Genomic DNA, 57,671 nt, shown 5'->3' with positions numbered 1-57,671 from the left:
TGAGGGATGCCGGACAGCGCCGCCGTCGGCGAAGCCACCAACTTGCCTTGAGCGCCGGCGGCGCCCGCCAGCCGCAGCCAGCCGGGGCGGCACCGGTCAAAACCGAAAGAATTTCAGATCGTTAAAACCTTTTGTCGACTTGCCCGACAGCTATGCCGTTTCGTGTTCAAAACCCGCCTTTTCGTGCTTGCGGCTTTCTCTGCCGGCGGTTATAAGCCCGCGTCTGGTCGCGGAGTGTAGCGCAGTCTGGTAGCGCACGTCGTTCGGGACGACGGGGTCGCAGGTTCAAATCCTGCCACTCCGACCAGTTTTCCAAATCCTCTGCCTGCCTGGGACGCTCCCGCCGGGACGAGTATCCGGCGTCGCGTTTGATCCGAGGGCCTTCGCCGCGAGCGGCCAAGCCGGCTACCTGCCAACCGCCGTGGCAAATCGTTCGCGCGTCCCCTCCATCCGCGAATTCCTTGTCGAACCGTTGAGCCGGCTACGAGGCGCGTCGCATCGGGCGGCGTCCGGCTGAAGAAGGTTCGGCTCCTTCGCCGTCCAATGCTTTCGATATCTCCGCGACGGATTCCCGTACCGCCAAGGCCCGCGGCTTAATAACGCCCTGTTTTTCAGCCGCCTCGCCGAAAAAATTGAGCGTAGAACCGCCGCCGGTTCGCGGCGCCACATACAAAATTCTTTCAGAATTCACCAGAACAGGCTCGATATCCCTGTTCGTTAGCTTAATCCACATCGACGCCTCCCCAATACATCGCCATTCTTCCGATCCCGGGCGCACACTCACCATCGGACATGGCAATTTCGCACGTGGGGTTCCGAATACAAGCGCAGTCGAAAATCATACGACTACCAGCGGCGACCAGATTGCGAAACCGCAAAAAACCGGCGGCTCAACCGCTCTTCGAAGCGTTGCGCCCCCATTGGTGCGGCGTCAGCGGCAGGTGGGACGTCTCCTTCGGCGAGGAAAGCGCAATCAGCGTCTCGGTGCGCTGCACGCCGGGAACGGCCTTGACGATGGCGTTCAGGAAAGCCTCCAGGTCGCGCGTCGTATAGGTTCGCACCTTGAGCAGGTAGTTCCAAGCGCCGGTGACATGATGGCATTCGAGGATCGCCGTCTCGTTGGCGACGCGCTTGAGGAACACCTCCTCGGTCGCGGGATCGTTCCAGCCGACGAACACGAAGGCCAGCAGATCAAGGCGCAGCGCCGGCGCAGACAGTGTCGCGTGGACGCCCTCTATCACCCCTCGCTCGTGGAGTTTCCTGACGCGGTCGTTCACCGAGGAAACGGCCAGGCCCACGGCCTTGCCGAGTTCGGCGTAGGGCGTGCGGCCGTTTTCCTGGAGGAGGCTCAGGATCGTCCGGTCGGTCTCGTCCAGATCGTTCATCGTCTATGTCTGCCCGCACCACGACGTACGGTCAATTGCGATGCCGCAAAAATCAAGCCGCCAATCGGCGGATGCGGACAAATGACGGGTTAAATTGTCCTTATCCGGACAATATACGGACTACACCGCACAATGTCCGAAAATCTCTGGAAACCCCGGTATGACGCGCCTATAGCGCCTTCAACCGCGGCGAGCATGTCGCTACGTCAGGCATGCCGATACCGCTCAACCGACAGCCCGGAGGGCGCTCTCATGGCCACCATAACCTACGACTACGGAAAGATTCTCAACCCCGTCGTTCTCAGCGACGCCTACACCACCAACAATCAGGGCTCGCCCTCGATTGCCGTGTTGAAGGACGGCACGCTGGTGACCACGTTCGACCATTTCGGCACCACGCAATTGGCCATGACGGCCTACAAGGCCGGCACCAATCCTTCCAATTCGACGCCGCTGTTCGAAGACGCGCCGGTCAACTCGACGCTCAGCGGCGACCAGTTCGGCAGCCAGACGGTAGGACTTACCGGCGGCGGCTTCGTCACCATCTTCAACGATATGAGCTCCGGCGCGAACCAGGTCCGCTACCGCGTCTTCGACAGCAGCGGCAATGCGCTCGGCCCGGACGCGATCGTCTTCGACAGCTTCGAGACGACGAAGATGGGCGGCGTCGCCGCAATGAGCGACGGCGGCTTCGTCATCACCTTCGAGACGGACGATTCCACCGGCGACCAGAACGCCGACTTCGCCCGCTTCGACGCCAACGGCGTGCTGAAGGGCGGCTGGGCAATCGACGACCTGCCGCAGACCACCGCCGCCGCGCCGACGGTCGCGGCGCTGACGAATGGCGGCTTCGCGACCGCCTGGTCCGAACATGACGGCCAGAAATGGAAGACCTATGTCAGCAAATACAACGACAGCAATTCCTCGGTCACCGGCAAGATCCTGGTCGACAACATCGGCGGCGGCAGCGGCAACAGCCCGCAGATCATCGGCTTGAAGGATGGCGGCTTCGCCGTGGCCTATCTCGACTATTCGTCGGGCGATTTCGACCAGAAGATGCGTATCTACAACGAGGACGGCAGCGCCCGCACCGCCGCCTTCAAGATCAACCAGGTCACCGCCGGGACACAGCACAACCCGTCGCTCGCCCTGCTGGACAACGGCTTCATCGCCGTCACCTGGGACACCAAGCCGCCGGGTAGCGCCAACAGCGATATCGCCGCCAGAATATTCGACCGAAACGGGGTCGCGATAACGGGCGAGTTCAATATCGCGGCAGGCGGCTCCATTGAAAATGGCGGCGACGCGGTGGGCCTCGCGGGCGGCGTTCTTGCCCACGTCTACAGCACGTCGGATGCTACAGTCGACGGCAGCGGAAGCGCCGTCGTCTATACCGAAATGCAAATCACCCGCACGACCGTCGGTGACGGCACCGACGAGACGCTGAAGGGCGATGAACTCGTCGACAAGATCTTCGGGGCCGGCGGCAAGGATACGATTACCGCGGGCGGCGGCGACGATATCGTGGAGGGAGGAGCCGGCGGCGACAAGCTGGATGGCGGCAGCGGCCTCAACACGCTGAGCTATGAAAGCTCGACCGTCGGTGTCGAGATCGACCTGGCTGGTGGCACTACCAAATACGGAGACGCGGCAGGCGACACCATCGTCTACAACTCGTTCTTCAAGGTCATCGGTTCCGCGATAGGCGACGACATTCTGTACGGCACCACCGGCAACAACCGGCTGTATGGCGGCGGCGGCAAGGACACGCTGGTCGGAAACGGCGGCCACGACGTGCTTTCGGGCGAGGGCGGCGACGATTTCCTCGTTGCGTCGAAGAGCACGGGCAGCACGTTCGACGGCGGCGATGGGATCGACTGGATCAGCTATGAATCGGAAACGGTCGGGATAACGCTCAATCTCGACGGCAGCGTCAATGCCGGCGGCGCCAGCAACGACAAGGTCTATGGGATCGAGAATGTCTATGGGTCATCTCATGACGACACGATCACCGGCACCGACGGCGTCGACAACGTGCTCGACGGCGGCGAAGGGTTGGACAAGCTCCTCGGCCTTGGCGGCAACGATACGCTGAAGGGTGGGATCGGCAGCGACACGCTCGACGGCGGCAAGGGCACGGACACGCTGGAGGGCGGCCAGGACGACGACACTTTGATCGTCGACGCGGCCGGCGACATCGTCGTCGAGGTTGCCGGAGGAGGCGCCGCCGATCGTGTCATGGCGCGGGCGAGCTACACGCTGGCGGTGGATGCCGACATCGAGAAGCTGACGACAACCTCCTCGGCGGGAGTGTCGGCGATCGACCTCACCGGCAACAAGCTGTCGCAGGAAATCGCCGGCAATGCCGGCGAGAACACGCTGAAGGACGGCGGCGGCGCGGCCGACGTCCTGCGCGGACTGGAGGGCAACGACACCTATCTGGTCTACAGCGTCGGCACGACCATCGTCGAAAGCGCCACCCAGGGGGCGCTGGACAAGGTGCTGTCGAACATCGACTTTGGGCTCGGAGCGGGCGTCCATGTCGAGCATCTCGCCACCACCAACGGCGCCGGGGCGTCGGGGATAGACCTGACCGGCAACGAGATCGCTCAAACGGTGATCGGCAATGCCGGCTCCAACATCCTCGACGGCAAGGAGGGGTCGGACACGCTGACGGGTCTCAGCGGCATGGACTTCTTCGTGTTCTCGACGGCGCTGGGCGCGGCAAATGTCGACGAGATCACCGACTTCAGCGTGGCCGCGGATACGATCCAACTCGACGACGCCGTCTTCGCGGCCGTTGGAGGACCGGGGGCGGTCGCGGCGGGCGCGTTCCGCGCCAATGCGACCGGTGTCGCGGCCGACGCGGACGATCGTATCGTCTACGAAACCGACACAGGAAAGCTGTTTTATGACGCCGACGGCAATGGCGCGGGAGCCGGCATCCACTTCGCGACCGTTGCGGCCGGGCTTTCGCTCACCAATGCGGATTTCGAAGTGATCTGAACGACTTCGGGAATAGCTCCGATGAGCACGGTCTCAGATCAACGGACGGTCTCGCTGGTCCCCTCGCCGAACGAGGCCGTCTTCATCCGGGACCGCCTCGTCGGTGTTGGCGTAGGTTCCCTCTCCGGCATCGCCGGCAATCCCGGGATCCTGCGCCTCATCAACCGAGCTGCGGTCGGTCTCGTCGCCGGTGCGGCGCTCCTCCTGCGGTTTTCCGTCAGGCGTCAGTCTTGGCGGACGCGCATATTCGGTCATGACACTTCTCCACGTTTGAGAGCGAAACGCGGCGCCCTGGAAGGAGTTGCAGGCCGAAAAAAGACAACGCCCGCGCTTTGAGCGCGGGCGTATTCAGATTCGATGGATTGCCGAGATCAGCAACGGGCGATGTAGCGACGCCCATCGCGGCCGCGATAGTAGCACTTGCCCGGCTGGTCGGCCACGTTGCCGATCAGCGCGCCCACCGCCGTACCAGCGATGCCGCCAAGGACCGCGCCGCCGGCGTCGCCGCTGGCCAGACCACCGATAAGCGCACCGCTCGCACCGCCGATCACTGCGCCCTTTTCGGTATTTGTGCAGCCAGCCACGCCAGCCGCGACTGCCAGGACGATCAAAATCTTCTTCATGGGTGGAAATCCCTCTCTCGCTTCGACGTGTTTCGTAACGTCCGGCAAAGCGTAACGTTCCCTCGGCATCGCCGCAAGGAGCGTCATGAATCTTGGCTAACCGTCCTTCCGTTACAATCGCAAGGCGCGCGGCATGTAGCGGTTACATAGCGTTTGTAAGCTTCAACCATTCCAGATGGATATGCCTTAGGGACCCGGCCTCTTGCCCCAATGCCGGGTCTCATTTTCTTTAAAGACCAGCCGAATCAAAGACCTAGCCCGCCGCGCGGAACCTTGTCTCGTCGACAGCGGCTGCCATCAGGGTGCGGGTGTAATCCTCATGCGGACGGTCGAAGATCGCCTCGGTTTCACCCTGCTCGACGATCCTGCCGTCCTTCATGACGATGATGTAGTCGGCCATGGCGCGCACGACCGAAAGGTCGTGGCTGATGAACAAATAGGAGAGTTCGTGGGCCTGCTGGAGATCGCGCAGCAGTTCGACGATCTGCTTCTGGACCGACCGGTCGAGGGCGGATGTCGGCTCGTCGAGGACGACCACCTTGGGTTTCAAAATCATGGCGCGGGCGATTGCGATACGCTGGCGCTGGCCGCCCGAAAATTCGTGCGGATAGCGGTTGCGCATGGCGGGATCGAGACCGACCTCGCGTAGCGCCTCGATGGCGCGCCGGTCGCGCTCGGCCCTGGAAAGGCCGGGCTCATGCACGAGCAGGCCTTCGGTGACGATCTGGCCGACCGTCATGCGCGGCGAGAGCGACCCGAACGGATCCTGGAATACGAGTTGCAACTCGCGCCGCAACGGCTGCATCGCCTCGCGGTCCGCCTTGCCGATGTCCTTCATGCCGAACCGGATGATACCCTCGCTCGGCAGCAGGCGCAGCAGCGCGCGGCCGAGCGTCGACTTGCCCGACCCTGATTCGCCGACGATGCCGATCGTCTGCTGCTGCCGCAAGGCGAGGGATATCTTGTCGACAGCGCGCAGGACCATCGGGTCCCCGGCAAGAAACCCGCCGCCGATCCGGAACGTGACCTCGACGTTGCGTCCTTCCAGGATGATCGGCGCTCCGGCAGGCGGCGGCGCCTTGTGTCCCGTCGGCTCGGCGGCGAGCAGCATTTTCGTATAGTCGTGCTTCGGCGCGGAGAAGATCGCAGTAGTAGCCCCCTCCTCCACTACCTCGCCGTAGCGCATGACATAGACCCGGTCGGCCAGCCGGCGGACGATGCCGAGGTCGTGGGTGATGAAGACGATGGCCATGCCGAACTTGCGCTGAAGCTCGGCCAGCAGCCTCAGTATCTGCGCCTGGACCGTGACGTCGAGCGCGGTCGTCGGCTCGTCGGCAATCAGGATGTCGGGATCGTTGGCAAGCGCCATGGCGATCATGACGCGCTGCCGCTGACCGCCGGACATCTCGTAGGGATAGGATTTGAAGCGGCGCTGCGGCTCCGGAATACGGACGAGTTCCAGCAGGCGCAAGGCCTCGGCCCGCGCTTGCTCCGCGTTGAGCCCGCGATGCCGCCTGATCGGTTCCATCAACTGGCTGCCGATCGTATAGAGCGGGTCAAGCGAGGTCATCGGCTCCTGGAAGATCATGCTGATCTTCGAGCCGCGGACCTTGTTCAGCTCGCTCTTGGAAAGCCCAAGCAGGTTGCGGCCGCGATATTCCACCGCTCCGGTGGCGCTGCCGTTCGACGCCAGCAGGCTCATCGCCGCCATCATGGTCTGGCTCTTGCCCGAGCCGGACTCACCGACGATCGCCACGGTCTCGCCGGCCTTGACGTGAAGGTTGATGCCCTTGACCGCATCTACCGTGCCGTCGAGCGTGCGAAACCGGACGCGCAGGTCCTTGACGGCGAGGATCGGATTTTCTTCCGCCATGGTCAGCGGTCCTTCGGATCGAGCGCATCGCGCAGCCCGTCGCCGACGAAATTCAAGGCGAACAGGGTGGAGACGAGGAACACCGCCGGAAACAGCAGCAGCCAGTTCGCGGTGCCGATGTTCTTGGCTCCGACCGAGATCAGCACGCCCCAACTGGTCATCGGCTCCTGCACGCCGAGCCCGAGGAACGACAGGAAGCTCTCGAGGATGATCACCTGCGGCACCAGCAGCGTCATGTAGATGACGACGACGCCAAGCAGGTTCGGTACGATGTGGCGGATCAATATGCCGGTGCGCGATACGCCGAGAGCTTCGGCCGCCTGCACATATTCCTGCCGCCGGATCGACAGCGCCTGGCCGCGCACGATGCGGGCCATGTCCAGCCACAGCACCGCGCCGACCGCCAAGAACATCAGCACGAAGTTTCGGCCGAAGAACACCACCAGCATGATGACGAAGAAGATGAAGGGCAGTGAGTAAAGCACGTCGACGATGCGCATCATCACTTCGTCGGTACGGCCGCCGAGGAAACCCGCCGTCGCGCCATAGAGCACGCCGATCACCACCGCCACGACGCCGGCCAGAAGCCCGATCGCCAGCGAGACGCGCCCCGCCATCAGCGTCCGGGACAGCAGGTCGCGGCCGGTATTGTCGGTGCCGAACAGGAAATATTGCTGCTTGATCGCCGCACTCATGGTCATCGTCAGGCCGTCGGCGGACTTGTCCTCAACCTTGGCGTCGTCGAACGTATCGGAACGGTCGATGTAGCGAGTGTTGCGGTCGTCGATTTCGCGCGAGGAAGTGACCGTCACGAAGATGCGCTCGCCCTCCTGATGCCATTCCTTGAGATCGACGCGCATGCGCTTCAACACCTCGGTCAGCGCCGTCTCGATCATGTCGGCCTTTGGGTAGGACGTGAGGCTGGGCGGCGTGCGTACATAGTCGCCGTAGATCGTCGTGTATTGGTGCGGCACGAACCAGGGACCGGCGATGCAGACGACGGCCATCAGGCCGAGATAGATCAGGCTGACCATGGCCGCCCGATTGGCCTTAAGCCGCGCCCAGGCGTCGCCCCAGAAGGAACGGCCGGCAACGGCATGTTCCATCACCGCCTCAGTCATAGCGCACCCGGGGATCGACCACGGCGTAGAGAATGTCGACGATGAGGTTGAACAGAATTGTGAAGATCGCGATCACCACGACCGTTCCCATCACCAGCGTGTAGTCGCGGTTGAGCGCCGCGTCGACGAAGTAGCGTCCGACGCCCGGAACCGCGAAGATGGTCTCGACGATGATGGAGCCGGTGAGAAGGGCGGCCGCCGCGGGTCCGGCATACGAGACGATCGGCAGCAGAGCGCCGCGCAGCGCGTGCCGCACCACCACCGACCACTCCGACAGGCCGAGCGCGCGTGCCGTGCGGATATGGTGGGAGCGCAGCGATTCGATCATAGAGCCGCGCATCAGCCGCGCCACGATCGCAATCTGCGGCAAGGCCAGTGTCAGAACCGGGCCGATCTTGTTCAGCAGCGCGCCGCCACCCCAGCCGCCGATGGGCAGAAGGTGCCAAGTCAGGCCGAACAGAAGCTGGATCACCGGCGCGATCACGAAGGTCGGAATGGTGCTGCCGGCCGTCGCGGTGGCAATGACCGCATAGTCCGCCGTCCTGTTCTGGTTCAAAGCCGCAACGATACCCAGCGTCGAGCCCACGAGAAGAGCAAGGACAAGTGCTGACGCGCCAAGCTGGATCGAGATCGGCAGGCCGTTGGCGAAGAGCTCGCCCACGGTAAAATCCGGGAGATTGTAGCTCGGGCCGAAATTGCCGTGCAGCAAGTTCTTGAGATAATTGAAATATTGAAGCCAGAGCGGGTCGTTCAACCCGAACTGCGCCTCCAGATTCGCCCTGATCTCAGGGCTTAGCCCGCGCTCCTGGTTGAACGGTCCGCCGGGCGCTACCCGGATCAGGAAGAACGCCAGCGTTACGATGACAAACAGCGTGGGTATGGCCGTGAGAAGGCGCCTGATGACATAGATCAGCATGAGGGCAAGACCTCGTTAACAGCCCGCGAGCCGCTCCACGCGCGTGGAGCGGCAATTTTGCGGACAGTCTTATTCAGTCTTGCTGATAAAGCGCGACGGATGGACGTCCATGATATTGTCGTCGAAGCCGGCCAGCTTCGGCGAGACGATGTTGTGGAAGTTGTAATAGAGCAGCGGGATGATGGCGACGTCGTTGACGACTTCCCGCTCGGCTTCACCCAGGAGCTTCATGCGCTCTTCAGGATTGCCGCCGGCGGCCGCCGCCTTGTCCATCAACTCCTCGAACTTCGGGCTGTTGTAGTTTGAGTAGTTGTTGCCGCTTGCCTTCCTCAGCGTACCCAGGAAAGTCTCCGGATCCTGATAATCGGCAATCCAGCCGATGCGGGCCACGTCATAGTCGCCCTTCTGCTCCAGGAAAGCGTAGTGCGTCTTGGTGTCGGTGTTGAGCAGCGAGACTTCGATGCCAAGGGGCTTCAACTGCTCCTGGATGGCAACGGCCGTGTTCTTGTGGTTCTCCGACGTATTGTAGCGGATTTCCATCTTCAGCGGCTTGTCGGGACCGTAGCCCAGCTTTTCCAGAACCGCCTTGGCTTCGTCCTCGCGGTCGATCTGCGACTTGTCGGCATAGGTCGCTATCGCCGCCGTATAACCAACGGTGCCGGGCGGAACCATCGAGTAGCCGGGGGACATCGAATTGTTCCAGACCTTCTCGGCGAGGAAGTCGCGGTCGATCGCTTCCGAGATCGCGTTGCGCAGCTCGACATTGTCCCAGGGAGCCTTGTCGGTCTTGATGGCGTAGTAGTAGCTGCCGAGATAGGGCGCGACGCGGACTTGGTCGCCGAACTTGGCCTTCAGATCGGCCAACTGTTCGGTGGGCAGGTCGTCATAGCTGTCCAGTTCGCCAGCCTCGTAACGCTTCATCGCGGAGGAGCGGTCCTCGGTCGGGACGAAGTTGACGACGTCGATCTTGATATTGGCGGCGTCATAGAATTTCGGGTTCTTGACCATCTTGATATGGTCGTTCGGCACCCATTCGGCGAGCGTGAAGGCGCCGTTGGAGACCAGCTTGCCCGGCTTGATCCAGTCGGTGGGATCTTTTTCGATCGCTGCCTTGTTGACGGGATAGGCGGCCTGGTGCGTCAGCATTTCCAGGAAATACGGTGTCGGCGCCTTCAGCGTCACCTCCAGCGTGTTGGCGTCGACCGCCTTCACGCCCATGTCTTCCGGCTTCGCCTTGCCGGTGTTGACTTCCTCGGCATTGACGATCGGATAGAGCATCGATGCGTATTCGGCGCCGGTCGCCGGATCCTCGAGGCGGCGGAACGAATAGACGAAGTCCTCGGCGGTTACCGGGCTGCCGTCCGACCAGGTCGCGCCGGCACGCAGCTTGAACGTGTAGGTCTTGCCGTCATCCGATACGGTCCAGCTTTCGGCCGCACCAGGGATCAACGCCGCCTTGGCGTCCTGCATGACGAGACCCATGAACAGGTCGCGCAGCACATGCGCTTCATAGACCGTCGAGGTCTTGTGCGGGTCGACCGATTCCGGTTCCGCCGCGCTGCCGCGATTGTAGACCACTTCGGCAAAGGCCGGCGCGAGCATCATCCCGCCAGCAGCCGTCAGGCTCACGGTAAATACCGTCGCCTTCAACAGGTTTCGCATCTTCATTTGTCTGATCTCCCACTTGGCCGCAGCCCCTCAGCCGCGACATGCGCCTTTTTGTGCCGGACGACGCCGGCACGGTGAATGCAGCCCGGATTGCCCGTGGCCGCTCCGTGCGCCGACACTAGCACCGGCGAAGGCTATTTCAACTGCTGCGTGGATAACCCAGAGGAAGGTAGATGCTGACGGCTATTCGCCGGCGGCCCCGACCCTCCTGCAACCGGGGATCGTATCCGGGTATGCGGCACCATTCATGCCATGCGGCCAAGAAAGACTCCCATGGGCGGCAGGCGGAGGCTCTTTCCGTTCAAAGCTCCGTCGGCGCCCGGGAAGCCGATCGCCGTCGCTCCGACCGCATCGCCCGGGAGTTCGGCTTCGAGGGTTTCGTCCGAGAAATTGAAGGCGCAGAGCAGTTTTTCATTGCCCGCCTCGCGCGTGAACAGCAGCACATCCTCGGGCGAGGCCAGCAGCTCGATCGAGCCCTTCACCAACGGCTGCTCGCCCTTGCGGAACGCCAGCACCTGGCGGTAGCGCGCAAGCACGGAATCGGCGGCGTGGTCCTGTTGATCAACCGCCAGGCTGCGGTGCGTGTCCGGCACCGGCAGCCAGGGCTTGCCTGTGGAAAAGCCGGCGGCAGGGGCATCGTGCTGCCACGGCATCGGCGTGCGGCAGCCGTCGCGTCCCTTGAAGCCCGGCCAGAAGCGGATGCCATAGGGATCGACCAGATCCTCGAAGGCAAGGTCCGCCTCTTCCAGCCCGAGTTCCTCGCCCTGATAGATGCAGATCGAGCCACGCAGGCAGGCGAGCAAGGCGATTGCGTATTTTGCCGTGGCCGCCGGCGAGGCGCCCGGCCTGGTCCAGCGGGTGACGTGGCGGATCACATCGTGGTTGGAAAACGCCCAGCAGATCCAGCCGTCGGTCACCGACGTCTCGAATGCAGTGATGCATTTTTTGACATGCGCAGCGGAGAAATCCGGGCCGAGCATGTCGAATGTGTAGGACATGTTGAGCTTGTCGCCGCCCGACGTATAGGCCGCGACCGTTTTCAACGACCGCTGGCCGTCGCCCACCTCGCCCACCGAGGCGCGGTTGTCGTATTTATTCAGCAGCGCCCGGAACCGCTTGAGGAAAAGGAGGTTTTCCGGCTGCGTCTTGTCGTGCAGGTGGTTCTGGTATTCGTAGGGATTGGTCTGCACCGCCTTCGCGGCCTTGCTCATGCGCAGCGGCGGGTTGTCGCGCAGTTTTTCGTCGTGGACGTAGAAATTCACCGTATCCAGCCGGAAGCCGTCCACCCCGCGATCCAGCCAGAATTTTACCGCCGCCAGCAGCGCGTCCTGCACCTGCGGATTGTGGAAGTTGAGATCGGGTTGCGAGGTGAGGAAATTGTGCAAAAAATATTGCTTGCGCACCGAATCCCATTCCCAGGCCGGCCCGCCGAAGATGGACAGCCAGTTGTTGGGCGCCGAGCCGTCGGGCTTTGGATCGGCCCAGACATACCAGTCGGCCTTCGGGTTCTTGCGGCTTGCCCGGCTCTCGACAAACCACGGATGGCGGTCGGACGAATGCGACAGCACCTGGTCGATGATGATCCTGAGCCCCAGCCGGTGCGCCTCGGCAATCATGGCGTCGAAATCGTCGAGTGTGCCAAACATCGGGTCGACCGCGCAATAATCCGAAACGTCGTAGCCCATGTCGGCCATGGGCGACTTGAAGAATGGCGACAGCCACACCGCATCGACGCCGAGCGAGGCAATGTGGCCGAGGCGGCGCGTGATGCCCTTCAGATCGCCGCTGCCGTCGCCGGTCGTGTCCTGGTAGGAGCGCGGATAGACTTGGTAGATCGCGCAGCCGCGCCACCAGTCGGACGATTCATTCATTCGGCTTTCTCCACGAAACAGGCGCATGTTCGGCCGGCTATCACCAGCGGGCCGGCAGGATCGGATCGCTGCTCGCCGGTAAGGTTTGTCCAACGGAAGCCGGCGCGGTCCGGCAGCACAATCGCAGTCGCGCGGCGGTCGCCGTTGATGACGATGGCGATGCGCGAACCGTCCTCAGCGGCAAGGACCATCGTCAGCCCGCTGCGGCCGCCATCATTCCAGTCCTGCTCGGCCATCGGCCTGCCGACCTCGGTAAGCCATTCGACGTCAGGCAATCCGGCCTCGTTCGCTCGGCCGGTCAGGAACGTGCAATCGCGCAACGTCGGCAATTCTCTGCGGATCGCGGCAAGCGTGAACGCGAACTCCTCGAGCACTTTATCGCGGTTGCGCCAGTCGAGCCAGGAGATCGGATTGTCCTGCGCGTAGGCATTGTTGTTGCCCTGCTGCGAGCGGCCGAACTCGTCACCGGCGGTCAGCATGATCGTGCCGCGCGAGAAGAACAGCGTGGCCAGCAGCGCCTTCAAGTCGCGGCGGCGCTCGGCGAGGATTGCGGCATCGGCCGTCTCACCCTCGATGCCGTTGTTCCAGGAGAAATTCTCGTTGTGGCCGTCGCGATTCATCTCGCCATTGGCCTCGTTGTGCTTGCGCTCGTAGGCGACGAGGTCGGCGAGCGAAAACCCGTCATGCGCGGCGAGGAAATTCACGGTTCGGGTTGCGACGCCTTTGAACACGTCGGACGAACCGGCCAGCCGTGTCGCCAGCGTGCCGACCATGCCGCGGTCGCGCCGCCAGAAGCGCCTGATGTCATCGCGGAACCGGTCGTTCCATTCGAGGAATGGCGCAGGGAAATTGCCGAGCTGATAGCCGTCCGGGCCGATGTCCCAAGGCTCGGCGATCATCACGCGATCGTTGAGAATAGCATCCTCACGCATCGCCCTGAGAAGGGGGGCGTCGGGGTTGAAGCCATCATCGTTGCGTCCAAGGATGGGCGCGAGGTCGAAGCGGAACCCGTCGACGCCGGCATAGCGAACGAAGTGCCGCAGCGAATCCAGCACAAGTTCCCGCACCACCGGACGGTCGCAGGCGAGCGTGTTCCCGGTGCCCGTATCGTTGACGAGCTTTCCGGGGTCATCCGGCGCGTAGCGGTAATAGGTTTGGTTATCGAGCCCGCGCAGCGACAGCGTCGGCCCGAATTCGTCGCTCTCGCCGGTATGATTGAAAACCAGATCGAGGATGACGCCGATGCCGGCTTTGCGTAGCGCCGCCACCGTCTCCCGCAATTCCGCAATTCCGCCCGGCGCGATGCGCGGATCGAGCGCCATGAAGGAGACGGGGTTGTAGCCCCAGGCATTGGTCAGGCCGAGCGGTCCGAGGTGGCGCTCGTCGATCCATGCGGTCACTGGCATCAGTTCGACTGCCGACACATTCAGCCTGAGGAGATGGTCGATGACAGCCGGATGCGCGAGCGCGGCGATTGTCCCTCGCAGTTTCTCCGGCACATCCGGATGCAGTTTCGAGAAGGCCCGAACCTGGACCTCGTAGATCAGTCCTCCCGGCGAAAACAGCGGCGGCTCGGCCTTCACCGGCTCCGGCAGGGCGGTGACGACCGCCTTCGGCATGAGCGCCGCCGTGTCGCCGCCCGCCCCGCGCTTCAGCGCCAGCCGCATGTCGTAGGCATAGGGCCGGTCGATCGCGACCGCGTATGGGTCCATCAACAGCTTGTCGGGATCGAACCAGAGGCCTTGATCGGGCGCGTAGGGACCTTCAGCGCGAAAGCCATAGCGCGCGCCGGCGGGCAAGCCGGGAACCGTCGCCGAAAACACGCCGCCCTGCCCTGCCCGCAACTCGATGCGGCCGGTTTCAGAATCGCCATCGAAAAGGCAGAGCCAGATACGCTCAGCCGAGGCGGACCAGACGGAAAAATCTACACCCGCTCGGGTCGGGCGCGCTCCAAATCTCGGCTCCGCCAAAACGGAGGATTTTTGATCCATCAGGTGATAACGCTCGGCTTGTTCCTGCCGGTGTGGCTGCGGATTCCGGCGATATCATCGGCGGCGGCGAGGAGATCGGCAAGCGCTTCCTGCGTATCGAGATCGAGCCGCGACTGCTCGTAGCGCTCGACATAAAGCCGCAGTGTCGCGCCGGAGGTGCCGGTGCCGGAAAGCCGGATGACGAAGCGTGAGCCACCCTCGAACAGGACGCGGATGCCTTGATGCTCGCTGATCGAGCCGTCGACCGGGTCGTGATAGGCGAAATCGTCGGCTTTCTCGATCGTCAGCCCGCGCAGCTTCGTACCCGGCAGCGCGTCGAGCTTGGCCCGCAGTTCCAGCACAAGCTGATTGGCGGCATTCGAATCCACTTCTTCGTAGTCGTGGCGCGAATAATAGTTGCGGCCATAGGTCGCCCAGTGTTTTTCGGCGATCGCCTTGGCGCTCTCCTTGCGCACGGCCAGGATGTTCAGCCACAGCAGCACCGCCCAAAGCCCGTCCTTCTCGCGCACATGGTCGGAGCCCGTGCCGGCGCTTTCCTCGCCGCAGATCGTCGCCATGCCGGCGTCGAGCAGATTGCCGAAGAACTTCCAGCCGGTCGGCGTTTCATACATGCCGACGCCGAGCTTTGCTGCAACCCGGTCCGCGGCGCCGCTGGTCGGCATGGAACGGGCGATGCCCTTCAAGCCGGCTTTGTAGCCCGGCGCCAGATGCGCGTTGGCCGCCAGCATCGCCAGCGAGTCCGACGGCGGGATGAAGATGCCCTTGGCGATGATCAGGTTGCGGTCGCCGTCGCCGTCGGAGGCGGCGCCAAAATCCGGCGCGTTCGGCCCCATCATCTCGTCATAGAGATGTTTCGCATGAACGAGGTTCGGGTCGGGATGTTGCCCGCCAAAATCCTCCAGAGGCTTGAAGTTCCGCGCCGTGCCGTTCGCCGCTCCCAGCCGGTTTTCGAGGATTTCCTTGGCGTAGGGACCGGTCACGGCATGCATGGCGTCGAAGCGCATGCGGAAGCCGCCCTTGAACATGGCGCGGATCGCGTCGAAATCGAACAGCGTCTCCATCAGTTCGGCATAGTCCTTGACCGGATCGATGACCTCGACAGTCATGCCGGCTGCATCGAAAGTCTTCACCGTGTCGATGTCGACCGCGCCGATATCGGCGATCTTGTAGCTCGAAATCGCGCGGGTGCGCGCGAAGATCGCATCGGTGATCTTCTCCGGCGCCGGCCCACCATTGCCGATATTGTATTTTATGCCGAAATCCTCGTGCGGTCCGCCGGGGTTGTGGCTGGCGGACAGGATGAGCCCGCCGAACGCCTTGTATTTGCGGATGATGTTGGAGGCGGCCGGTGTCGACAGGATGCCGCCCTGGCCGACGATCACCTTGCCAAAACCGTTGGCGGCGGCCATGGCAATCGCCTTCTGGATCACCTCGCGGTTATAGAACCGGCCGTCCCCGCCGATCACCAGCGTCTTGCCGGCAAAACCCTCCAGCGCGTCAAACACCGACTGGATGAAATTTTCCGCATAGTTCTTCTGCTGGAAGACCGGCACCTTCTTGCGCAGGCCGGAGGTTCCGGGTTTCTGGTCGGCATAGGGGGTGGTTTCGACGGTTCGCGTCATGCCTCAGGCCGCTTTCCTTGCGATCAGTGATTTGTAGAGCTCGGCGTATTTGGCGGCGCTCCTGTGCCAGGAGACGTCGGCTTTCATTCCCTGCTTCTGGATCGTGCCCCATGTAGCGCGGTCGGAATGCAGGTCCACCATGCGGCGCACCGCCTGCATGAGTGCTGCGCCGCTCTCCGGCGCGAATTGCAGCCCAGTCGCCACGCCTGCCGCAACAGCCGCCTCGTTGGCATCGATGATCGTGTCGGCAAGCCCGCCGGTGCGCGCTACCATCGGCACGCAGCCATAGCGCAAGCCGTAGAGTTGGGTCAGCCCGCAGGGTTCGAAACGCGAGGGGATGACGATCGCGTCGCAGCCGCCCTGCATGATGTGCGACAGCGCCTCATCATAGCCGATGACGACGCCTACCCTGCCCCGATGCCGCGCGGCGGCGGCGTGCAGCGCGCCCTCCAGCCCGGAATCGCCGGAGCCGAGCACGGCGATCTTGACGCCGGCATCCACGATCTGGTCGACCACGGCGGCAAACACGTCCATGCCCTTCTGCCAGGTCAGCCGGCTTATCACGCAAACCAGCGGGTCCTTGTCGGCATCGAGGCCGAAGCGCTGTTCGACCGCCCGCCGGTTGAGCTCCCGCGCCTTCAGCGTCGACCGGGAAAATTGCGACACGAGATAGCGGTCGTTCGCCGGGTCCCAGGTTTCAGGATCGATGCCGTTGACGATGCCGTGCAGGTCGACGGCGCGGCTGTTGATCAGCCCGTCGAGACCCATGCCGAATTGCGGCGACCGGATCTCCTGCGCATAGGTCGGGCTCACCGTGGTAATCGCCCAGGCCGATTGAAGGCCGGCCTTCAGATAGCCGACGCCGCCGTAATATTCGACGCCGTCCAGCGCCATAGCCTGCGGCGGCAGGCCGAGTTCGGGAAAGATCGCGGAGCCGAATTGCCCCTGGAAGGCCAGGTTGTGAACGGTGATGACGGACGGCACGCCGACCGCCTTGCCGAAGCGCATATAAGCCAGCGTCAGCGCCGCCTGCCAGTCATGGACATGCACGAGGTCGGGCTGATATCCTGAAACCGCGCCTGCGGCGATGTCGGCTCCGACCTGGCTAAGCGCGGCGAAGCGCCGCCAGTTGTCCGGCCAGTCCTTGCCTCCCGCGTCGCCATAAGGCCCGCCGATGCGGTCGAAGAGATGCGGCGCGTCGAGGACGAACAGGTCGAGTTCGCCAACCTTCGCCGCATGGATGGCCGCCTTGCCGCCCTGAAGCTCGGCATATTGGTGGACCGGTTTCTTTTTCTTGAAGGCCGCCATCACAACCGGATAGCCGGGCACCAGCGTACGCGTCGTCACGCCGTGCTTGTCCAGCGCGATCGGCAGCGCCCCGGTCACGTCGGCCAGGCCGCCGGTCTTGATCAGCGGGTAGATTTCCGGCGTGACGGCGAGAACCTGCATTCAGCGTCTCCAATGCAAGCACTGGGGACAGTTTACTTTTTCCGCCCGCGCCCACATTGAAGCGCTTCGGCCATTCCGCGGAAAGAAAGTAAACTGTCCCCGGCACTCGACTTCATCAGGCCAACCTGTCGATCATCGGCTGAGTAATCAGGCAGATGCCCTTCTCCGACACGCGGAACCGCTTCTTGTCGAGTTCCGCATCCTCGCCGACGACCAGCCCCTCAGGGATAATCACCCCGTGGTCGAGCACCGCGCGCTTCAGGCGCGACTTGCGGCCGACGACGCAGTCCGGAAGCATCACCACCTCGTCGAGGGTCGAGTAGGAATTGATGCGCGCGCCGGTGAAGATCAGGCTGCGCTTCAGCGATGCGCCGGAAATGATACAATCGCCGGACACCAGCGACGACACCGCCATGCCGCGCCGCCCGTCCTCGTCATGGACGAACTTCGCCGGCGGCTTCAACTCGGCATAGGTCCAGATCGGCCAATCCCGGTCGTAGAGGTCGAGTTCCGGCGTCACGTCGGTCAGGTCGATATTGGCTTCCCAATAAGCGTCCACCGTTCCCACATCACGCCAGTAGGCCTCGTTCTCGGCGCTGGAGCGCACGCAGGATTTTGTGAAGCGATGCGCCACGGCTTTTCCGTGCTCGACAATGTAGGGGATGATGTCCTTGCCGAAATCCCGGCTCGACGAGGAATCATTGGCGTCGCGGCGCAACTGGTCCATCAGGAACTTGGTCTTGAAGACATAGATGCCCATCGACGCCAGCGCGAAGTCGGGCTTGTCCGGGATGCCGGGCGGGTCGGCCGGCTTCTCGATGAAGGCGACGATGTTGTCCTTTTCGTCGACATGCATCACGCCGAAACCGGTCGCTTCCATACGCGGCACTTCCAGGCATCCGACCGTCACGTCGGCGCCGGCGTCGACATGCTGGCGCAGCATCAGTTCGTAGTCCATCTTGTAGATGTGGTCGCCGGCGAGGATGACCATGTATTCGGGGCCATAGGCCTCGATGATGTCGATGTTCTGGAACACCGCGTCGGCCGTGCCCTCGTACCACTGCGTCTCCGAAACGCGCTGGCTGGCCGGCAGGATGTCAAAACTTTCGTTGCGCTCCGGCCGCAGAAAATTCCAGCCCCGCTGCAAGTGGCGTATCAGCGAATGCGCCTTGTATTGGGTCGCGACGGCGAGGCGGCGGATGCCGGAATTCAGCGCGTTGGACAGCGCGAAGTCGATGATGCGCGTCTTGCCGCCGAAATAGACCGCCGGCTTGGCGCGCCGGTCGGTCAGTTCCTTGAGGCGGCTGCCGCGCCCGCCCGCCAGCACATAGGCCATGGCGTCGCGCGCCAGGGGCTGGTTTCTTTTGAGTTCCACCATCTAGTCCTCCCAAGCTTGCTCATTCGCCGGCGAATTCCAGCATGATCGTTGAAAGCGGCGGCAGCAACATCGTCGCTTTCACTCCCCCTTGTCCGGCGCGCGCCTCGACGGCGCCACCATTGCCTTTTCCCGAGCCGCCATAGTCGGAGGCGTCGGTGTTCATGATCTCGCGCCACTTGCCGGCCCTGGGCATCGGCACCTCGTAGAAATCGCGCTGTATCGGCGTGAAATTGCAGACGACCACGATCGGATCGTGCTCCGGCGCGTTGCGCGCCCAGGCAAACACCGAATTCTGCCGGTCGTCGACGATCAGCCAGTTGAAACCTTCCGGCTCGCAGTCGCGCGCATGCAGGGCCGGCCGCGAGCGGTAGAGGTAATTCAGGTCGCGGACCGTCGCGCGCACGCCGCGATGCGGGGCGTAATCGAGCAGGAACCAGTCGAGCGCCCGTTCCTCGCTCCATTCGCTGCGTTGCGCGAATTCCTGCCCCATGAACAGCAGCTTCTTGCCGGGATAGCCCCACATGAACCCGTAATAGGCGCGCAACGTCGCGAATTTCTGCCAGTCGTCACTGCCGGACATTTTTGAGATCAGCGTGCCTTTGCCATGCACGACCTCGTCATGGGAAAGCGGCAGCACGAAGTTCTCGCTGAAGGCGTAGACCAGGCCGAAGGTGATCTGGTCGTGATGGTGTTTCCTGAAAATCGGCTCCTTGGCGAAATACTCCAGGGTGTCGTGCATGAAACCCATGTTCCACTTGAAGCCGAAGCCCAGCCCGCCCTCATAGACGGGCTGCGAAACCTTCGGCCAGGAGGTGGATTCCTCGGCGATCGTCACGACGCCGGGATGCGTGCCGTAGACCGCGACATTCATCTCCTGGAGGAATTTTACCGCCTCTAGGTTTTCCCGACCGCCCTTCTCGTTGGGTATCCACTCGCCCTGTTTTCGCGAGTAGTCGAGATAAAGCATCGAGGCGACGGCATCGACGCGCAGGCCGTCAAGGTGGAATTTTTCGGCCCAGTAGATGGCGTTGTTGACGAGGAACGACACCACCTCGCGGCGCCCGAAATTGTAGATCGCCGTGTTCCAGTCGGGATGGAACCCCTTGCGCGGGTCCGCATGCTCGTAGAGCGCGGTGCCGTCGAACCAGACAAGCCCGTGCTCGTCGACCGGGAAATGCGCCGGCACCCAGTCGAGGATGACGCCGATGCCGGCGCGGTGTGCGCCGTCGACAAAACGCGCGAAACCGTCGGGATCGCCGAAGCGCGCGGTCGGCGCGTAGAGGCCGGTGGTCTGATATCCCCACGACGGGTCATAGGGGTGCTCGGTGATCGGCAGGAATTCTATGTGGGTGAAGCCGGTGTCGACGACATAGGGGATCAACCGGTCGGCAAGTTCGTCCCATGACAGGAACGTGCCGTCGTCACGCCTTTGCCACGAGCCGGCATGGACCTCGTAGATGGACATCGCCTCGCGCCGTGCGTCGGCGCGCGCCCAGTAGGATTTATGCGCCTCGTCACCCCATTTGTGGGTGAGCGGCGCGGTGGTGATCGAGGCGGTCGCCGGGCGGAGTTCCGAATGGAAGGCGAAGGGATCGGCCTTCAGCGGCAACCTTTGCCCTTTAGGCCCCAGTATCTCGTATTTGTAGGCCCGCCCGGCGCCGATGTCCGGTAAAAAAATCTCCCAGATGCCGGTATCCTGGCGAAAGCGCATCGGGTGGCGGCGGCCGTCCCATTCGTTGAAGTCGCCGACCACCGACACCCGGCGGGCGTTCGGCGCCCAGACCGCGAAATGCACGCCGGAGGCGCCTTCATGGTCGATCAGATGCGCGCCGAGCTTGTCGAAGAGCCTGAGATGCGTGCCCTCGGCGATGTAATAGTCGTCCATCGGCCCCAGCACGGGGCCGAAGGAGAAAGGGTCCGTCAGCCACCAGTCGCCGGTGGCGTTGCGGGCATGATATCTGATCGGCTGGCGCTTGCGGATCGTCAACTTGCCTTCGAAGAAGCCGGCGTCATGCCGACGCGAAAGCTCGCCGATCTTCTTTCCCTGCAAGGTGTAGGCCGTGACGAATTCGGCATTCGGCACGAAACACCGCGCCACAAGGCCGGTTTCGGCCTGCTGCGGGCCGAGAACTGCGAAAGCGTCGCGATGGCGGCCGGCGACGATGGCGTCGACGTCCCGCTGGGCGGCGGAGACCGCCGATTTCGGAGCCGCGACCTGACGCGTCTTCTTCATCGTCCGACTTTCCTCCCTCCGGCGGGCACTGCTCTTGCGGCAGCTTTCCCGAATTCAGCTTACAAGGGAACGCCCCAGATTTCCTTGGCATATTGGCGGATCGTGCGATCCGAAGAGAACCAGCCGACGCGTGCGACGTTGTGGATAGCCTTGCGGTGCCAGTCGGGGCTGTTGCGCCAGACGGCGTCGACCTCGCGCTGCATGTCGGCATAGGCATCGAAGTCAGCCGCGACCATGAACCAGTCGGTCTGGAAGATTCCGTCGATCAGTGCGCGGTAGCGGTCCGGCTCCTCCGGGCAGAACACGCCCGACGATATGGCGGCCAGCGCCTGAGACAGTTCCGGCGATTTCTCGATCAGTTCGCGCGGCACGTATCCGTTGGAACGATGGCTCGCCACCTCGTCGGCCTTCAGCCCGAAGATGAAGATGTTGTCGTCGCCGACGCATTCCTTGATCTCGACATTGGCGCCGTCGAGCGTACCGATGGTGAGCGCGCCGTTCAGCGCGAACTTCATGTTGCCGGTGCCGGAAGCTTCCATGCCAGCGGTCGAAATCTGCTCGGAAAGGTCGGCGGCCGGCATCATCACCTCGGCCAGGCTGACATTGTAGTTCGGCATGAACACGACCTTGAGCAGGCCGCGCACCGCCGGATCGCGGTTGATGACGCGCGCCACGTCGTTGGCGAGTTTTATAATCAGCTTGGCGTTGTGGTAGCTGGGTGCGGCCTTGCCGCCGAAGAATTTTACGCGCGGCATCCATTCGCGCTCGGGATGCGAACGGATCTGGTCGTAGAGCGCCACGGCCTCGATGATGTTCAAAAGCTGGCGCTTGTATTCATGGATGCGCTTGATCTGGATGTCGAACAGCGCCGACGGGTCGACGCGAATGCCAAGCCGCTCGGCGGTGACGGCCGCCAGCCTCTCCTTGTTCGCCCGCTTCACCGCCGCGAATTTTTCGCGGAAAGCGGCGTCGTCGGCAAAATTGTCCAGTTCCTTCAGCAGGTCGACATCGTCGAGGAATTTTTCGCCGATCGCCTCGCGGATCAGAGACGTCAGGCCCGGATTGCTCTGGAACAGCCAGCGCCGCGGCGTGATGCCGTTGGTCTTGTTGTTGATACGGTCGGGGTAGAGCTTGTGAAGGTCGGCGAACACCGTCTCCTTCATCAGTTCGGTGTGCAGGGCCGACACGCCGTTGATCGAATGCGAGCCGACGAAGGCCAGATTGCCCATGCGCACGCGGCGGTCGCCGTCCTCCTGGATCAACGACACGCGCCGCACCTGCTCTTCGCTGAACCGGCCGATGGCGCGCGCCTCCAGCAGCACCTCGGCATTGATCGCGTAGATGATCTGCATGTGCCGCGGCAGAAGCCGCTCGAACAGCCGCACCGGCCAGCTTTCCAGCGCCTCGGGCAGCAGCGTGTGGTTGGTGTATCCGAAGGTGCCCTTGGTGATTGTCCAGGCCTTGTCGAAATCGATGCCGTGGACATCCATCAGCAGCCGCATCAATTCCGCCACCGCCACCGACGGATGGGTATCGTTGAGATGGACGGCGGCCTTGTCGGGCAAGGACATGAGATCGCCATAGGCGCTGATGTGACGCTGGACGATGTCCTGCAAGGAGGCGGCGGAGAAGAAATACTCCTGCCGCAGCCGCAGTTCCTGGCCGGCCTGATGCGAATCCGCCGGATAAAGCACGCGCGACAGGGCGTCCGCCTTGTTGCTCTCGGCGAGCGCGCCGATGTGGTCACCGGCGTTGAACGCTGCGAGCAAAATCGGATCGACCGGGAAGCCGGACCAGAGCCGAAGCGTGTTGACGCGGTTGCCCCGCCAGCCGACGACCGGGGTGTCGTAGGCGACAGCCAGCACACGCTCCTGCGGCTTCCAGACATGGCGCTCCAGCCGGCCCGTCTTGTCGGTGATCGATTCCACCGTACCGCCGAAACCGATCTCGAATGAGCGCTCGCGCCGCTCGAATTCCCAGGGATTGCCGTGGTCGAGCCACGTCTCCGGCAGTTCGACCTGCCAGCCGTCGTGGATCTCCTGGCGGAACATGCCGTTGACATAACGGATGCCGTAGCCATGCGCCGGCACGTCGACCGTCGCCATGCTTTCCATGAAGCACGCCGCGAGACGTCCAAGGCCGCCATTGCCGAGCGCGGCGTCGGGCTCCAGCGTCGCGATGAGATCGATGTTGACCCCAAGCGTCGAGAGCGCGGCGCGCATATCGTCCATCAGGCCAATATTGGAGAAGGCGTCGCGCATCAGCCGGCCGATGAGGAACTCGAGCGAGAGATAGTAGACCCGCTTCTTGCCGTGCTCGTAGGTTTCCTTGGTGGATTCGATCCATTGATCGATGATGCGGTCGCGCACCGTCTTGATGGCCGCCGTCAGCCAGTCCGACGGCGTTGCGACCGAGGGGTCCTTGCCCACGCGATAGCGCAGGACATTCAGAATGTCCGCGGCCAATGATTTCGGATCGGATTTCAGGTTCGGGAGTTCGGCCGCCATAGCTTTCAACATCATACCCCACGGGTTGGCGCCCGCTCGTCGCCGAGCGCCAGTTGATCGGCTACCTCCCGCAACCATGCTAACCGAAGCCACAAGAACTTCAATCGATTAGAGCAAGGACGTTCGGCTTTTTTGTCGCGGCGCAAGTCGCGGCTAGGCTGCAAGCGCTTCCTCGGGTGGCTTCTTCGCACCCGTCATCAAGGCGACGGCGTCCGACATCGAGATCATTTTGGGATCGACCACGCAGAGCCTTTTGCCAAGCCGGTGAATGTGAATGCGGTCGGCCACCTCGAAGACATGCGGCATGTTGTGCGAGATCAGTACGATCGGCAGGCCCCGCCGTTTCACGTCGAGGATGAGTTCCAGCACGCGCCGGCTTTCCTTCACACCCAGCGCGGCCGTCGGCTCATCCATGATCACGACCTTCGACCCGAATGCCGCGGCGCGCGCCACCGCGACGCCCTGGCGCTGCCCGCCCGACAGCGTCTCGACGGCCTGACCGATGTTCTGGATGGTCATCAGCCCGAGTTCCGTCAGCTTGTCGCGCGCGCGCTTCTCCATGGCCGGCCGGTCGAGCATCCGCAGCCACCGTCCCATGATCCCCGGTTTGCGGATTTCGCGGCCGAGGAACATGTTGTCGGCGATCGACAGCGCCGGCGACAAAGCGAGGTTCTGGTACACCGTCTCGATGCCCGCCTCGCGCGCCTCCATCGGCGACTTGAAGCTCACCACATTGCCGTCCAGCCTGATCTCGCCCTCGTTGGGCACGACCGCACCGGAAATCGCCTTGATCAGCGACGATTTGCCAGCGCCGTTGTCGCCAATGACGGCGAGGATTTCGCCGGGGTAGAGATCGAAATCGGCATTATCGAGCGCGGTGACGCGACCATATCGCTTGACGAGGCCGCGGGCGGTGAGGAGTGGCTGGACGCTCATGCCGAAACCTTTCTGATCCACTGGTCGATGGCGACGGCGCCGATGATCAGCACGCCGGTCAGGAAAACCTTCCACTGCGGGTCGGCGCCGAGCATGTTCAGGCCCATCGATACGACGCCGACGATCATCGCGCCGAACAGCGTGCCGAGGATCGAGCCGCGCCCGCCAAACAGCGATATGCCGCCGATAACCGTCGCGGTGATCGCCTGAAGATTGTAATCGGTGACCGCCCAGGAGGGAGAGATCGAACCGTTGCGGCCGATCGCAACCCAAGCCGCGAACGCGGCGATCAACCCGGCCAGCGAATAGACCGCCAACAGGACCTTTTTCGTCTCGATGCCGGAAAGTTTTGCCGCTTCGGGATCGTCGCCGACCGCATAGACGTGCCTGCCCCAGGCGGTGTGGTTGAGGACGTACCAGAGGACGAGAACCAGTATCACCATGGCGATGACGCCGAGCGTCAGCACCGCGTTGCCGATTTTGAAACTCGTCGCGAACAGATGCAGTAGCGGCGCCTGCGCAGCCACGTCCGCATCGCGGATCGTCTCGTTGGCGGAGTAGATGAAGTTCGTCGCCATGACGATGTTCCACGTGCCCAGCGTCACGATGAAAGGCGGCAGCTTCACATAGGCCACCAGAAACCCGTTCAGCAGCCCGCAAAGCGCGCCGACCACAAGGCCCACCGGAATTGCGATGATCGCCGGCCAGCCGTAGCCCACGGCGAAATTGCCCATGATGACGGCCGAGATCACCATCACGACGCCGATCGACAGGTCGATGCCGGCCGTCAGGATCACCAATGTCTGCGCCGCGCCGAGAATGCCGACCACGGCGATCTGCTGGAGGATCAAAGTCAGCGTATAGGAGGAGAAGAACCGCCCGCCGATGCTGATACCGAAAACAATGATGGCCAGCACAAGCACGATCAGCGGAACGGCCGCGGGCGTCGAGTGCAGGAAATGCTGCACCCGCTTCACGAACGATGCGCCGTGCTCGTCGAACGCGGCGACCGTCGTGTCGCTGCCCGACAGAACCTTTTCGAATTCCTGAGCCTCGGCCATGTTTCCTCCTGTCGCGTAAAAGCGCAACGTTTCCCTGCCGAAAGCCACCGGTCTTTGCCGGCGTCGTTTCGTTTGTCATTTCGGCGGATGCATCGTCGGTCCAAACCGGCCGGGGATCAAGCCCCCGGCCGTGGGACCGGATTAAAGGCGGCAGCTCATTTTACGGGTTAAAGACCCGTTGAAATGTCCTTGCGGCCGTCGCCCTGCCCTTCGCTATAGCTCCGGGCGTTCGCAGCTCAAAAAGCCCGTTCAGGGGCTTTTTGCTGGCGCTTCGCGCCGTCGCTGCTCACCCCCAGCATTTCGCCGTGCCTTCCTTGGTGTCGATCGAGGTCACGCCGCTCGCCGGCTTGTCGGTGACCAGGTTCACACCGGTGTCGAAGAAGTTCTTGCCTTCGGTCGGCTTGGGCTTGGTGCCGTCCTTGGCGAAGGCGGCGATCGCCTCGATGCCCATCGACGCCATCAGCAAGGGATACTGCTGCGAGGTCGCGCCGATGACGCCTTCCTCGACCGACTTCACGCCGGGGCAGCCACCGTCTACGGAGACGATCAGGACGTTGCCTTCCATGCCGACGGCCTTGAGCGCCTGATAGGCGCCGACGGCGGCGGGTTCGTTGATGGTGTGGATGACGTTGATCGACGGATCCTTTTGCAGGAGGTTTTCCATCGCCTTGCGGCCGCCTTCCTCATTGCCGTTGGTGACGTCGTGGCCGACGATGCGCGCATCGTCCTCGTCGCCGATCTTGTTGACGTCCTTGGTGTCGATGCCGAAGCCCTTCATGAAGCCCTGGTCGCGCAGAACGTCGACGGTCGGCTGGTCGGGCGTCAGGTCGAGGAAGCCGATCTTGGCGTCCTTCGCCTTGTCGCCCAGCGTCGCGGCGGCCCAAGCGCCAATCAGCCGGCCTGCCTCGAAATTATCGGTGGCGAAGGTTGCGTCGGCGGCGTCGAGCGGATCGAGCGGGGTGTCGAGCGCGATGACCAGAATGCCGGCGTCGCGCGCCTTCTTGACGGTCGACACGATGCCCTTGGTGTCGGACGCGGTGATCAGGATGCCCTTGGCGCCGTCGGCGATGCAGCTTTCGATGGCCGCAACCTGGCTTTCCGAATCGCCGTCGACCTTGCCGGCATAGGCTTTCAGGTTGATGCCGAGTTCGGCAGCTTTCGCCGTAGCGCCTTCCTTCATCTTGACGAAGAACGGATTGGTGTCCGTCTTGGTGATCAGGCAGGCGCCAACTTCCTGCGCCGACGCGGGCACGGCCAGAGCCATGAGGCCGACAGCCGCGGCGGCAAAAACGCTGGTCTTCAACAAATTGATCTTGGTCACGATTATCCTCCCAGTGAAAAGACCGGACGCCCTCCTCGGGCGTCGAACGAACGCCGCGACACCTTTTCGATCGCGAGCATCCTCGTTCAGGAAAACAGCATCGGGAGGCATTGTCAATAATTAAATCACTCTTATTTATTATTGACAGCCGTCACACGCCCCGCCATTCTGACCCAAAGATTTTGCATGCCTCGGGAGGAGGAATTTTTGGAGACCGGCGGCTATAAGCTCGGCTCCCAGGAACTCGGCGACAGCCGGTTCCAACTGGGCACCAATCAAAGCGGGATGCGCGCGCACAACGAGCGCCTCGTGTTTTCGCTGCTGCGCCAGCATGGCAGCCTGGCAAAATCCGACATCGCTCGCATGACAAAGCTGTCGGCGCAGACGGTTTCCGTTATCATGCGCGAACTGGAACAGGACGGTCTGCTTCTGCGGGAAGAACCGATCCGTGGCAAGATCGGCCAGCCTTCGATCCCCATGTCGCTCAACCCGGAAGGCGCCTTTTTCCTCGGCCTGAAGATCGGCCGCAGGAGCGCCGAACTGGTGCTCATCGATTTCGTCGGAACGGTGCGCGCCATGCTGCACAGTTCCTACCTCTACCCCGCGCCCGCGGAAACAATGGGCTTCGTGCGCAATGGCATAAGGTCGCTGCGCGCGAAACTCTCGGCCGAGCAGGACCGGCGCATCGCCGGGCTCGGCATCGCCATGCCGTTCGAACTGTGGAACTGGGCCGATACGGTGGGCGCTCCGCGCGGCGCGATGGACCAGTGGCGGAGCCTCGACATCCGCGCCGAACTGCAAGCCGAATTCGGCTTCCCGGTCTATCTGCAGAACGATGCGACATCCGCCTGCGGCGCCGAACTGGTGTTCGGCCGCAGCGGCAATCTGCGCGATTTCGTCTATTTCTACATCGGCGCCTTCGCCGGTGGCGGCGTCGTTCTCAACGGCAAGCTTTATGGCGGGCCGACCGGCAATGCCGGCGCGCTGGGATCGATGCCCGTCCCCGGAATCGACGGACGGCCGGCACAGTTGATCGACGTCGCCTCCATCGCCATCCTCGAAAAAGCGCTTAAAGAACAGGGATTTGATGCAACCTATCTATGGACCTCGCCGCATGACTGGGGCGAGGTTGGTCCCGAGCTCGATCTCTGGATCGAGCGCTCGGGAGCCGCCCTCGCCTACGCCATCGTCTCGGCCTCCGCCGTCATCGATTTCGAAGCGGCGGTGATCGACGGCTGGATGCCGTCTTCCATCCGCGCGCGGCTCGTTGCCTGCGTCGCGGACGCATTGCGCAAGATCGACGTCGAGGGTCTTGCCGTTCCACAGGTGCGCGAGGGGACGGTCGGCATCCATGCGCGCGCCTTGGGCGGCGCCAGCCTGCCGCTGTCCGAGCGTTTCCTTCTGGGCGGCTCGACGCCGTCCAAGGAAGCCTGAGGCCTTGCATTCGTTGATGCGCAACGTGACCGTTGCAGCCGGCCGAAGGCGCCTGTATGGCGTCGCGGCGGGCCTGAAAAATGACATCTCCGCCAAGGGAGCGAACCGACCATGATCGTCTGCTGCGGCGAAGCGCTGATCGACATGCTGCCGCGCCAGAGTAGCGTCGGCGAGCCCAGTTTCGCGCCCTATGTCGGTGGGGCCGTGTTCAACACCGCAGTGGCGCTTGGCCGTCTGGATATCCCGGTCGGCTTTTTCACCGGCATTTCTACCGACTTCTTCGGCGGACTGCTGAAGGAGGGTTTAACCGCCAGCAAGGTCGAACTCGACTACGTGAAATTCTCCGACCGCCCGACCACGCTGGCCTTCGTCCGCCTCGTCGACGGCCATGCGACTTACCTCTTCTACGACGAGAACACCGCCGGTCGCATGCTCTTCGAGGAAGATCTTCCAGCGATTGGTGAAGACATTGAGGCCATGCATTTTTCCTGCATCAGCCTGATCCCTGAACCCTGCGGATCGACCTACGAAGCGCTGATGCGCAGGGAAAAAGACAAGCGCGTGATGATGTTCGACCCGAACATCCGCAAGAACTTCATCAAGGACAAGCCGTCTCACCTTGCCCGCATGAAGCGTATGTTGGCCTATGCCGACATCGTCAAACTGTCGGACGAGGATCTCGACTGGTTCGGCGAAGCCGGCACCATGGAGGAGATCGCCGCGCGCTGGCTGGACCTCGGGCCGAAGCTCATGGTGGTGACCAAGGGCGGCGACGGCCTGCTCGCCTTCTCTAAAAGCCACAAGGTCTCGGTCCCGGCCGAGCGGGTCACGGTGGTCGATACGGTCGGCGCGGGCGACACCGTCAATGCCGGCATTCTGGCATCGCTCCGCGACCAGAGACTGCTCACCAAACAGGCGATTGCCGGACTGACGGAAGAACAGATCAGGTCGGTGCTTTCTTTCAGCGGCAAGGCCGCCGCCATCACCGTATCGCGAGCCGGCGCCAATCCGCCATGGCGGCGGGAGATGAGTTAAACGCCGGGACCGTTTACTTTTTTCACGGAAAGGTGGAGCGGCTTCAAGATTGGCTCCTCCAAAATAGATTGTCCCGGGGCATTGCCCGGAACGGCGGGTCATTCGAAACCCCATTCCTTTTTGTTGACAATCGGGACTATCCAAGGCTGATCGGCGAGGGAATTACATCGTTTCCGGTCGACCTCTCCGTCCGCGGAGCCTTTTTTTGCCCATTCCGTGATCGCATAGTCGGGCGGAAAGGGGCGGTTGGCAGTCAGCGCCATCGATTTTAGCTCACGGTCCCCGCCGGCGATCGTCGCGCGCTTCTGGGCATCGTAGCCTTCCGTGACCCAATTCATCTGCCACTCACGAGCTTTCGCCATGCAGACATGATACCGGGCCAGCATGTAGTGCGCGGCCGCCGCGAGGTTCGAAATCAGGGATGCGCCCGGTTTCTCCCGTCGCTGGCCCACGAGGACTACGCTCCACGCCACGCCGACCCTGCCGCAACAATTCGCGTCGGGTAGACCCGATCGCGCGTAGTCGGTGCCCTTTTCCTTGTTCAGGATTGCAGCGCCCGCGGCGGTCAAGGCCTTATCTATGTACTCCTGAACGCCCTTATCGTCCAGCCGGGTACATCCTAAGTATTCCCGACCATCATTGACCTGCTCTAGCGGGATTCCATAGTCCTTTATCTCAGCATTCAGCACAACGCAGCGCGCGAATGCGATCCGGTTGTAGCTGACTTCGCCGATCTTGCCCTTGTTTGAGCTGCAATAGCCAAAGAATGCAAATTTATCCATCGCCGGCAAGGCTGCGAAGGCCGGAATGATGTCGAACATAGCCATCCGGGTGAGCGCCGCGACCGCTGCACCCCATTCCTCTCTGCGGGCCTGCGATGCCTTGGCGGCCGCTTCAAGGAACTCCTGCCGATCCCTCTCGCCCATCGGCGGCTCCCAGGGAAATGGACTGATGCCGGAACGAACACTTGCGCGTCATTCCTGTTGCGGCGACCGGCCGCACGGGACACAGTTGCGAAAACTATGAGCCTCACCCCACGCGGCGTCAATGGCGCGCGGGTCACGCGAATCAATGCGTCGTCAAATCCCGCCGCCGTCGTCGAACTGGGTGTCGGCTACGTCGCGGCGGTCGAGCCAGCGTTCGATCTCCTCGACCATGTCTTCCGGGGCGCGGCCGAGCGTCCTCAAATGCAGTTCCGGCTTGGCCGGCGCCTCGTAGGGCGAATCGATTCCGGTGAAATTCTTAATCTCGCCTGCGAAGGCCTTTGCATAGAGACCCTTGGGATCGCGGCGCGCGCATTCCTCCAGCGGCGTGTCGATGAAAATCTCGACGAACTCCCCTTCCCCCAACAGGCTACGCGCCATGTCGCGCTCGGCGCGGAAGGGCGAGATGAAGGAGACGATCACCACCAGTCCGGCATCGACCATCAGCCTCGCCACTTCGGCGACGCGGCGAATGTTTTCGACGCGGTCAGCGTCGGTAAAGCCGAGGTCGCGGTTTAGCCCGTGGCGGACATTGTCGCCATCGAGGATGTAGGTGTGGCGGCCGGCGGCATGCAGCTTCTTTTCCAGCAGATTGGCGACGGTCGACTTGCCGGACCCCGAGAGGCCGGTCAGCCAAAGTGCGGCCGGCTTCTGGTTGTTGGCCGCGGCACGCGACTTCTTGGTCACGTCCAGGGACTGCCAGTGGATGTTGCCGGCACGCCGCAGCGGATGCAGGATCATGCCGGCGCCGGCCGTCGCATTGGTCATGCGGTCGATCAGGATGAAGGCGCCGGTGGTGCGGTTCGTGGCAAAGCTGTCGAAGGCAATCGGCGTCTGCAGCGCGATTTTCACCTCGCCGACCTCGTTCATGGCCAACGACTTCGCCGGCTGATGCGCCAAGCTGTTGATGTCGAGGCGGTGCTCGAGTTCGGTGACCGTGCCGCTCGCCTGGTCGGTCGCGGTGCGCACGATGTAGGAGCGGCCGGGCAGCAACGCGTGTTCGTCGAACCAGACCAGCGTCGCCGCGAATTGATCCGCTGCGTCCGGACGCGAAGCCGGCGCGGCCAGCATGTTGCCGCGCGATACCTCGACCTCGTCCTCGAGCAGCAGCGTCACCGCCTGCCCCTCGACGGCGCGCTTCAGATCGCCGCCCGCAGTGACGATGCGGCGAACCCGCGATTTCTGGCCGGACTTGGCCACCACCACCTCATCGCCGGCAGCGATAGAACCCGATGCCACGGTTCCGGCAAAGCCGCGGAAATCGAGGTTGGGGCGGTTCACATATTGCACGGGAAAACGGAACGGCTTTTCGGCGGATGCGCCCTCCACGTCCACCGTCTCAAGATGTTCAAGCAGCGTCGGACCGGAATACCAGGGCGTGTTTTCGGAGCGGGCCGAGACGTTGTCTCCGTAGCGCGCCGAGATCGGCACCGGAGTGACCGTCGTAAAACCCAGCCCGCGCGCGAACACCGAATAGTCCTCGATGATCCGCGTAAAAACCGTCTGGTCGAACCCGACCAGGTCGATCTTGTTGATCGCCAGCACGAGGTGGCGGATGCCAAGCAGCGAGGCGATGATGGAATGCCGGCGGGTCTGCTTCAGCACGCCCTGGCGGGCGTCGATCAGCACGATGGCGAGGTCCGAGGTCGAGGCGCCGGTAGCCATGTTACGGGTGTATTGCTCGTGCCCGGGCGTGTCGGCGACGATGAATTTGCGCTTGGGCGTCGAGAAGAAGCGGTAGGCGACGTCGATGGTGATACCCTGCTCGCGCTCCGCCTCCAGCCCGTCGACCAGCAGCGCGAAATCGACATCCTCGCCGGTGGTACCGTGGCGGCGCGAGTCACGTTCCAACGCCGCAAGCTGGTCTTCAAATATCTGGCGCGTGTCGGACAGCAGCCGGCCGATCAGCGTCGACTTGCCGTCGTCCACGGAACCGCATGTCAGGAAGCGCAGCAGCGATTTCTGGTCCTTGTTCACGGGTTGGACGACCGGCTCGACGGCCATGCCGACCAGCGCCTCTGCAGTCAAGTGGCGCATTTTTCAGAAATACCCTTCACGCTTCTTCTTTTCCATCGATCCGGCTTCGTCGCGGTCGATGGCGCGGCCCTGCCGCTCGGAGGTGGCGGCGGCAAGCGTCTCGTTGACGATGCTGTCCAGGTCGGCGGCATCCGATTCGATGGCGCCCGTGAGCGGATAGCAGCCGAGCGTGCGGAAGCGCACCATGCGGTTCTCGACCTTTTCACCCGGACGAAGCTCCATGCGATCGTCATCCCTGAGGATCAACATGCCGTCGCGCTCGACCACTGGCCGCTCCTTGGCGAAATACAGCGGCACGATCGGGATGTTCTCGCGCTGGATGTACTGCCAGATGTCGGCCTCGGTCCAGTTGGACAGCGGAAAGACGCGGATCGATTCGCCCGCAGCCACGCGCGTGTTGTAGATGTTCCACATTTCTGGCCGCTGGTTCTTCGGGTCCCAGGCATGATGGGCGTTGCGGAAGGAGAAGATGCGCTCCTTGGCGCGGCTCTTCTCCTCGTCGCGGCGCGCCCCGCCGAAGGCTGCGTCAAAGCCGTATTTGTCGAGGGCCTGGCGCAGCGCCACCGTCTTCATGATGTGGGTGTGCGTATTCGAGCCATGCGTGAACGGGCCGATGCCGTCGCGTACGCCATCCTGGTTGATGTGGACAAGCAGGTCGAAGCCGAGCTTTCGCGCCATCTCGTCACGGAAGGCGATCATCTCGCGGAATTTCCAGGTCGTGTCGACGTGCAGGAACGGGAAAGGCGGCTTGGCGGGATAGAACGCTTTCACCGCCAGATGCATGAGCACGGACGAATCCTTGCCCACGGAATAGAGCATCACCGGCTTGGTAAAGGTCGCGGCGACCTCACGAAAGATATGGATCGACTCGGCTTCGAGCCGATCGAGATGGGAGAGCTTTGCCAGCATGACAGTCCAACTGCGAGGCGGAAAGGCGCGCCCCGCATCGCGACCTGTCCTAAAAATCCGGATTTAGCGGAGTCTCGCAGAAAGCGCTACCGTCTCAAGGAGTTCGCTACCAAATTGTCCGCCTCCCGCGGGCGCAACTTTCGCCGGAGCGGCAAGGCTTGGAATATCATTCCGTGATCGCCATGATTGCGGCGACGGGTTGGAAAAATACTTTCATCGGCACGGACAAAGGCCGCGCGACGCCAGCCATGACAGCAACGATGTAGCCGGAGGATAGACAGGCAGCTTTTCGCCGTCCAATCTTTGCAACGTTGCGCGCAACCTCGAGGATGAAACTTTGACGATCGCCATGACGCCTCAACTGTTCAAGCAACTGGCCGTCGCGAACCTAATCGTCCCGTTCGTCGGCGTTGCTGTCGACGTCGTCCGATCGCCAGCCATTCCGGATGTTGAGCCATTTACTATGTCCGACGGCATCCAATCGGCGATTGCTCTCCTGTTTATCGTGGTTTTCGTTGCTACGTCGATCGGCTTTTGCCTTTTTGCGCGATGGTCACGGCCCGTCGCTCTCTGGTTCCTGGCTGCTGCCGTTGCCTGGACCGCTTTAGATGGTCCCTCTCAGTCCGCTGCACTTGCCCAAGCATTCTACGACCTGTCATCGCTGTTGAGTGGGGCCACCCTCGCAGCCGCCTACTGGTCTCCGGTCAGCAGGCTGTTCGAGCCGGGAAAGGCCGAGGATGATTTACGGGAGGTGTTCCGATGACAACTGCGTGCCCACCGGATTCTTGCGATGTCGACACAAAGTGGGAAAGCAATAGTCTGTCGAGCGGGGCCAGTTTGTAGGTACTCACCTCTCTGTTGGCTGGCTCAGCCCTTGTCCGATGCAGCGTATCTAGTCCTCGAGAAAATCTGTTCTAGGTAAGCGGCAAGACCCGGTGATCGCCACAAAGGTCCGCGCCAGCCGATGTAGCCGTCCGGACGGACAAGGATCGCGCGGGCTTCCTGGCCATAGGCTTCCTCAAAGTCGCCGTCCCGATCGAGAAGGACCGTCAGGAAGGGCGTCTCGGCCCGAGGTGTTCGGCTAATCGCGGCTATCCGAAAGAGTGGGGTCCATTCCCGCTGCATCTCTCGCGCAAAGGCGACGGCATCGTCCATCTCATCCGCCGCAACGGAATCGGCCAATTGGATCAGCAGGACGTGTTCGGGGCCTCGCAGGACTTCAAAGAGCCGCAGCGGGAAGCCGAGGCCGCTTTGGCTCAAACCCTGCACATCGGGCGCGCGGTCACCGGCGGCGGGACCGGCCATCTCGAAGGATTTCTCGTCTCCAACATATGGCGTGCCGCGATACGAGACCAGGATCTGCGTATCGGCGAGAGGATCCGGCTTTTTGCCGCGCTCGCGCCCGTAGTTCTCGCTCGCCGCCTGGGTGCGCTTCACGACGTCCGCGCCGACAGGGCGGCGCTCCGCCTCGTAACTGTCGAGAAGTCCCGCCTGGCCGACGCCCCGGACGACCAGGGCCAGTTTCCAGGCGAGATTGTAGGCATCCTGAATGCCAGTGTTCATCCCCTGCCCTCCGGTCGGCGGATGGATGTGGGCGGCATCGCCCGCGATGAAGACACGGCCATTGCGATAATGCGAGGCGAGCCGCATGCTGATGCGGAAGATCGAAGACCAGCGCAGGTCCGACAGGCGCGGCTTGCCAGGAAGGAGGTCGTCCGCGATGGCCTGCAGGTCTGCCAGCGACGGACCTTTCATTTCGGCCTGAATGCCGTGCTCTGTGCCACCTGAAGGAACGAGGGCCGGCGGCGCCAGCATCGAGACCCGATACCGTCCCGGTTCGGGAAGCGGTATTGCAATGAACATATCGGGCGGGCCACCTTCGACCGGTCGCACCGACCTGAACGCCATGCCGTAGGGGAGATCCCATTCGATATGCACGTCGCCCAGCATGAAGGGCCACGGATAGGCTTCGCCCTCGAAGCCGATGCCGAGGGTTTTTCGCACCGTGCTGTGGGCGCCGTCGCAGCCCACGGCGTAGCTGAACCGCGTGCTCTCCATTGACCCGTCGCCCCGTCGGATCGTGACGGCGACGCCTTGGTCATCCTGATCGAGCCCGGCGAGTTCGGCGCCGCGCTCGATCTCCACGCCAAGAGTCTGAAGATGTTCCGTGAGCACCCGCTCAGTCTCGTATTGCGGCAAGCCCAGTTGGGCGAACGGCAGCCCCAGCGGCGGCGCCATCGCGTCCTGGGCAGACTGATCGGCTATGACCGAACGCAGGCCGGAAATCCACAGCCCCCGCTCGATCATGGTTCGCGCCACACCCATGTCTTCCCAGACTTCGAGCGTGCGCGGGGTAACGCCGATGGCACGGCAATAAGGAAGCGCATCGGGCGCGCGATCGATCAGGCGGCAGCGCACGCCGTGCCGGGCGAGCTCGGCGGCCATGGTGAGACCAACGGGACCGGCGCCGACCACCAGAACGGCGTTTCGCGTGATGTTTTCGGTCAATCTCGCGGTCTCCCACAGTTCGCATCGCGCGTCGACCGCGCGCGCTTACCTTACAGTTGCATTGGCTGAGGGCAACCAAAGGTGCATCACGAAATACGCGGGCATGTTCGAAACAAAAGGCCCGCAAATTGCGGGCCTTGAAAGACGGCGAACCGGCGCTTGCCAGCCAGCCGCAATCAGCGCTTGAACGAAGCCGGTAGCAGCGCCCAGATGGCCGCGGGGATCACCGCGGCCAGTGCCGCCTTGATCAGGTCCGGCACGATGAAGGGCATGAAGCCGAACTGCCAGGCCTTTTCGGCACCGATGATGGTCGCCAGCCAGGCGGTGCCCATCAACAGCATGATCAGGTCGGCGACCACGAGGACGCCGAACAGTTTTACCGCGCTGCGGTCCCAGCCGCGGTCGGCCGCCCAGCCGGCAATTGCCGCCATGACCACAAAACCGGCAAGATAACCGCCAGTCGGGCCGACCATATAGGCAAGGCCGATGCCCTTCTCCGGCGTGCTCTGGAAGACGGGAAAGCCGAGCGCGCCTTGGGCGAGATAAAGCAGCAGCGTGGCGACGGCGAGACGGCGGCCGAAGGCGATGGCGATCAGGAACACTGCCAGCGTCTGCAACGACAGGTCGACCGGGCCGAGCACCACCTTGGTCTTGGCCGAGACCGTCAGCAGCAGCGTGCCGGCCAGCGCCAGAAATATCTGAGTCGCGAGGCGCATGGCGCGATTTTCGGGCAGCGCCAGCGAAACAAGCGGGCCGGCGGTGATTGCAGTTGTCATGGTTTTCCCCATCTTCGAAATCGGCGGCCGGACGTCCGGCAGTCAGCTTTCGGTATATTGGCTTCCGTGTTATGCGGCAAACCGTTTTTCGCACTTGCGAGGCGTAAAACATAATTGATCGCGTTCTTTCTTCTTTTTGTCCTGGGAACGGCGAGTGATGGTATTGGAATTCGACATGCGGTTCGACCCGAGGCATGGCGAGGCGGTCGAGATCGCTGCAGGCGTATCGCGGCTGACTGCCCCGAATTCCAGCCCCTTCACCTTCCACGGTACCAACAGCTACATCGTCGGTACGCGCAACCTGGCGGTGATCGACCCGGGACCACAGGATGAGTCGCATCTGGCCGCGTTGTTGCAGGCAATAAACGGCCGGCCGGTCAGCCACATCTTCGTCACCCACACGCATCGCGACCACTCGCCGCTTGCACGGCCGCTGGCGGAAGCGACCGGGGCAAGGATGTTCGCCGAAGGTCCACACCGGCCGGCGCGTGAGGTCCATGTCGGCGAGGAATACCGGCTCGACGCCAGCAACGATATCGACTTCCAGCCCGACCACGCGCTGTCGGACCAGGATATCGTCGAAGGCGACGGCTGGGCATTGCGCACCGTGCTGACCCCCGGCCACGCCGCGAATCACGCCGCTTTCGCGCTCGAAGGAACAGGCATCCTTTTCTCCGGCGATCATGTGATGGCGTGGTCGACCACGATCGTCGCGCCGCCGGACGGCTCGATGCCGGACTATATGAATTCGCTCGACCGGCTCCTGGAGCGCGACGACAGCCTGTATTTTCCGGGTCACGGCGGCCCTGTCAGGAATCCACCGGCCTTCGTGCGCGGCTTGAGGACACACCGCAAGATGCGGGAACGCGCCATCCTCGATCGCATCGTGCAGGGCGACCGGCGCATTCCCGATATCGTCGCGGCGATCTACCGCGACACCGACCCGCGGCTGTTCGGCGCGGCCGGCATGTCGGTGCTGGCGCATCTCGAGGATCTGGTGGCACGCGGCGCGGTTTCCACTGACGGCCCGGCAGCGCTGGAGGGGGAATTCAGGCCCGCCTGAACCGCGCTAGTCCGACGACGGCGCCACTTCCGCCGGGCGCCGCGCGATTTCGGTGTCGAGTTCGGAGAGGAAACCGGAGATCATGGCGGCATTGTCGCCGAGATCGTAAGCGCCGTATGGCGACGCCGCGCGCATGTCGACAAAGGCCGACCCAGCCTCGTCGGTGACGCGGACCGCGATGTCGACGGGAAAAGCGAGGATCGGCGTTGCCGCCCGCGCTTCGATGGTGATCTCCCCTTCCCCTGTATTGCCGTCGGCATTCGCCCGGACGATCCAGCCCTGCCGCGCGACCAGGATTTTCGCCACCTCGAGTACCTGGTCGAAAGGCAGATCGTAGCGGCGGCCGGCGAGCGGCGGGCTGGGTAGCGTTCCTGATATCTGCGACGCTGAAGGGATATTTGCTTGTGTTGAAGTACCGGGGGAGACCGACACATCCGATTGTGCGCTGTCCTCCCGGCCGGCCGGCGAACCCACTAGGCCTGGCGGATCGCCGGCGTCGGTCGAGATGTCGGCAGGCATTGGAAAGATGATGGCGCGGTAGAACACAACCGCGAAAGGCGTCAGCGCGACCAGAGCCAACGCCGCGCCGACGCTGAGATCCCGTCCGCCGAGATCGTCGTCGTTCCAGAAGCGCGCGAAGGCATAGGCCGCGCACGCCAGCGCAATCAGCGCCAAACCAGCGGCCAGTTGCGCCACGAGGAAAAAATCCGGCGGATCCAGCAGGCCGTAACGGCGCGACAGCCCGGCCGTCAGCAAGAGCACGAATGAGAAGGCTCCAAGCCGTCGCGCCCAGCCGGCTGCGCGTGTCCGCCGTCTTTCAATATAGGCCGCCATCCCTTACCGCCCGAAGAGAAATCAGCTCTTGGAGAGGGAACCTTCGTCCCGACCTTGTCCGCAACGGGGCATTGCAGCCCGATATCAAATCGCCGTTTCCGTCGGCAGGCGATAGTCCTTGAACTGCTCGCGCAAGGTCATCTTCTGAATCTTGCCGCTCGCGGTGTGCGGGATTTCGGACACGAAAGCCACGTCGTCCGGCATCCACCACTTGGCGATCTTGCCGTTCATGAACGACAGGATGTCCGCCTTCTCCGGCTCCCTGCCCGGCTTGCGGACGATCACCAGCAGCGGCCGCTCGTCCCATTTGGAATGGCGGACACCGATGACCGCGGCCTCGGCGACGTCGGGATGCCCGACCGCGAGGTTTTCAAGATCGATGCTCGAAATCCACTCGCCGCCCGACTTGATGACGTCCTTGGCGCGATCGGTGATCTGCATGTAGCCGTGGGCGTCGATATGGGCGACGTCGCCGGTGTCGAACCAGCCGTCTGTGGCGAATTGCTCGGAACTGGCGCCGCCATAGTAGGAGCCCGCCACGGCCGGGCCGCGCACCTTCAGCCGGCCAAATGTCTTACCGTCCCACGGATGCTCGCGATCCTCGTCGTCGGTGACCTTCATCTCGACGCCGAAGGGTGCATATCCCTGCTTCTGCTGGATTGCGAAGCGGGCATCGCCTTGGAGATCGTCATATTCCGGCTTCATGGTGCAGAGCGTGCCCAGAGGCGACATCTCGGTCATGCCCCAGGCGTGGATGACCTCGACGTCGTAGTTCTTCTGGAACTTTTCGGTGATGGCGCGCGGGCAAGCCGAGCCGCCGATGACGACGCGCTTCAGATGAGGCAGTTTCTTGCCCGTCTCCTCCAGATATTGGAGCAGCATCAGCCACACGGTCGGCACCGCCGCGGTGAAGCTGACTTTCTCGGTGTCGAGCAATTCGTAGATAGACGCGCCGTCCATCTTGCCTCCAGGCATGACGATCTTGGCGCCGACCATCGGCGACGACTGCGCCAGTCCCCAGGCATTGGCGTGGAACATCGGCACCACCGGCAGCACCGTATCGCGCGTGGAAATACCCATGGCGTCCGGCATCGCGGCCATCATGGCATGCAGCACGTTGGAGCGGTGGCTGTAGACGACGCCCTTCGGGTTGCCCGTGGTGCCGGATGTGTAGCACATGCCGGCGGCGGTGGTTTCGTCAAAGCTCTTCCAGGCGAAATCGCCGTCGGCCTCCGCCAGCCATTCCTCATAGGCGACGGCATTTGCCAGGCTGGTTTGCGGCATATGCGCGGCATCGGTCAGCACGATCACCTTCTTCACCGATTTTACGCCGGGGCAGTGTTTCTCGACGATCGGCAGGAAGGTCAGGTCGACGAACAGCAGCCGGTCCTCGGCATGGTTCATGATCCAGACGATCTGCTCGGGGAAAAGGCGAGGGTTGAGCGTGTGGTAGACCGCGCCGACGCCCATGATGCCGTACCAGACCTCCAGGTGCCGGGCGGTGTTCCAGGCGAGAGTCGCGATACGGTCGCCCAGGCCATAGCCGTCGCGCTCCAGCCGCTGCGCGACCTTTAAGGCACGCCCACGCAGTTCCACGTAGTTGGTTCGAACGATCGGGCCTTCAACCGAGCGCGACACGATCTCGCGTTGTCCGTGCTGGGCGGCGGCATAATCCAGGATCTTGTGGCAGAGCAGCGGCCACTGCTGCATGAGACCGAGCATCAAAATTCCTCCCAGTTTTTTCTTGGCATGAGTTTTGGGTTGAAGCCGGCGCGATGTCCAGTGGGTGGACGACGCCCCATACCAAAGGCGCGATATCACCCTGCGTAACACCGATGCGTCACATTCCGGCCAATGTCGGCGACAAGCATGCCAGCGGGCGAGAGTATCGGTTGGCAGAGCGCGAGGTGTGTCATGGACGCGCAGAAACTCGTCGAGAAACTCGACAAATCAGTGCTTGAGGAGACGCCGACCGCGGCAGAGGCTGCGCCGGCCGTCAGCGAAGAGCGCTTCGAGGAAATCGTGACCGAGGCGCTGGACGGCGTCGACGGAACCATGCTGTTCAAGATGCGGATCGATGCGGAAGGCGACGCCGAGCATGTCGCCGCAGCTTCGGTCGGCAATGGCGACACCCGTCATTTTCTGATCCTGTCGCTACCAGTCGCGGGCGGGCAGTTGCGCGTCGAGCAGGCGGCCAACAGCAAGAGCCCGGTCGCCGGCATTGCCGCATCCTATGCCGGACTGGCGGAGGCATTGGCGACCGCGGCTTAGCGGACTCCTGACATTCCGCCCTTGCGGCGGCTCGAAAACACCCCACATCAACCCGACCGCGTCCGGGGAGCCGGACGCCAGGCGCGATAGAAGGGATTTCAAGATGAGTTCCAATCCGGCCCCGGGCTTTGCCCAGAATCCATCGAAAATCATCACTATCGAACCGCATCAAGGCGTGGTCACCGTCAGCGCCGGCGGCGTCGAGATCGCGCGATCGTCGCATGCCAAGGTCCTCGCCGAGACGCCCTACCCGCCGGTGGTCTACATCCCCTTCGAAGACATCGACTTCGAGAAACTGTCGAAGACCGGGCATTCGACGCATTGCCCCTACAAGGGCGACGCCAGCTACTGGAGCGTCGATCCGATCGGTGAGCCGGGCAAGAACGCCATGTGGGCCTATGAAGCGCCCTATGACGAAACCATCGCCATCAAGGACCACGGTGCGTTCTATACGAACAAGGTGCAGATCGAGGTTCAGTGACGGCTTATCGGCGGATATCCAAGCCTGCTTCGCCTACGCAAATCCGAGATCCGCAGCGCTGGAGTCGAAGCGGGGCGCAGCTTTCGCTACGACATCTCTGAGGATGGCCGCGTTCTCGGGCGCCAGCATCGCCTTTCCACGGGTGAGCGCTTCCTGCCATTTCGGTCCCCGCTGCCAGGCCTCGATCCAGGCGTCCGTCAGTTCCAATGCATGGAACGGGGCCAGGGCCTCGATGAGAAACGCCGATTGCCCGATGTCCTTGGCGATCTTCTCACGATCCTTGCGGCGGGTCGCCACGATCAGCTTGTGCACGGCATAACGTTCGGGCGCGGGCACGGTGACCGATACCCCTCCGCCATACAGCAGCACCGAGCGGACAGGGCTGCGGATGAGAAAATCCAGGAACCGCAGCGGCTGCGCCGCAGCGCCACCCAGCGCCGGCATCCGCGTCAAATCTCCCTGATAGTCGTCCGAACCGCGATTGGGAACGAGGAACTCGACCCTGTAACCCTTCGCATTGATGAAGGCCGATGTCTTGCCACCGCCCTGCATGCTGGGAACGGGGCGGAATGTCGGGTCGATCTCCGTCATCTGATCGAGCGCGCGCTCCATCGTATCCTCGATAGCCACCGACATTCCGTGGTCCTGGGCAAGGTCCACGTCGCCCGTCTGGAGGAACCTGTCGGGACGCGCGCCGACGAGGCCGGGATAAGTCTGGAAGGCGATTGTTCCGACCAGCACGCCGCGAAGCCGGAAAAAGCCTGCCCTCGCAAGCCGGTCGACGATCGCGCCGGTCATGCCGTCGGGTTCGGGCAGACCGACGGCGCGCAACATGCGGACGGATTCGAGGCGGGCCTTGAGCGCTGTTTTGGTTCGATCGAATGCAGTCGCCCTAGCCGAAATCTCGGCGTCCGATGTCGGCCCGACATATTTTCTGGTCTTTTCGCCGGTCAGCGTATCGTAGCCGCTGTAATACCAATATTCCCGGCCCCGGATGAGCCTTTTCGAGAAGCTTCCATTGGCAGGATAATCAGCGTCGAACGCCGCATCGATGACGCGCTGGTTTAGGTCCGCGAAAACCGTCTGCGTCGCTTGATCGAGGCGGTCAATCATCCGAATTATCCGAAGGCGCCAATTTTCGGATAACGTATTTGAAAGCCAATTATCTTACAATATTAATGTTATCCGAAAATCGTCATTTTCAGATAATTGGGTATCCCGCGTTATAGGAAAATCCGGCTTTTCCCCATAACGACATCGTCAGCCCTCTTAGCCGTCACCGCAACATGCATTGCAGCCAAGGCGATGGGTCGGCGGACAGGCCGGCAAGAGACAGGATCGGAGCCTAACAAAACGCCCCTCGCGGGCCACAGCCATCCGTTTTGGGTGCCGCCCTATCCGTTTCCGAATGGCGTTCCAGCGGCCGGCACTTAGCTGCCGGTCTCGTCCGCGTCCTGCAATCGCACGAAGGTGACGCCACGCGCCTTGAGCGCGAGTAGGCCTTTCACCAGCCCCGCTCCTGCGCTGTGCGAGGGCTGGTTGATGTGGGCGATGATCACATCGCCATCCTTCGCAGCGGCGACGCGTTTCTCAGTGGCGGCGGCCGGCAGCAACGAACCGCCGTCGGCGTTGATCGAATAGCCGGCAACGCGGAAACCGAGCCCTTGGATCTCCTTCATCGACGTTGTGCTGTATTTCGCCGTGGCGCCGCGAAACCAGCGTGGGGCGTCGCCGCCGGCCTTTTCGATCGCGGCTGCGCCGTCTTTCACCTCGGCATCGACCGCCTCAAGACTGCCGGCGGCCCTGATGCCGTAGACGCGGACGGGCGTCTCCACCGCCGGGACGTGGCGGGCGCCGTGGTCCTCGATCTCGAACAGATCGGGATGGGCGCGCATGATGGCGAAGGCCACCTTGTTGCGTTTCAGCCAAAGGCCGGTGACGAAGATCGTCGCCGGAATGTTGTTGTCGACCAGCGCCGACAGGATGCGGTTGTCGGCGCGCCCGCCGCAGGCGTCGAGCGTCAACGCGACGCGCGTTTCGCCTGCGGTCGTTGACCGCTTCAGATGCAACGAAGGTTCTAGCAGCGTGCCGGCATCGGCGGTCGTGGAAGCGCCGACGATGATGGCAGCGGCGACGAGGAGGCGAGAAAGAATGGGCATGAGAGCAGAACGCTTTGACAAGGACCGGCGGGACTTCAACCTGTTTCGCGTCGAATTTGGGGCGATCAAATGCGCACCGATTGCCGCATTCGCCCGTCGCCGGGCTTTGGCAATCGTCAAACCTACCACCGTCCCCCTACTCCGCAGCCCGGCGCGACGCCGTCTCGGCACGAGGGGCGCCAAACCGCTGGAATATGGCCAGGCCAACCGTCATCGCCACACCGACCAGCAACAACAGCACGGGATAGATCAACAGCTTGATGTCGTCCTGCGTCGTCTTGAAAACCAGCACCAGGCCTTCGAGGAAAATGGCGATCGAGATGATGGAGATGAATTTCGGAAAATTCTCACGGAAGCTGGACGCCGCGTCGTGGCGGCCCATCACCTCCTCCTCGATCAGATGTTTGGCGACATCGATGATGGCGATGGCGATGACGACGTAGCCGATCGAATCGATGATGGTGTAGCCGAAGTCGCCCGAGGCCAGGACCTTTGGCAGCGTGACGAAGGCCGCGCCGACCTGATAGGCGGCAAAGCCCATCAACGAGGCCGCCAGCAGGATCAGGAAACCTGCCGCAATCGCGAAAAGATACCGGCTGAACCGCGTCATCTTGCCCCTTCTCCCGCTGCTCCGCCGCGAAGCCGCCCTCCGGCCGTATGTTGCGCAATCCGACCAGACTGCCAAGGGCATGTCTGCAATCCGGCAGCGTCATACTGGAATCCGGTGAGACGTCCGGCCCGGGAACCCTTGTACTGGCGACGAAAGAGAACTCTTCAGTCGCTTGGCCCCTTGCAAAGCCTGTTTCTGAAAGCCCAGAACTGGCCCGCACCCAAACCTGATGCTGCACAGATGAAGAAATACGGACGAACCTATCACCCGCCGATCTCGCCGGGAGCCACGAGCGACGACAAGGTCATGGAGAACATCGACGCGCTTGTCGCCGGCGATCTGGTTGTCACGGAAAAGATGGATGGCGAGAATACGACAATTCATCCGCATGGAACCCACGCCCGTAGCCCCGACAGCCGCCATCACCCATCGCGCGACTGGTTGAAAGCCTTCGCGGCCGGAATATCGGTGCAGCTATCCGAAGACGAGCGTGTCGTGGGCGAATACCTGTTTGCGCGACATTCTATCAGCTATGACCGTCTGCCCTCCTATTTTCTCGGTTTCGCGTGGATCGCCGACGACATCGTTCAATCTTGGGACGACATGATTGCGCGCTTTACAGGCTTGGGCATCACACCGGTGCCCTTGTTATACCGTGGCGCCTATCGCCACCGACTGTTCGACGACCTGGCCGCGTCGCTCGATTTTCGTCGCCAGGAGGGTTTTGTGGTGAGGGTCGCCGGCGCATTCGCTGAAAGCGAGATGCCGACCCGGATGGCGAAATATGTCCGGGAGGGTCATGTCCAGAGCGATACGCACTGGACAAAGGTAGAGGTGATCAGGAACGGGCTGGTTTGAAGTTTGGCAGCGCAGCTTACCCCTTCTTCACTGCTGCCTGCGCCGCCGCCAAGCGAGCGATCGGCACGCGGAAGGGCGAGCAGGAGACATAGTCCAGTCCGACCTTTTCGCAGAAATGGATCGAGGCCGGGTCGCCGCCATGCTCGCCACAGATGCCGAGCTTTATGCCCGGCCGCGTCGCTCTGCCCTTGTCGGCGGCAATGCGCACCAGTTCGCCGACGCCGTCGACATCGATCGACACAAACGGATCCCGGTCGATGATGCCTTTCTGCCGGTAGCTTTCAAGGAACATCGCTGCATCGTCACGCGAAATGCCGAAGGTGGTCTGCGTGAGATCGTTGGTGCCGAAGGAGAAGAATTCGGCGCTTTCGGCAATGACATGAGCGCGGATCGCGGCACGCGGCAGTTCGATCATCGTACCCGTGAGGTAGTCGATCGTCACACCGGTCTCGGCCATCACCGCCGCCGCCACGGCGTCAATGCGCGCCTTGACGAAATCCAGTTCCTTCTTCAGCCCGACCAGCGGCACCATGATCTCCGGCACCACCGGCTTGCCAGTCTTCCTGCCGGCCTCGACCGCAGCCTCGAATATGGCGCGGGCCTGCATCTCGGCGATTTCAGGATAGGAAATCGCCAGCCGGCAGCCGCGATGCCCGAGCATCGGGTTGAATTCGTGCAATGCCTCGGTGCGGTGGCGAAGTTTTTCCGCAGGCACATTCAGCACCGCCGCCACCTCCTCGAATTCCTTCTCGGTCCTGGGCAGGAATTCGTGCAGCGGCGGATCGAGCAGGCGGATGGTGACCGGCAGACCGGCCATGATCTCGAACAGTTCGACGAAGTCGGAGCGCTGCATGGGCAGCAGCTTGTCGAGCGCGGCACGCCGTCCCTTCTCGTTGTCGGCAAGAATCATCTCGCGCATGGCGACGATGCGGTCGCCGTCGAAGAACATGTGCTCGGTGCGGCAGAGCCCGATGCCCTCGGCGCCGAAGGAGCGGGCCATGCGCGCGTCGGCCGGCGTCTCGGCATTGGCGCGCACCTTCATGCGCCGCGACTTGTCTGCCCATTCCATGATCGCCGCGAAATCGCCGGACAGCTCGGGCTGCAGCATGGCGACGGCGCCCTTCAGCACCTGGCCGGTGCCGCCGTCGATGGTGACGATGTCGCCCTTCTTAAGCGCGTGGCCCATGGCGACAAGCGTGCCGGCGCGATAGTCGACACGCAAAGTGCCGGCGCCCGACACGCAGGGTTTTCCCATGCCGCGCGCCACGACCGCAGCGTGGCTGGTCATGCCGCCGCGCGTCGTCAAAATACCTTCGGAGGCGTGCATGCCATGGATGTCCTCCGGGCTGGTCTCGATGCGCACCAGGATGACCTTGCGGCCGGCCTTTTTCGCGTCCTCGGCCTCGGCGGAGGAAAACACGATCTCGCCGGTCGCCGCCCCCGGTGAGGCGGGCAGGCCCGTGCCGATAACGTTGCGCTCCGCCTTGGGGTCGATGGTCGGATGCAGCAACTGGTCCAGCGAGGCGGGGTCGATGCGCGCCACCGCCTCCGCATGGGTGATCAGCCCTTCGTTCGCCATGTCGACCGCCGCCTTCAGCGCGGCCTTCGCCGTTCGCTTGCCGGAGCGCGTCTGCAGCATCCACAGTTTTCCGCGCTCGATGGTGAATTCGAGGTCCTGCATGTCGCGATAGTGCTTTTCCAGCCGCTCGCAGATTTTCACGAAGGACGCGAAGGCGTCGGGCATCAGCTTCTGCAGCGACGGTTTGTCGGAGCCGGCGGCGATGCGCGCCTTCTCCGTAATGTTCTGCGGCGTGCGGATGCCGGCCACCACGTCCTCACCCTGGGCATTGACCAAAAACTCGCCGTAGAGCGCCTTTTCGCCGGTCGAGGGATTTCGGGTGAACGCGACGCCGGTGGCCGAGGTCTCGCCCATGTTTCCGAACACCATGGCCTGCACGTTGACCGCCGTGCCCCAGCTTTCGGGGATGTCGTGCAGGCGGCGGTAAGTGATGGCGCGCGCGTTCATCCAGCTCGAAAACACCGCGCCGATCGCCCCCCATAACTGCTCGTCGGGATCCTGCGGAAACGGCTTCTCCAACTCCTCCTCGATCTTCGCCTTGTAGAGCGCGATCACCCCCTGCCATTCCCTGGCCGAGAATTCTGTATCGAGCTCGTAGCCGAGCCGGCCCTTTTCGTCCTCGAGAATCTCCTCGAACACATCATGGTCAAGGTCGAGCACTACATTGGAATACATCTGGATGAAGCGCCGGTAGCTGTCATAGGCGAAGCGCGCATCGCCCGAATCCTTCGCCAACGCCTCGACGGTGACGTCGTTGAGGCCGAGGTTGAGCACGGTGTCCATCATGCCCGGCATCGAGGCTCGGGCGCCGGAGCGCACCGATACCAGCAGCAGGTTTTCAGGGTCGCCGAAACGCCGGCCGGCGATCTTTCCGACCTCGGCAAGAGCGGCCTTCACCTGTCCCGCAAGTTCCGGCGGATGCACGCTGCCGTTTGCATAGTAAACATTGCAGGCCTCGGTCGTGATGGTGAAGCCGGGCGGCACCGGCAAGCCGAGGCTGCACATCTCGGCGAGGTTGGCGCCCTTGCCGCCGAGCAGGTTCCTGTCGCCGGCACGTCCCTCAGCCGCTCCGTCGCCGAAGGTGTATACCCATTTGGTCATGCTTGCTCCTCGCCTCACCGCCGGCCTTCTTTGGCAGCGATATTGTGGTGCAGTGCGAAAGACAAGGTGTGGGGCGGCGGCTTGGAACCCTACAATCGATTAGAAGTTCCAATGGTTTCGCGGCTTGCAATCACGCAACGGCAGATATAGAACATACCAGGAACATTCAGGGGCATGCCATGAAACAGACAGGAAAGCTCGACTATCTCGAACTGCCGGCCGCGCACGGCACGCTGGACAGCATGAAGGCGTTCTACAGTGCCGCCTTCTCCTGGTCCTTCACCGATTACGGGCCGACCTATTCGGCTTTCGACGAGGGGCTGGAAGGCGGTTTTCAGGCCGATAGCGCCGAAGCGCCGGCCAAACCCCTGCCCGTGCTTTATTCGGAGACGCTGGACGAAACCTTCTGCGCCGTGGAAGCCGCCGGCGGCAAGATCGTCAAGCCGATCTTTTCGTTTCCCGGCGGGCGGCGGTTCCATTTCCTCGACCCGGCCGGCAACGAACTGGCGGTTTGGGGGGAATAGCGCCGTTCGCCGTTTGCCGTTTTGCCGCCACGTCACGATTGCGCTGACGCTGCACTCTGCCTATAAGGCGGCGTTTCCGGCGTTCACACCGGATCGTTGGGGCGTAGCCAAGTGGTAAGGCAGCGGTTTTTGGTACCGCCATCCCCTGGTTCGAATCCAGGCGCCCCAGCCATCAAACCCGATGATCAGGCCGGCATTGATGTATTGCCGCCCGTCCGCTCACTCAACCCAAGTTCTGCAAATCGCGAACCTTGGCAAATCTGATGTCGGCATGAGATGACCGGGAAGAAAGCCGCGTGCACGCTGCCCCAAGCATCACCGCGAAACTGGCCGGCATGTCGCCGGCCTTCTTTCATTCTCACACCATCGACCATCAGCGGCCGTTCATAGTCACTGTTCCGCTTCGGCCTTGCCGAGTGCAGGAAGCGCCCGTCCCAGCGCAGTTGTGGGCCTTGTATCCATTGGTGAAAGAGACCGTCTGGCAACCCGTCAACACGAACAATATCGCCCCGGCGATGAGTAACTTACTGATTCCATAGAGCATTACGACCGTCTCGTGGTTGGCATTTGGCCCGCCAGAACCCCATGACGTTCGGACACATAGGGGCTACCCGCGACAGGTAGATGACGCCCGATCTTAGCAGGCTGACAGCGTGTGATCGACGGCAGGCAGAAAAAAGCCCGCCAGGAGGGCAAGCGGCGGGCTACTGGTGGGCCGGTGAAGATCGGCGGTCACGTGCCGCCGAACGTCCACACTCCGCTGGGGATTCCGGCGCAAACCAGATCAGGCGACCGCGCCTTCCTCGCCGGCCAACCGGATCGTCGCAGGCATGAAATCCCCCCACTTGCGCCGCATCAGGCGGCGGACCAGCCCCAGCGTTTCGGCGTCGAACTTGTCCATGCTCTGGATGCAGCCGAAAAGCGGGGACTCGCTACCTATGCCCGAAGCCAACCGGCCGCCCAGGTTCCTGCTGCCGGGCCGCGCGTAGACTTCTTTTGGCGGCCTGGCGAAGGTCGCGCCGTGGAGCGTGATCTCCAGGTGGTTGGCGAGCGAGACGGGCGAAAACTGGCCGATGTCGCGGAACCGGTAGCTGATCTGCTTGCGCAGCAGTTCCGGATGGGCCGTATAAAACGCTTCCTGCACCGAACGGCGCAGCGGATGGGGATGATGGCCGGCCAGCATGAAACGCCCGGTTACTCCCGCGCATCTGGCGCCGAACTCCTGGGCGCGCGCATAGGTCGCCTGCCGGAAGCTGCGCGCCTTGATGATGTTCAGCCCGCCCAGGATGCGCCGCGCATGGGTGCGGAACAGCCAGCGTTCCGGCCGCGTCCGCAAACCGCGCAGCACCGGCCGGCCGTCGACGAACCATTCGTCGGGCCGCATCATGCGGTTCACGAAGAAATCGTCGTTGAAATAGACAAAATGCTCGCTGAGACCCGGCAGACGCCACAGCATCGCCTCGATCGCGCGTGCCGCAAAAGTCGGGAGCGCGTCGGCGTGCTCGCCGAAAAGCTCGGTATGGTCGACCACCTGAATGAAATCCGGCGAGCACAGGCCGGCTCTCGCGAATTCGTCCAGGAATTGCGGCCGCTGAGCATCGGTGATGATCCATATGCGGTTGATGAAGCTCGCATATTTCAGGATCGACGCGATACAATAATAAATCTCGCCACGGTCGGCGAAGCGCGTCGTGCTCGCCTTGGCGCCGGGCTTGAGACAGCGATGCAGCTTTGCCTGATGTTCCGGATCGGACCCGTCGACCCAGGCTATGACAGCGTCGATCTTGGGGGACTGATCTGAAAGCAATTTGACGGAAATCCAGATTTTACCTTGGTCGCGGCAAGATCCTTTTTTAGCCGGCGCAGAGCGGCGCACACAAGCCGGAATGTGCGGATTTTGTGGCTTCGAACGGTCTCGGTGCCGCCGGATATCTCAGCCTGGCTTCCGTGCTTCGTAAAGTGCGATCCGCCGAGGTTATCCGGGCGAACGCCGGACCGTTGGGGCGTAGCCAGGTGGCAGGGCAGCGATTTTTGGTACCGCCATCCCCTGGTCCGAATCCAGGTGCTCCAGCCAACATCAAATCAATCGTCCGCGCGACCTCGCCGAGTTCGTCGGCGCAAACCAGATCAGGCGGCGGCGCGGTCCTCGCCGGCCAGCCGGATCGTGGCGGGCATGAAATCTCCCCACTTCCGCCGCATCAGGCGGCGCACCAGCCCCAGCGTTTCGGCGTCGAACTTGTCCAGGCTCTGGATGCAGCCGAAAAGCGGTGACTCGCTGCCGATGCCCGAAGCCAGCCGGCTGCTCAGATTCCTGCTGCCGGGCCGTGCATAAACTTCCTTCGGCGGCTTGGCGAAGGTCGCGCCGTGAAGCGCGATCTCCAGATGATTGGCCAGCGCGACAGGCCAAAACTGGCCGATGTCGCGGAACCGGTAGCCGATCTGCCTGCGCAGCAGTTCCGGACGGGCCGCATAAAACTCCTGCTGCACCGAACGGCGCATCGGATGGGGGTGATGGCCGGCCAGCATGAAATGCCCGGTCACCCCCGCGCATCTGGCGCCGAATTCCTGGACACGAGAATAGGTGGCCCCCCGGAAGCTGCGTTCCTTGATGATGTTCAGCCTGCCCAGGACGCGCCGCGCATGGGTGCGGAACAGCCAGCGTTCCGGCCGCGTCCTCAGGCCGCGCAGCACCGGCCTGCCATCGACGAACCATTCCTCGGGGCGCAGCGTCCGGTTCACGAAAAAATCGTCATTGAAATAGACGAAGTGCTCGCTGAGGCCCGGCAGGCGCCACAGCATCGCCTCGATCGAGAGCGACACAAAGGTCGGAAGCACATCGGCATGCTCGCCGAAAAGCTCGGTATGGTCGACCACCCGGATGAAATCCGGCGAACACAGGCCGGCCTTCGCGAACTCTCCCAGAAACTCCGGCTGCTGGGCGTCGGTGACAATCCATATGCGGTTGATGAAGCTCGCATATTTCAGGATCGACGCGATGCAATAATAAATCTCGCCACGATCGGCGTAGCGTGTCGTGCTCGCCTTGGCGCCGGGCTTCAGGCAGCGATGCAGCTTTGCCTGATGTTCCGGATCGGACCCGTCGACCCAGGCTATGACGGCGTCGATCCTGGGAGTTTTGTCTGAATGGAATTTGACGGAAATCCAGATTTTACCTTGGCCGTGGCAAGGTCCTTTTTTAGCCGGCACAGAGCGTGTTCATGCAAGCCGAAATGTGCGGATTTTATGACTTTGCGCTCGTCTCGGTGCTGCCGGATGTCTCTGGCCGATCCCACGCTTCATGAATGCACACCCGCATTCCCTGCGAATGCCGCTCCATCTCTGCGGCGTTCGCCGGCCCGTTCCGGGCGTTCGGGAGGAAGAGCCCATGCCGCTCCCGCATGCGTTGTCGTGCGACCTAGCCGCCTACTCAAGCGCGAACGAGCCCTGCTTCACGCCGCCGTCACGCACATAGGTGCTGATCACCACGCCCGTGGTCGAGGCCTTGCTGCCGAGGAGTTTCATGCCGCCGGAGAGCGAACCCTCGCCGAACATTTTCTTGCCGCCGCCGAGCACGACGGGAAAGGTCCACAGCCGGTACTCGTCGATCAGGTCGGCCTTCAACAGCGCCTGGATGAACTGGCTGCTGCCCTGGATGAGCAGGTCGGGACCGTCCTGCTGCTTCAGTTTTGCGACGCCAGCGGCGGGGTCCTCGCCCAGCCATTCGGAATTCTTCCAGGCGAGCGTCTTCGGCGTCGAGGTGGCGACGTATTTGGTGATGCTATTGAATTTCTGGCCGATCGGATCGTCCTCCGGGACGCGCGGCCAATGCGCGGCAAAGATGTCGTAGGTTTTCCGGCCGAGCAGCAGGTCGAAGGGTTTTGCCATGGACTCGCCCATCACGCCGCCCATCATCTCGTCCCAATGGTGGAAGGTCCAGCCGCCGAACTTGAAGCCGCCGTCGGTATCTTCCTCCGGACCGCCCGGCGCCTGCATGACGCCGTCGATGCTGAGGAAGGTGGCTGCGATAACTTTTCTCATCATTTTTCTCCTCTTTGTCACGACCATCAGCGCCGCTCCGGGCAAAGGCCGAACGCTCCTCGCTGCCTATGGCCGCGAAGCCAACCGCTTAATACCCTCGATATATGTGCCGAATGAAGTCGGCCGAAGGACGGCTGGACATCGGGCATCCCGACACCGGGAGGCGAGATTTTGAGAAAAAGCCGCGGACGATCAGATATGGGCGGGCGGAAAAGGCAACGACCCAAAAGGTTTCAGCGGCCGGGAAAGATGTCGGCTTGCGTTACATCGGAAGGGTTCGGCAGCCAGAGCGAGGGAAACCGCTCGAAGCGAGGCGCAACGCGCGGTCTGAACCGGGCGACCAGTCCATCCCACTCGTCCATCATGCCAAAGGGGAGTTCGGGGATGCCGAAGCGGCTAGTCGTCCCCGTGGACTCCGGGCTCGCCGCTTGAAGTTCCGTCGAGGCAACGACTTCGCATTGAAGGGCATCCGCGAGAGCCTGGCAAAGGTCGCCGCCGTCGACTGCCCCGGTGACGAACGGCCGGAGCCCCGGCGCGCTGGTGCCGCTGCCATCGGCTGTCTGTACTCTTGCAACGAGACAGGCGCGAATCCATAATTGCTGGATCCGGCCCCGCAGGCCCGGCCGCGCAAACGCGGAAGCATCGGATTGGCTGATGCCGGTGCCGATACCGATATAGCCCGGTGAACCGTGGCAGCAGATGATCAGCGCCTTCAGCCGTCCTCCGATCGCGGACGACTGCGCGACCGTCTCCACCGCGGAGGCGATCGACGGCGGCGAAGCGGTTTGTGGGACGTACCAGGTGTTCTGCGACCGCATCAGCACCGGTGAATTGTATCCCGACGCCGCAGTCGCGTTGGGATCATAAGCGTTCAACGCCATTGCCGGCTGAGGGACTCTGATCATCGTCGTTCCCAGACACTCGCGAAACCGCCTTCCATGGCCTCGTTACCTCTCTGACCACGAACATACGCTCTTCATGCTAAAGAAGATATCACCGAGCTTACGCAACGGAAACCGCCATGTATCGCGCTCGATCCCTCTCGCGGCCACGTCTACCGGGACTCGGGAATCATGCGAGTGTGACCGTCAGCCGCGTGCCGTTCGTGTCGCCGCGATCGACATCGTCGTCATCCTCACAGGCGTCCCGAAGGGCAGCTTGCTACGCTCGCGGCCACCCGGCGTCGGCGCAATCAGCCGCGGCCGGTTTATAAATAAACCTTTGAAAAAGCTTCAAAAAATAGACTTTATGTGGCTCAGAAGAGTGCCAGTCGCGGTGGGGCTCCAGGGACAGTTTATTTTTGTTTCCACAGGAAGGCGCGGCGGTTCAGAACGAAGCGCGGGCGGAAAAGGTAAATGTCCCCAGTACTTACACTGCTTCGCGCAGTTGCTCGGCGGTCTGCAGGTCCACAGAGACAAGCTGACTGACACCCTGCTCGGCCATGGTTACGCCGAACAGCCGGTTCATGCGCGCCATGGTGATCGGGTTGTGGGTAATGACGACGAAACGCGTCTCGGTGCTCGCCGCCATCTCGTCCATCAGGTTGCAGAAGCGCTCGACATTGTGGTCGTCGAGCGGCGCGTCGACCTCGTCGAGCACGCAGATCGGCGCAGGATTGGTGAGGAAGACCGCGAAGATCAGCGCCATCGCCGTCAGCGCCTGCTCGCCGCCGGACAGCAAGGTCATGGTCTGCGGCTTCTTGCCGGGCGGGCGGGCGAGGATTTCGAGGCCGGCTTCTAGCGGGTCATCCGACTCGATCAACTGCAATTCGGCGGTGCCGCCGCCGAACAGATGGGTGAACAGCCGCTTGAACTGCTCGTTGACGACATCGAACGCGGAAAGCAGCCGCTCGCGGCCCTCACGGTTGAGGCTCTGGATCGCCTGCCGCAGTTTGCGGATTGCGTCGACCACATCCTCGCGCTCGGTGACGATGGTCTCCAGCCGCTCCGAAAGCTCGCGCTGCTCTTCCTCGGCCCGCAGGTTCACCGCCCCCAGCCGTTCGCGCTCAACCTTCAGCCGGTCGAGCTGGCGGTCGACCTCGGCGATCTCCGGCAGGCGGGCGTCGGGCTCCAGGCCGGTCAGCCGGATGACCAGATGCGGCGGCGTGTTGAGGGCTTCCTGGATGCGGGCCTCGACCTCGCGGCGGCGGTCGTCGGCTGCGGTCAGGCGCTCCTCGGTGCGGCCGCGGTCCTCGCGCGCATTGGCCAGCATCTGGATGGCCTCGGTCGCCGCCTTGTCCAGCGCCACCTGTTTGGTTTCGGCAACCTGCAGCGTGTCGGAAGCCTGCTTCCGCGCCTCGTCGGCCTTGGAGAGTTCGGACAGCAGCGCCCGGCGCCGCTGATCGAGCTCGTCCGGCGCGTCGGCGATCTTTTGGCGCTCGGCATCCGCCTCGGCGCGCCGGTCCGTGAGCGACTTGATCTGCATGTCGGCGTTTTCGGCACGGTTTTTCCAAGTGGTCCGCTCGACGGAAATCGCTTCCAGCCGGCGCACCCGCGCCGCCGCCTCGCGCTTCAGGCCTTCGAGCATGGCGCGGGCGTCGGCAACGGCCGTGCGGTCGCGCGAAACCGCCTGCGCGGCCTGGTCGAGCTTTATTTGCAGCGCCGAGACATCCGGCTGCGCGGCGCGGCGCAACTGCATCTCGGTCACAGCGGCCTCGGCCTCGGCGAGATCGGCGCCGACACGCGCCTTCGCCTCGTCGAGTGCCGCGCGGCGGCTGACAAGCTCGCCCGCGGCACGCTCGGCCCGCGCCAGCGCGTCGCGCGCCTCGCCGACCAGTCGCTGGGCGTTGCGCCAGCTTTCGCGCGCCTGCCGCTCGACTTCTACCTTTGCCTTGACCGAGGCCTCGGCGGCTGCAAGCGCGGCTTCCGTCGCCTTGACCCTATCGGCGGACTGGCGGGCCTCGCCTTCCAGTTCGAGCAGCCGGTTCTTCTGCGCCAGCCGCTGCGCGGCGGCGGTCGGGGCGTCGGCACCGGCGACGAATCCGTCCCAGCGCCACAGCGCGCCCTTGCGGCTCACCAGCCGCTGGCCCGGCTTCAACTGGCGCTGCAACTGCAGGCCGTCGGCATCCTCGACGATGCCGATCTGCGCCAGCCGGCGGGCAAGTTGCGGCGGGGCGCGGACGACCGTCGCCAGGCTGGCGATGCCTTCGGGGAGCGACGGATCTTCCGGGGAAACAGCGCTTTCGCCCCAATACGCCGGCGCGCTGGCATCGATCGGCGCGTCGAGGTCTTCACCAAGGGCCGCACCTAGCGCGGTCTCGAAACCGCGATCCACCGCGATCCGCTCCAGCACGGCCGGAAAAAGCCCGCCGCCACCGGCGTTCAAAATCTTCGCCAGCGTGCGGGCCTCAGTCTCGATGCGGGCAAGTGCGGCTCGCGCATCCTGCACCGGCGGACGCGCCGTGGTTTCCACCGCGCGCGCCTGCGTCACCGCCGTCTCGGCGGCGCTCGCCGTTTTCTCGGAGGCGTCAGCGGCGGCGATAGCGGCATCGACCAGCCGGCGCTTTTCGGCGGGATCGGCCAGCGCGCCGATCTTTGCCGCGATGTCGGCCGCCTCGCGCGAAATGTCCGCCAGTTGTCGGGTGAAGCGGTCGCGACGCTCGGTGTTTTCGCGCAAAGCCCGCTCGATCTGGCCGATGGCCGCGGTCGCCTCGGCGCGTTCGGCGGTCAGCGCGGCCAGTGCGCCCTCGCTGAGCACAAGCACCGCCGACGCCCGGTCGAAGGCAGCCTGCTTTTCCGCCTCGCGTTCTCCAGCTCCAGCGTCCTCGGCGCGCAGCCCGGCTTCCTCGCCGGCGAGCTTTGCCAGCACATCGGCATTGTCGCTGATCATCCGCTCCTCGCGGGCGATGTCGGCGGCTAGCTGGTCGAGGCGGCGGGCGAGCTCCGCCTGACGGGCGCGCACGCGCCCGGCCTCCTCTTCGATCTGGGTGCGGGCGATCGACAGGCGCTGGAACGTCGCGGCAGCGGCGGCCGAGGCATCGCGCAGCGCGGGCAGATGATGGGCGCCGATGGCCTGAGCCTTGGCGGCTTCCATCTGCTGGGCCGCGCGCTCGCCGACCTGTGAGGTAGCGACTGCGAGTGCCGAGCGCGCCTCGCCCTCCTGCGCCTTGGCCGCCGTCCAGCGCAGATGCAGCAGGATCGCCTCGGCCTTGCGGATGTCCGCCGACAGGTTCTTGAAACGGGAAGCCTGGCGGGCCTGGCGCTTCAGGCTTTCGATCTGCGCTTCGAGCTCACCGACAACGTCGTCGAGGCGTTCCAGATTCTGCTCCGCCGCCTTCAGCCGCAGTTCGGCTTCGTGGCGGCGGGTGTGCAGGCCGGAAATGCCGGCGGCCTCTTCCAGCAGTGCGCGGCGGGCCTGCGGCTTGGCCTGGATCAGCTCGCCGATGCGCCCCTGCCCGACCATGGAGGGCGAGCGCGCGCCGGTCGACTGGTCGGCGAACAGCAGTTGCACGTCGCGGGCGCGGGCTTCCTTGCCGTTGATGCGGTAGACCGAGCCGGCCTCGCGCTCGATGCGCCGAGACACCTGGAGTTCGTCGGCATCGTTGAAGGGGCCCGGCGCCGTGCGGTCGAGATTGTCGAGGAAAAGCGTGACTTCGGCGGTGTTGCGGGCCGGCCGCGTGCCTGAGCCGGAGAAGATCACGTCGTCCATGCCGGACGCGCGCATGTTCTTGTAGGAGCTTTCGCCCATCACCCAGCGCAGCGCCTCGACAAGGTTCGACTTGCCGCAGCCATTCGGCCCGACGATGCCGGTCAGGCCGCGCTCGATGACGAATTCGCCGGGCTCGACGAAGGACTTGAAGCCGAGGAGTCGGAGGCGATTGAATTTCATGCGCGCCAACCACGAGGCGCGCGAAAGCAGCGACCGGCAGGCGCCGGCCGGAAGATACGATTAGAGCATGCCGTCGATGATCGCCGACATTTCCTCAATCGACAAAGCTCCCTTGTACTGCTTCCCGTTGATGAAGAAAGTGGGGGTCGAGTCCACGCCGAAGTCCTTGGTTCCGCGCTCGCGCACGGCCCTGATCTCGTCCAGAAGCTTCTGGTCCGTCAAGCAAGACTCGAATCGCTCCTGTGTAAAACCGGCCAGTTTCGAGATCTGGAGCAACGCGTCGCGTGCATTTTCCGCGGTCGCCCAGTTCTGTTGCTGCTTGAACAGCACGTCGACCATCGGGAAATAATTGTCATTTGAGCAGCGGGCGAGCATGAACCCAGCCTCGGCGCGCGGATCGAACGGGAACTCGCGCAGGATCAGCCGCGCCTTGCCGGTTTCGATATATTTGGTCTTCAGCGCCGGCAGCGTCGTCTCGTGAAAATGCGCGCAATGCGGGCAGGTCATGGAGGCGTATTCTACGATGGTGACAGGCGCGTCGGCCTTGCCCAGCACCATGTCCGGCAACGCGCCGGGCTCGAGCAGCTTCGCCATATCGACCGTGCCGGCTGCTTCGGGCGCCTGCGCGGCCGGGGCGGCGACGGCCGGCGTCGCGGGCGCAGCGGTATCGGCCGGGGCCGCGG

Annotated in this window: 44 protein-coding genes and 3 tRNA genes; 12 read left to right on the top strand and 35 right to left on the bottom strand. The window is 63.2% G+C overall.

What is annotated here, in order from left to right:
• The first annotated feature begins 230 nt into the window (after positions 1-230).
• Positions 231-307 (top strand) — tRNA-Pro (locus tag ACH196_RS27115).
• 174 nt (positions 308-481) lie between these two features.
• On the opposite strand, the gene ACH196_RS27110 is transcribed toward ACH196_RS27115, so the two are convergent.
• The gene (locus ACH196_RS27110; RefSeq protein ID WP_396649970.1) at positions 482-733 is read right to left on the bottom strand and encodes a hypothetical protein; all 252 of its coding nucleotides are present in this window, start codon (positions 731-733) and stop codon (positions 482-484) included.
• 157 nt (positions 734-890) lie between these two features.
• Positions 891-1,385, bottom strand: a complete 495-nt coding sequence (locus tag ACH196_RS27105) for an Lrp/AsnC family transcriptional regulator (RefSeq protein ID WP_396649969.1) — start codon at positions 1,383-1,385, stop codon at positions 891-893.
• 252 nt (positions 1,386-1,637) lie between these two features.
• Here ACH196_RS27105 and ACH196_RS27100 point away from each other — a divergent pair, with 252 nt between their 5' ends.
• On the top strand, positions 1,638-4,391 hold the full coding sequence (locus ACH196_RS27100; RefSeq protein WP_396649968.1) for a beta strand repeat-containing protein: 2,754 nt from the start codon (positions 1,638-1,640) through the stop codon (positions 4,389-4,391).
• Between the two features lie 33 nt (positions 4,392-4,424).
• On the opposite strand, the gene ACH196_RS27095 is transcribed toward ACH196_RS27100, so the two are convergent.
• From ACH196_RS27095 to ACH196_RS27020, 16 genes are all read right to left on the bottom strand, one after another.
• The gene (locus tag ACH196_RS27095) at positions 4,425-4,646 is read right to left on the bottom strand and encodes a hypothetical protein (protein ID WP_396649967.1); all 222 of its coding nucleotides are present in this window, start codon (positions 4,644-4,646) and stop codon (positions 4,425-4,427) included.
• 116 nt (positions 4,647-4,762) lie between these two features.
• Positions 4,763-5,014 (bottom strand): glycine zipper domain-containing protein, encoded by a 252-nt coding sequence (locus ACH196_RS27090; protein ID WP_396649966.1) that lies wholly within the window; start codon positions 5,012-5,014, stop codon positions 4,763-4,765.
• Positions 5,015-5,267: 253 nt separating this feature from the next.
• Positions 5,268-6,887: an ABC transporter ATP-binding protein gene (locus tag ACH196_RS27085; protein ID WP_396649965.1), complete on the bottom strand. Its 1,620-nt coding sequence runs from the start codon at positions 6,885-6,887 to the stop codon at positions 5,268-5,270.
• A gap of 2 nt (positions 6,888-6,889) precedes the next feature.
• On the bottom strand, positions 6,890-7,993 hold the full coding sequence (locus ACH196_RS27080) for an ABC transporter permease (RefSeq protein ID WP_396649964.1): 1,104 nt from the start codon (positions 7,991-7,993) through the stop codon (positions 6,890-6,892).
• A 7-nt stretch (positions 7,994-8,000) separates the two neighbouring features.
• Positions 8,001-8,924, bottom strand: a complete 924-nt coding sequence (gene oppB, locus ACH196_RS27075; protein WP_396649963.1) for an oligopeptide ABC transporter permease OppB — start codon at positions 8,922-8,924, stop codon at positions 8,001-8,003.
• 69 nt (positions 8,925-8,993) lie between these two features.
• Positions 8,994-10,592, bottom strand: coding sequence for a peptide ABC transporter substrate-binding protein (locus tag ACH196_RS27070; RefSeq protein WP_396649962.1), 1,599 nt, complete (start codon positions 10,590-10,592; stop codon positions 8,994-8,996).
• A gap of 245 nt (positions 10,593-10,837) precedes the next feature.
• On the bottom strand, positions 10,838-12,463 hold the full coding sequence (locus ACH196_RS27065) for an alpha-glucosidase family protein (RefSeq protein ID WP_396649961.1): 1,626 nt from the start codon (positions 12,461-12,463) through the stop codon (positions 10,838-10,840).
• Positions 12,460-14,454, bottom strand: coding sequence for a glycogen debranching protein GlgX (glgX, locus tag ACH196_RS27060; RefSeq protein WP_396649960.1), 1,995 nt, complete (start codon positions 14,452-14,454; stop codon positions 12,460-12,462). The genes ACH196_RS27065 and glgX overlap by 4 nt, the downstream gene beginning before the upstream one ends.
• On the bottom strand, positions 14,454-16,076 hold the full coding sequence (locus tag ACH196_RS27055) for an alpha-D-glucose phosphate-specific phosphoglucomutase (RefSeq protein ID WP_396649959.1): 1,623 nt from the start codon (positions 16,074-16,076) through the stop codon (positions 14,454-14,456). Before ACH196_RS27055 ends, glgX begins: the two co-directional genes overlap by 1 nt.
• 3 nt (positions 16,077-16,079) lie before the next feature.
• The gene (glgA, locus tag ACH196_RS27050; RefSeq protein WP_396649958.1) at positions 16,080-17,525 is read right to left on the bottom strand and encodes a glycogen synthase GlgA; all 1,446 of its coding nucleotides are present in this window, start codon (positions 17,523-17,525) and stop codon (positions 16,080-16,082) included.
• 115 nt (positions 17,526-17,640) lie between these two features.
• On the bottom strand, positions 17,641-18,903 hold the full coding sequence (glgC, locus tag ACH196_RS27045; protein ID WP_396649957.1) for a glucose-1-phosphate adenylyltransferase: 1,263 nt from the start codon (positions 18,901-18,903) through the stop codon (positions 17,641-17,643).
• 19 nt (positions 18,904-18,922) lie between these two features.
• A complete protein-coding gene (gene glgB, locus ACH196_RS27040; RefSeq protein ID WP_396649956.1) occupies positions 18,923-21,136 on the bottom strand; it encodes a 1,4-alpha-glucan branching protein GlgB in 2,214 nt (737 codons plus the stop codon).
• A gap of 59 nt (positions 21,137-21,195) precedes the next feature.
• The gene (locus tag ACH196_RS27035; protein WP_396649955.1) at positions 21,196-23,655 is read right to left on the bottom strand and encodes a glycogen/starch/alpha-glucan phosphorylase; all 2,460 of its coding nucleotides are present in this window, start codon (positions 23,653-23,655) and stop codon (positions 21,196-21,198) included.
• 141 nt (positions 23,656-23,796) lie between these two features.
• Positions 23,797-24,579: an ATP-binding cassette domain-containing protein gene (locus ACH196_RS27030; RefSeq protein ID WP_396649954.1), complete on the bottom strand. Its 783-nt coding sequence runs from the start codon at positions 24,577-24,579 to the stop codon at positions 23,797-23,799.
• On the bottom strand, positions 24,576-25,640 hold the full coding sequence (locus ACH196_RS27025) for an ABC transporter permease (RefSeq protein ID WP_396649953.1): 1,065 nt from the start codon (positions 25,638-25,640) through the stop codon (positions 24,576-24,578). Before ACH196_RS27025 ends, ACH196_RS27030 begins: the two co-directional genes overlap by 4 nt.
• Positions 25,641-25,926: 286 nt before the next feature.
• A complete protein-coding gene (locus ACH196_RS27020) occupies positions 25,927-26,943 on the bottom strand; it encodes a sugar ABC transporter substrate-binding protein (RefSeq protein WP_396649972.1) in 1,017 nt (338 codons plus the stop codon).
• Positions 26,944-27,168: 225 nt separating this feature from the next.
• Here ACH196_RS27020 and ACH196_RS27015 point away from each other — a divergent pair, with 225 nt between their 5' ends.
• Complete coding sequence (locus tag ACH196_RS27015) at positions 27,169-28,395, top strand: ROK family protein (protein WP_396649952.1); 1,227 nt, start codon at positions 27,169-27,171, stop codon at positions 28,393-28,395.
• A 111-nt stretch (positions 28,396-28,506) separates the two neighbouring features.
• Positions 28,507-29,430, top strand: a complete 924-nt coding sequence (locus ACH196_RS27010; protein ID WP_396649951.1) for a carbohydrate kinase — start codon at positions 28,507-28,509, stop codon at positions 29,428-29,430.
• Positions 29,431-29,528: 98 nt separating this feature from the next.
• On the opposite strand, the gene ACH196_RS27005 is transcribed toward ACH196_RS27010, so the two are convergent.
• The 3 genes from ACH196_RS27005 to cysD form a co-directional block, all read right to left on the bottom strand.
• Complete coding sequence (locus ACH196_RS27005; RefSeq protein WP_396649950.1) at positions 29,529-30,356, bottom strand: hypothetical protein; 828 nt, start codon at positions 30,354-30,356, stop codon at positions 29,529-29,531.
• 153 nt (positions 30,357-30,509) lie between these two features.
• Positions 30,510-32,450 (bottom strand): sulfate adenylyltransferase subunit CysN, encoded by a 1,941-nt coding sequence (gene cysN, locus ACH196_RS27000; protein ID WP_396649949.1) that lies wholly within the window; start codon positions 32,448-32,450, stop codon positions 30,510-30,512.
• A 3-nt stretch (positions 32,451-32,453) separates the two neighbouring features.
• Positions 32,454-33,359 (bottom strand): sulfate adenylyltransferase subunit CysD, encoded by a 906-nt coding sequence (gene cysD / locus ACH196_RS26995; RefSeq protein WP_396649948.1) that lies wholly within the window; start codon positions 33,357-33,359, stop codon positions 32,454-32,456.
• A gap of 337 nt (positions 33,360-33,696) precedes the next feature.
• Here cysD and ACH196_RS26990 point away from each other — a divergent pair, with 337 nt between their 5' ends.
• A complete protein-coding gene (locus ACH196_RS26990) occupies positions 33,697-34,122 on the top strand; it encodes a hypothetical protein (RefSeq protein ID WP_396649947.1) in 426 nt (141 codons plus the stop codon).
• 104 nt (positions 34,123-34,226) lie between these two features.
• On the opposite strand, the gene ACH196_RS26985 is transcribed toward ACH196_RS26990, so the two are convergent.
• Together ACH196_RS26985 and ACH196_RS26980 are read right to left on the bottom strand one after the other, a co-directional pair.
• Positions 34,227-35,867, bottom strand: a complete 1,641-nt coding sequence (locus ACH196_RS26985) for an FAD-dependent monooxygenase (RefSeq protein ID WP_396649946.1) — start codon at positions 35,865-35,867, stop codon at positions 34,227-34,229.
• A 176-nt stretch (positions 35,868-36,043) separates the two neighbouring features.
• Positions 36,044-36,643: a biotin transporter BioY gene (locus ACH196_RS26980; RefSeq protein WP_396649945.1), complete on the bottom strand. Its 600-nt coding sequence runs from the start codon at positions 36,641-36,643 to the stop codon at positions 36,044-36,046.
• A 157-nt stretch (positions 36,644-36,800) separates the two neighbouring features.
• Here ACH196_RS26980 and ACH196_RS26975 point away from each other — a divergent pair, with 157 nt between their 5' ends.
• Positions 36,801-37,706: an MBL fold metallo-hydrolase gene (locus tag ACH196_RS26975; protein WP_396649971.1), complete on the top strand. Its 906-nt coding sequence runs from the start codon at positions 36,801-36,803 to the stop codon at positions 37,704-37,706.
• Between the two features lie 6 nt (positions 37,707-37,712).
• On the opposite strand, the gene ACH196_RS26970 is transcribed toward ACH196_RS26975, so the two are convergent.
• Together ACH196_RS26970 and ACH196_RS26965 are read right to left on the bottom strand one after the other, a co-directional pair.
• Positions 37,713-38,468, bottom strand: a complete 756-nt coding sequence (locus tag ACH196_RS26970) for a DUF1499 domain-containing protein (RefSeq protein WP_396649944.1) — start codon at positions 38,466-38,468, stop codon at positions 37,713-37,715.
• 156 nt (positions 38,469-38,624) lie between these two features.
• Positions 38,625-40,262, bottom strand: a complete 1,638-nt coding sequence (locus ACH196_RS26965) for a fatty-acid--CoA ligase (protein ID WP_396649943.1) — start codon at positions 40,260-40,262, stop codon at positions 38,625-38,627.
• Positions 40,263-40,454: 192 nt separating this feature from the next.
• Between ACH196_RS26965 and ACH196_RS26960 the strand changes: the two genes are divergently transcribed.
• Together ACH196_RS26960 and ACH196_RS26955 are read left to right on the top strand one after the other, a co-directional pair.
• Positions 40,455-40,811, top strand: a complete 357-nt coding sequence (locus ACH196_RS26960) for a hypothetical protein (protein ID WP_396649942.1) — start codon at positions 40,455-40,457, stop codon at positions 40,809-40,811.
• 103 nt (positions 40,812-40,914) lie between these two features.
• Positions 40,915-41,292, top strand: a complete 378-nt coding sequence (locus ACH196_RS26955; protein WP_396649941.1) for a DUF427 domain-containing protein — start codon at positions 40,915-40,917, stop codon at positions 41,290-41,292.
• A 33-nt stretch (positions 41,293-41,325) separates the two neighbouring features.
• Here the strand turns inward: ACH196_RS26955 and ACH196_RS26950 are convergent, their stop codons facing one another.
• The 3 genes from ACH196_RS26950 to ACH196_RS26940 all read right to left on the bottom strand — a co-directional run bounded on the left by ACH196_RS26950 (position 41,326) and on the right by ACH196_RS26940 (position 44,061).
• The gene (locus ACH196_RS26950; protein ID WP_396649940.1) at positions 41,326-42,405 is read right to left on the bottom strand and encodes a GSU2403 family nucleotidyltransferase fold protein; all 1,080 of its coding nucleotides are present in this window, start codon (positions 42,403-42,405) and stop codon (positions 41,326-41,328) included.
• Positions 42,406-42,722: 317 nt separating this feature from the next.
• Positions 42,723-43,451, bottom strand: coding sequence for a polysaccharide deacetylase family protein (locus tag ACH196_RS26945; RefSeq protein ID WP_396649939.1), 729 nt, complete (start codon positions 43,449-43,451; stop codon positions 42,723-42,725).
• Positions 43,452-43,587: 136 nt separating this feature from the next.
• The gene (locus tag ACH196_RS26940; RefSeq protein WP_396649938.1) at positions 43,588-44,061 is read right to left on the bottom strand and encodes a GNAT family acetyltransferase; all 474 of its coding nucleotides are present in this window, start codon (positions 44,059-44,061) and stop codon (positions 43,588-43,590) included.
• Positions 44,062-44,301: 240 nt separating this feature from the next.
• Here ACH196_RS26940 and ACH196_RS26935 point away from each other — a divergent pair, with 240 nt between their 5' ends.
• Positions 44,302-44,919, top strand: coding sequence for an RNA ligase family protein (locus tag ACH196_RS26935; protein WP_396649937.1), 618 nt, complete (start codon positions 44,302-44,304; stop codon positions 44,917-44,919).
• Between the two features lie 16 nt (positions 44,920-44,935).
• On the opposite strand, the gene ppdK is transcribed toward ACH196_RS26935, so the two are convergent.
• Positions 44,936-47,599: a pyruvate, phosphate dikinase gene (gene ppdK / locus ACH196_RS26930; RefSeq protein WP_396649936.1), complete on the bottom strand. Its 2,664-nt coding sequence runs from the start codon at positions 47,597-47,599 to the stop codon at positions 44,936-44,938.
• 179 nt (positions 47,600-47,778) lie between these two features.
• Here ppdK and ACH196_RS26925 point away from each other — a divergent pair, with 179 nt between their 5' ends.
• Positions 47,779-48,123: a VOC family protein gene (locus ACH196_RS26925; RefSeq protein WP_396649935.1), complete on the top strand. Its 345-nt coding sequence runs from the start codon at positions 47,779-47,781 to the stop codon at positions 48,121-48,123.
• 97 nt (positions 48,124-48,220) lie between these two features.
• Positions 48,221-48,295 (top strand) — tRNA-Gln (locus tag ACH196_RS26920).
• Positions 48,296-48,907: 612 nt separating this feature from the next.
• Here the strand turns inward: ACH196_RS26920 and ACH196_RS26915 are convergent.
• Positions 48,908-49,930 carry a stealth family protein gene (locus ACH196_RS26915; protein WP_396649934.1) on the bottom strand — a complete coding sequence of 341 codons (1,023 nt, stop codon included), beginning with the start codon at positions 49,928-49,930 and terminating at the stop codon, positions 48,908-48,910.
• A 192-nt stretch (positions 49,931-50,122) separates the two neighbouring features.
• On the opposite strand from ACH196_RS26915, the gene ACH196_RS26910 reads away from it, so the two are divergent.
• Positions 50,123-50,197: transfer RNA gene (locus ACH196_RS26910), tRNA-Gln, on the top strand.
• 53 nt (positions 50,198-50,250) lie between these two features.
• Here ACH196_RS26910 and ACH196_RS26905 read toward each other — a convergent pair.
• The 5 genes from ACH196_RS26905 to ACH196_RS26885 form a co-directional block, all read right to left on the bottom strand.
• The gene (locus tag ACH196_RS26905) at positions 50,251-51,330 is read right to left on the bottom strand and encodes a stealth family protein (protein WP_396649933.1); all 1,080 of its coding nucleotides are present in this window, start codon (positions 51,328-51,330) and stop codon (positions 50,251-50,253) included.
• A 216-nt stretch (positions 51,331-51,546) separates the two neighbouring features.
• Positions 51,547-52,161 carry a dihydrofolate reductase family protein gene (locus tag ACH196_RS26900; protein ID WP_396649932.1) on the bottom strand — a complete coding sequence of 205 codons (615 nt, stop codon included), beginning with the start codon at positions 52,159-52,161 and terminating at the stop codon, positions 51,547-51,549.
• 233 nt (positions 52,162-52,394) lie between these two features.
• Positions 52,395-52,985 (bottom strand): hypothetical protein, encoded by a 591-nt coding sequence (locus tag ACH196_RS26895; protein WP_396649931.1) that lies wholly within the window; start codon positions 52,983-52,985, stop codon positions 52,395-52,397.
• A gap of 544 nt (positions 52,986-53,529) precedes the next feature.
• Positions 53,530-56,988, bottom strand: coding sequence for a chromosome segregation protein SMC (smc, locus tag ACH196_RS26890; RefSeq protein WP_396649930.1), 3,459 nt, complete (start codon positions 56,986-56,988; stop codon positions 53,530-53,532).
• Between the two features lie 60 nt (positions 56,989-57,048).
• Positions 57,049-57,671 (bottom strand): DsbA family protein (locus ACH196_RS26885; protein WP_396649929.1); only part of this gene is annotated, 623 nt, incomplete at its 5' end.

It is taken from the genome of Mesorhizobium sp. IMUNJ 23232 (assembly GCF_044326205.1).
In the GTDB taxonomy this organism is placed as follows: Bacteria; Pseudomonadota; Alphaproteobacteria; order Rhizobiales; family Rhizobiaceae; genus Kumtagia.
This window is presented reverse-complemented; position numbering and strand designations above follow the sequence as displayed.

Excerpts from the sequence above, each read along its gene's own strand:
- ACH196_RS26965 (WP_396649943.1), bottom strand. The coding sequence starts at position 40,262 with ATGCTCGGTCTCATGCAGCAGTGGCCGCTGCTCTGCCACAAGATCCTG.
- ACH196_RS27085 (WP_396649965.1), bottom strand. The coding sequence starts at position 6,887 with ATGGCGGAAGAAAATCCGATCCTCGCCGTCAAGGACCTGCGCGTCCGG.
- ACH196_RS27005 (WP_396649950.1), bottom strand. The coding sequence starts at position 30,356 with ATGGGCGAGAGGGATCGGCAGGAGTTCCTTGAAGCGGCCGCCAAGGCA.
- glgB (WP_396649956.1), bottom strand. The coding sequence starts at position 21,136 with ATGAAGAAGACGCGTCAGGTCGCGGCTCCGAAATCGGCGGTCTCCGCC.
- ACH196_RS26945 (WP_396649939.1), bottom strand. The coding sequence starts at position 43,451 with ATGCCCATTCTTTCTCGCCTCCTCGTCGCCGCTGCCATCATCGTCGGC.
- ACH196_RS27035 (WP_396649955.1), bottom strand. The coding sequence starts at position 23,655 with ATGTTGAAAGCTATGGCGGCCGAACTCCCGAACCTGAAATCCGATCCG.
- ACH196_RS27055 (WP_396649959.1), bottom strand. The coding sequence starts at position 16,076 with ATGACGCGAACCGTCGAAACCACCCCCTATGCCGACCAGAAACCCGGA.
- ACH196_RS27070 (WP_396649962.1), bottom strand. The coding sequence starts at position 10,592 with ATGAAGATGCGAAACCTGTTGAAGGCGACGGTATTTACCGTGAGCCTG.
- ppdK (WP_396649936.1), bottom strand. The coding sequence starts at position 47,599 with ATGACCAAATGGGTATACACCTTCGGCGACGGAGCGGCTGAGGGACGT.
- cysD (WP_396649948.1), bottom strand. The coding sequence starts at position 33,359 with ATGCTGGCAAAGCTCTCCCATCTCGATCGGCTCGAAGCCGAGTCGATC.
- glgA (WP_396649958.1), bottom strand. The coding sequence starts at position 17,525 with ATGCAGGTTCTCGCCGTCACGCCGGAAATCTACCCGCTGATCAAGACC.
- glgX (WP_396649960.1), bottom strand. The coding sequence starts at position 14,454 with ATGGATCAAAAATCCTCCGTTTTGGCGGAGCCGAGATTTGGAGCGCGC.
- ACH196_RS26935 (WP_396649937.1), top strand. The coding sequence starts at position 44,302 with ATGAAGAAATACGGACGAACCTATCACCCGCCGATCTCGCCGGGAGCC.
- oppB (WP_396649963.1), bottom strand. The coding sequence starts at position 8,924 with ATGCTGATCTATGTCATCAGGCGCCTTCTCACGGCCATACCCACGCTG.
- ACH196_RS26975 (WP_396649971.1), top strand. The coding sequence starts at position 36,801 with ATGGTATTGGAATTCGACATGCGGTTCGACCCGAGGCATGGCGAGGCG.
- ACH196_RS26900 (WP_396649932.1), bottom strand. The coding sequence starts at position 52,161 with ATGAGAAAAGTTATCGCAGCCACCTTCCTCAGCATCGACGGCGTCATG.
- ACH196_RS27110 (WP_396649970.1), bottom strand. The coding sequence starts at position 733 with ATGTGGATTAAGCTAACGAACAGGGATATCGAGCCTGTTCTGGTGAAT.
- smc (WP_396649930.1), bottom strand. The coding sequence starts at position 56,988 with ATGAAATTCAATCGCCTCCGACTCCTCGGCTTCAAGTCCTTCGTCGAG.
- cysN (WP_396649949.1), bottom strand. The coding sequence starts at position 32,450 with ATGCGCCACTTGACTGCAGAGGCGCTGGTCGGCATGGCCGTCGAGCCG.
- ACH196_RS26955 (WP_396649941.1), top strand. The coding sequence starts at position 40,915 with ATGAGTTCCAATCCGGCCCCGGGCTTTGCCCAGAATCCATCGAAAATC.
- ACH196_RS26940 (WP_396649938.1), bottom strand. The coding sequence starts at position 44,061 with ATGACGCGGTTCAGCCGGTATCTTTTCGCGATTGCGGCAGGTTTCCTG.
- ACH196_RS27090 (WP_396649966.1), bottom strand. The coding sequence starts at position 5,014 with ATGAAGAAGATTTTGATCGTCCTGGCAGTCGCGGCTGGCGTGGCTGGC.
- ACH196_RS27010 (WP_396649951.1), top strand. The coding sequence starts at position 28,507 with ATGATCGTCTGCTGCGGCGAAGCGCTGATCGACATGCTGCCGCGCCAG.
- ACH196_RS26925 (WP_396649935.1), top strand. The coding sequence starts at position 47,779 with ATGAAACAGACAGGAAAGCTCGACTATCTCGAACTGCCGGCCGCGCAC.
- glgC (WP_396649957.1), bottom strand. The coding sequence starts at position 18,903 with ATGGTGGAACTCAAAAGAAACCAGCCCCTGGCGCGCGACGCCATGGCC.
- ACH196_RS26960 (WP_396649942.1), top strand. The coding sequence starts at position 40,455 with ATGGACGCGCAGAAACTCGTCGAGAAACTCGACAAATCAGTGCTTGAG.
- ACH196_RS26980 (WP_396649945.1), bottom strand. The coding sequence starts at position 36,643 with ATGACAACTGCAATCACCGCCGGCCCGCTTGTTTCGCTGGCGCTGCCC.
- ACH196_RS27065 (WP_396649961.1), bottom strand. The coding sequence starts at position 12,463 with ATGAATGAATCGTCCGACTGGTGGCGCGGCTGCGCGATCTACCAAGTC.
- ACH196_RS26950 (WP_396649940.1), bottom strand. The coding sequence starts at position 42,405 with ATGATTGACCGCCTCGATCAAGCGACGCAGACGGTTTTCGCGGACCTA.
- ACH196_RS27105 (WP_396649969.1), bottom strand. The coding sequence starts at position 1,385 with ATGAACGATCTGGACGAGACCGACCGGACGATCCTGAGCCTCCTCCAG.
- ACH196_RS27030 (WP_396649954.1), bottom strand. The coding sequence starts at position 24,579 with ATGAGCGTCCAGCCACTCCTCACCGCCCGCGGCCTCGTCAAGCGATAT.
- ACH196_RS27080 (WP_396649964.1), bottom strand. The coding sequence starts at position 7,993 with ATGGAACATGCCGTTGCCGGCCGTTCCTTCTGGGGCGACGCCTGGGCG.
- ACH196_RS27100 (WP_396649968.1), top strand. The coding sequence starts at position 1,638 with ATGGCCACCATAACCTACGACTACGGAAAGATTCTCAACCCCGTCGTT.
- ACH196_RS27095 (WP_396649967.1), bottom strand. The coding sequence starts at position 4,646 with ATGACCGAATATGCGCGTCCGCCAAGACTGACGCCTGACGGAAAACCG.
- ACH196_RS27025 (WP_396649953.1), bottom strand. The coding sequence starts at position 25,640 with ATGGCCGAGGCTCAGGAATTCGAAAAGGTTCTGTCGGGCAGCGACACG.